45 protein-coding genes and 1 other RNA gene (2 of these 46 cut by a window edge) are annotated in these 57,671 nt (G+C 68.4%); 20 read left to right on the top strand and 26 right to left on the bottom strand.

Annotation, left to right across the window (positions count from 1 at the left end):
• Positions 1-176 carry the 5' portion of a glutamine synthetase family protein gene (locus G3I17_RS17880; RefSeq protein WP_164597601.1) on the bottom strand. The gene continues 1,165 nt to the left of window position 1, outside the view, so 176 of the gene's 1,341 nt are visible here — the first part of the coding sequence; the start codon lies at positions 174-176; the stop codon falls past the left edge of the window.
• Positions 177-307: 131 nt separating this feature from the next.
• Here G3I17_RS17880 and G3I17_RS17875 point away from each other — a divergent pair, with 131 nt between their 5' ends.
• The gene (locus tag G3I17_RS17875; RefSeq protein WP_343238342.1) at positions 308-703 is read left to right on the top strand and encodes a DUF393 domain-containing protein; all 396 of its coding nucleotides are present in this window, start codon (positions 308-310) and stop codon (positions 701-703) included.
• Positions 704-720: 17 nt separating this feature from the next.
• Entirely contained in the window at positions 721-1,125 is a 405-nt protein-coding gene (locus G3I17_RS17870) for a hypothetical protein (protein ID WP_164597599.1), read from the top strand.
• Here the strand turns inward: G3I17_RS17870 and G3I17_RS17865 are convergent.
• The 3 genes from G3I17_RS17865 to G3I17_RS17855 all read right to left on the bottom strand — a co-directional run bounded on the left by G3I17_RS17865 (position 1,051) and on the right by G3I17_RS17855 (position 3,240).
• Positions 1,051-2,010: an HTTM domain-containing protein gene (locus G3I17_RS17865; RefSeq protein WP_203590379.1), complete on the bottom strand. Its 960-nt coding sequence runs from the start codon at positions 2,008-2,010 to the stop codon at positions 1,051-1,053. The genes G3I17_RS17870 and G3I17_RS17865 overlap by 75 nt on opposite strands.
• Positions 2,007-2,480, bottom strand: coding sequence for a hypothetical protein (locus tag G3I17_RS17860; RefSeq protein WP_203590378.1), 474 nt, complete (start codon positions 2,478-2,480; stop codon positions 2,007-2,009). The genes G3I17_RS17865 and G3I17_RS17860 overlap by 4 nt, the downstream gene beginning before the upstream one ends.
• Positions 2,481-2,667: 187 nt before the next feature.
• On the bottom strand, positions 2,668-3,240 hold the full coding sequence (locus G3I17_RS17855) for a winged helix-turn-helix domain-containing protein (RefSeq protein ID WP_164597595.1): 573 nt from the start codon (positions 3,238-3,240) through the stop codon (positions 2,668-2,670).
• A gap of 67 nt (positions 3,241-3,307) precedes the next feature.
• Between G3I17_RS17855 and G3I17_RS17850 the strand changes: the two genes are divergently transcribed.
• Together G3I17_RS17850 and G3I17_RS17845 are read left to right on the top strand one after the other, a co-directional pair.
• On the top strand, positions 3,308-3,883 hold the full coding sequence (locus G3I17_RS17850; RefSeq protein ID WP_164597593.1) for a dienelactone hydrolase family protein: 576 nt from the start codon (positions 3,308-3,310) through the stop codon (positions 3,881-3,883).
• Positions 3,884-3,892: 9 nt separating this feature from the next.
• Positions 3,893-4,255 carry a nuclear transport factor 2 family protein gene (locus tag G3I17_RS17845; RefSeq protein WP_164597591.1) on the top strand — a complete coding sequence of 121 codons (363 nt, stop codon included), beginning with the start codon at positions 3,893-3,895 and terminating at the stop codon, positions 4,253-4,255.
• Here G3I17_RS17845 and G3I17_RS17840 read toward each other — a convergent pair.
• Positions 4,234-5,418: a DUF418 domain-containing protein gene (locus G3I17_RS17840; RefSeq protein ID WP_343238341.1), complete on the bottom strand. Its 1,185-nt coding sequence runs from the start codon at positions 5,416-5,418 to the stop codon at positions 4,234-4,236. The genes G3I17_RS17845 and G3I17_RS17840 overlap by 22 nt on opposite strands.
• A gap of 170 nt (positions 5,419-5,588) precedes the next feature.
• Between G3I17_RS17840 and G3I17_RS17835 the strand changes: the two genes are divergently transcribed.
• Both G3I17_RS17835 and panB read left to right on the top strand, forming a co-directional pair.
• Entirely contained in the window at positions 5,589-7,376 is a 1,788-nt protein-coding gene (locus G3I17_RS17835; protein ID WP_164597587.1) for an NAD+ synthase, read from the top strand.
• Positions 7,377-9,265: 1,889 nt separating this feature from the next.
• Positions 9,266-10,147, top strand: coding sequence for a 3-methyl-2-oxobutanoate hydroxymethyltransferase (panB, locus tag G3I17_RS40830; protein ID WP_343238346.1), 882 nt, complete (start codon positions 9,266-9,268; stop codon positions 10,145-10,147).
• Between the two features lie 4 nt (positions 10,148-10,151).
• Here the strand turns inward: panB and G3I17_RS17825 are convergent, their stop codons facing one another.
• Positions 10,152-11,066 carry an aldo/keto reductase gene (locus G3I17_RS17825; RefSeq protein WP_164597585.1) on the bottom strand — a complete coding sequence of 305 codons (915 nt, stop codon included), beginning with the start codon at positions 11,064-11,066 and terminating at the stop codon, positions 10,152-10,154.
• A 119-nt stretch (positions 11,067-11,185) separates the two neighbouring features.
• Here G3I17_RS17825 and G3I17_RS17820 point away from each other — a divergent pair, with 119 nt between their 5' ends.
• Positions 11,186-11,689 (top strand): NUDIX domain-containing protein, encoded by a 504-nt coding sequence (locus G3I17_RS17820; protein ID WP_164597583.1) that lies wholly within the window; start codon positions 11,186-11,188, stop codon positions 11,687-11,689.
• Between the two features lie 59 nt (positions 11,690-11,748).
• Here the strand turns inward: G3I17_RS17820 and G3I17_RS17815 are convergent, their stop codons facing one another.
• Positions 11,749-11,925 (bottom strand): hypothetical protein, encoded by a 177-nt coding sequence (locus tag G3I17_RS17815; protein ID WP_164597355.1) that lies wholly within the window; start codon positions 11,923-11,925, stop codon positions 11,749-11,751.
• Positions 11,926-11,988: 63 nt separating this feature from the next.
• Positions 11,989-12,726, bottom strand: coding sequence for a helical backbone metal receptor (locus G3I17_RS17810; RefSeq protein ID WP_164597581.1), 738 nt, complete (start codon positions 12,724-12,726; stop codon positions 11,989-11,991).
• 313 nt (positions 12,727-13,039) lie between these two features.
• On the opposite strand from G3I17_RS17810, the gene G3I17_RS17805 reads away from it, so the two are divergent.
• Complete coding sequence (locus tag G3I17_RS17805) at positions 13,040-13,660, top strand: histone H1-like repetitive region-containing protein (RefSeq protein WP_203590377.1); 621 nt, start codon at positions 13,040-13,042, stop codon at positions 13,658-13,660.
• A gap of 90 nt (positions 13,661-13,750) precedes the next feature.
• Here G3I17_RS17805 and G3I17_RS17800 read toward each other — a convergent pair whose 3' ends face one another.
• Entirely contained in the window at positions 13,751-13,939 is a 189-nt protein-coding gene (locus tag G3I17_RS17800; protein ID WP_164597577.1) for a hypothetical protein, read from the bottom strand.
• A gap of 53 nt (positions 13,940-13,992) precedes the next feature.
• On the opposite strand from G3I17_RS17800, the gene map reads away from it, so the two are divergent.
• Positions 13,993-14,841: a type I methionyl aminopeptidase gene (gene map / locus G3I17_RS17795; RefSeq protein ID WP_164597575.1), complete on the top strand. Its 849-nt coding sequence runs from the start codon at positions 13,993-13,995 to the stop codon at positions 14,839-14,841.
• Positions 14,842-15,099: 258 nt separating this feature from the next.
• On the opposite strand, the gene G3I17_RS17790 is transcribed toward map, so the two are convergent.
• The 8 genes from G3I17_RS17790 to G3I17_RS17760 all read right to left on the bottom strand — a co-directional run bounded on the left by G3I17_RS17790 (position 15,100) and on the right by G3I17_RS17760 (position 25,851).
• Positions 15,100-15,873: an aminoglycoside adenylyltransferase domain-containing protein gene (locus G3I17_RS17790; RefSeq protein ID WP_164597573.1), complete on the bottom strand. Its 774-nt coding sequence runs from the start codon at positions 15,871-15,873 to the stop codon at positions 15,100-15,102.
• Positions 15,870-17,360, bottom strand: a complete 1,491-nt coding sequence (locus G3I17_RS17785; protein WP_164597571.1) for a peptidase S10 — start codon at positions 17,358-17,360, stop codon at positions 15,870-15,872. The genes G3I17_RS17790 and G3I17_RS17785 overlap by 4 nt, the downstream gene beginning before the upstream one ends.
• 132 nt (positions 17,361-17,492) lie before the next feature.
• Positions 17,493-18,641 (bottom strand): ThuA domain-containing protein, encoded by a 1,149-nt coding sequence (locus G3I17_RS17780; protein ID WP_203590376.1) that lies wholly within the window; start codon positions 18,639-18,641, stop codon positions 17,493-17,495.
• Positions 18,642-18,654: 13 nt separating this feature from the next.
• Entirely contained in the window at positions 18,655-21,477 is a 2,823-nt protein-coding gene (locus G3I17_RS17775) for a carbohydrate-binding protein (protein ID WP_164597569.1), read from the bottom strand.
• Between the two features lie 11 nt (positions 21,478-21,488).
• Positions 21,489-24,260, bottom strand: coding sequence for a glycoside hydrolase (locus G3I17_RS17770; protein ID WP_164597567.1), 2,772 nt, complete (start codon positions 24,258-24,260; stop codon positions 21,489-21,491).
• 170 nt (positions 24,261-24,430) lie between these two features.
• Entirely contained in the window at positions 24,431-24,679 is a 249-nt protein-coding gene (locus tag G3I17_RS39865; protein ID WP_203590375.1) for a hypothetical protein, read from the bottom strand.
• On the bottom strand, positions 24,679-25,179 hold the full coding sequence (locus G3I17_RS39860; RefSeq protein WP_203590374.1) for a hypothetical protein: 501 nt from the start codon (positions 25,177-25,179) through the stop codon (positions 24,679-24,681). Before G3I17_RS39860 ends, G3I17_RS39865 begins: the two co-directional genes overlap by 1 nt.
• Before the next feature lie 108 nt (positions 25,180-25,287).
• Positions 25,288-25,851 (bottom strand): helix-turn-helix domain-containing protein, encoded by a 564-nt coding sequence (locus G3I17_RS17760; protein ID WP_203590373.1) that lies wholly within the window; start codon positions 25,849-25,851, stop codon positions 25,288-25,290.
• Between the two features lie 98 nt (positions 25,852-25,949).
• On the opposite strand from G3I17_RS17760, the gene G3I17_RS17755 reads away from it, so the two are divergent.
• From G3I17_RS17755 to G3I17_RS17735, 5 genes are all read left to right on the top strand, one after another.
• Entirely contained in the window at positions 25,950-26,318 is a 369-nt protein-coding gene (locus G3I17_RS17755; protein WP_164597565.1) for a DUF952 domain-containing protein, read from the top strand.
• A gap of 7 nt (positions 26,319-26,325) precedes the next feature.
• Positions 26,326-26,729: RNase P RNA component class A (gene rnpB / locus G3I17_RS17750), an RNA gene on the top strand.
• 24 nt (positions 26,730-26,753) lie between these two features.
• Entirely contained in the window at positions 26,754-27,599 is an 846-nt protein-coding gene (locus G3I17_RS17745; RefSeq protein ID WP_164597563.1) for a pyridoxal-phosphate dependent enzyme, read from the top strand.
• A 224-nt stretch (positions 27,600-27,823) separates the two neighbouring features.
• Positions 27,824-29,440 carry a TROVE domain-containing protein gene (locus G3I17_RS17740; protein ID WP_164597562.1) on the top strand — a complete coding sequence of 539 codons (1,617 nt, stop codon included), beginning with the start codon at positions 27,824-27,826 and terminating at the stop codon, positions 29,438-29,440.
• Between the two features lie 55 nt (positions 29,441-29,495).
• Entirely contained in the window at positions 29,496-30,911 is a 1,416-nt protein-coding gene (locus G3I17_RS17735; RefSeq protein WP_203590372.1) for a D-arabinono-1,4-lactone oxidase, read from the top strand.
• Here G3I17_RS17735 and G3I17_RS17730 read toward each other — a convergent pair whose 3' ends face one another.
• Positions 30,912-32,042 carry an MFS transporter gene (locus G3I17_RS17730; RefSeq protein ID WP_343238340.1) on the bottom strand — a complete coding sequence of 377 codons (1,131 nt, stop codon included), beginning with the start codon at positions 32,040-32,042 and terminating at the stop codon, positions 30,912-30,914.
• 55 nt (positions 32,043-32,097) lie between these two features.
• Here G3I17_RS17730 and G3I17_RS17725 point away from each other — a divergent pair, with 55 nt between their 5' ends.
• Entirely contained in the window at positions 32,098-32,835 is a 738-nt protein-coding gene (locus G3I17_RS17725; RefSeq protein ID WP_164597921.1) for a helix-turn-helix transcriptional regulator, read from the top strand.
• Between the two features lie 55 nt (positions 32,836-32,890).
• Here G3I17_RS17725 and G3I17_RS17720 read toward each other — a convergent pair whose 3' ends face one another.
• The 5 genes from G3I17_RS17720 to G3I17_RS17700 form a co-directional block, all read right to left on the bottom strand.
• Positions 32,891-34,327, bottom strand: coding sequence for an RNB domain-containing ribonuclease (locus G3I17_RS17720; protein WP_164597560.1), 1,437 nt, complete (start codon positions 34,325-34,327; stop codon positions 32,891-32,893).
• A 52-nt stretch (positions 34,328-34,379) separates the two neighbouring features.
• On the bottom strand, positions 34,380-35,528 hold the full coding sequence (locus G3I17_RS17715) for a bifunctional RNase H/acid phosphatase (RefSeq protein WP_164597558.1): 1,149 nt from the start codon (positions 35,526-35,528) through the stop codon (positions 34,380-34,382).
• Positions 35,525-36,238: a C4-type zinc ribbon domain-containing protein gene (locus G3I17_RS17710; RefSeq protein ID WP_343238339.1), complete on the bottom strand. Its 714-nt coding sequence runs from the start codon at positions 36,236-36,238 to the stop codon at positions 35,525-35,527. Before G3I17_RS17710 ends, G3I17_RS17715 begins: the two co-directional genes overlap by 4 nt.
• Before the next feature lie 73 nt (positions 36,239-36,311).
• Positions 36,312-37,445, bottom strand: a complete 1,134-nt coding sequence (locus tag G3I17_RS17705) for a Nif3-like dinuclear metal center hexameric protein (RefSeq protein WP_164597556.1) — start codon at positions 37,443-37,445, stop codon at positions 36,312-36,314.
• 443 nt (positions 37,446-37,888) lie between these two features.
• A complete protein-coding gene (locus G3I17_RS17700; protein WP_164597539.1) occupies positions 37,889-39,550 on the bottom strand; it encodes a glycoside hydrolase family 13 protein in 1,662 nt (553 codons plus the stop codon).
• 178 nt (positions 39,551-39,728) lie between these two features.
• Here G3I17_RS17700 and G3I17_RS17695 point away from each other — a divergent pair, with 178 nt between their 5' ends.
• Positions 39,729-40,934 (top strand): ROK family transcriptional regulator, encoded by a 1,206-nt coding sequence (locus G3I17_RS17695; protein ID WP_164597537.1) that lies wholly within the window; start codon positions 39,729-39,731, stop codon positions 40,932-40,934.
• A gap of 38 nt (positions 40,935-40,972) precedes the next feature.
• On the opposite strand, the gene G3I17_RS17690 is transcribed toward G3I17_RS17695, so the two are convergent.
• Entirely contained in the window at positions 40,973-41,539 is a 567-nt protein-coding gene (locus G3I17_RS17690; RefSeq protein ID WP_164597535.1) for a GNAT family N-acetyltransferase, read from the bottom strand.
• Positions 41,540-41,657: 118 nt separating this feature from the next.
• Positions 41,658-43,115: a beta-N-acetylhexosaminidase gene (gene nagZ, locus G3I17_RS17685; RefSeq protein WP_164597533.1), complete on the bottom strand. Its 1,458-nt coding sequence runs from the start codon at positions 43,113-43,115 to the stop codon at positions 41,658-41,660.
• A 246-nt stretch (positions 43,116-43,361) separates the two neighbouring features.
• Between nagZ and G3I17_RS17680 the strand changes: the two genes are divergently transcribed.
• The 4 genes from G3I17_RS17680 (at position 43,362) to G3I17_RS17665 (ending at position 50,188) form a co-directional block, all read left to right on the top strand.
• Positions 43,362-47,624 carry an NEW3 domain-containing protein gene (locus tag G3I17_RS17680; protein WP_164597531.1) on the top strand — a complete coding sequence of 1,421 codons (4,263 nt, stop codon included), beginning with the start codon at positions 43,362-43,364 and terminating at the stop codon, positions 47,622-47,624.
• A gap of 92 nt (positions 47,625-47,716) precedes the next feature.
• Positions 47,717-48,325 (top strand): hypothetical protein, encoded by a 609-nt coding sequence (locus G3I17_RS17675; RefSeq protein ID WP_203590369.1) that lies wholly within the window; start codon positions 47,717-47,719, stop codon positions 48,323-48,325.
• A gap of 11 nt (positions 48,326-48,336) precedes the next feature.
• A complete protein-coding gene (locus G3I17_RS17670; protein WP_164597529.1) occupies positions 48,337-49,284 on the top strand; it encodes an ROK family protein in 948 nt (315 codons plus the stop codon).
• A 349-nt stretch (positions 49,285-49,633) separates the two neighbouring features.
• The gene (locus tag G3I17_RS17665; protein ID WP_164597527.1) at positions 49,634-50,188 is read left to right on the top strand and encodes a hypothetical protein; all 555 of its coding nucleotides are present in this window, start codon (positions 49,634-49,636) and stop codon (positions 50,186-50,188) included.
• Between the two features lie 206 nt (positions 50,189-50,394).
• On the opposite strand, the gene G3I17_RS17660 is transcribed toward G3I17_RS17665, so the two are convergent.
• Positions 50,395-57,671: the 3' portion of a non-ribosomal peptide synthetase/type I polyketide synthase gene (locus tag G3I17_RS17660; RefSeq protein ID WP_164597525.1), read on the bottom strand. Its footprint extends 3,022 nt past the window's final position; the window shows 7,277 of its 10,299 coding nt (coding positions 3,023-10,299); its start codon lies beyond the right edge, outside the window — the gene reads right to left on this strand; the stop codon is at positions 50,395-50,397.

The raw sequence follows: 57,671 nt of genomic DNA, 5'->3' as shown, positions 1-57,671 counted from the left end.
AAGCCCTCGATCGCCGAGCCGTCGAACCCGATCCCCTCGGCAAAGGCGCCCTCCAGCTCGGCCGGTGCCACCGCCACCGACTTGAGGAACCCGAGCACATCGGTGAACCAGAGCCGCACGAAACGTACGTCGCGCTCCTCGAGCGCGCGCAGCACGAACTCCTGCTGCTTGTCCATCGGCGAGTCCACCTCTCCTGCTTCAAGCGTCTGATTGCAAGGCCTCACACAGTCTGCCTCGGGCGTGTTAAGCAGACGTTACGTGTTCGAGGAGACATCGTGCGCATTCAGCCTCGCAGTAGGTTGGTGCCGTGCCCGACAGCATCCACGACAGGCCGATTCTGATCTTCGACGGCGACTGCGCCTTCTGTACGACGAGCGCGCGCTGGCTGCAGCGCCGGCTCGGCGGCGCGGTGCCGGTCGAGCCTTGGCAGTTCACCGACCTGCCGGCGTACGGGACGACGGCCGAGCGGGCGCAGTACGAGGTCTTGTGGGTGGATCAGGCGGGGACGATCCACGGCGGCGCGCAGGCGTTCGCCCGCTGGCTCATCCACAGCGGGAGCCTGTGGCGACCACTCGGAGTGATGATCACGCTCCCACCGATCCGCTGGGTCGCGGCGGGCGTCTACCGGCTGATCGCGAACAACCGGGAGAAGATGCCCGGCGGCACGCCAGCCTGCGCCCTCCCTCCCCATAAAGAGCCTTAAGGCCCTAGTCTCCTCTGGTGCAGACGATCTTCCAGGTGGCGCTGATCCTCGCTGCGATCCTCTGTGTCAGTGATCTGCTGCTCAGCACGGGCCGCTTCGTCCGATCGGTCCAACGCCGACGCCCGGCCGAGCTGGATGTGCTCGGGCGGCGCTGGCTACCGATCCCGGAGCTGGGCTTCGGCATGTTCGCGTTCTGCTGCCCCGGCCTCGTCACCCTCGGGCTGACGCACTCCGACGCCGGACTGCCGACCAAGCAGATCCTGCTCGCCGCCCTGATCTTCGGGTACGCCGGTGCGGTGCTGTCCCGCGTCGTCCGCACGCCGGGCCCGGGCGGGCGCCGGTTCCGGCTACGCGCCGGCCTGCTGCTTGGCCTGCCGGCCCTTTTCGGGCTCTTCTTCGGCCTCTCGGGCGTCGCTGTCTGACCCGCGCTCGGCCCGCTCCCCGGACCGGCGACTCTGGAACCACGGCACGATCCGCTCCAGCGGCGCGAACGCCAGCCAGCAGACGACGGTCGGCAGGAAGTGGATCAGCAGGATCGCCGTGTTCGCGACGTGGAAGCCGATGAAGAACAGCGCCCCCATCAGCTGCCAGCGACCCTTGAGCCAGAGGATCACCGGCGAGCAGAACTCCCCGATGATGCCGACCCACTGCATCACGTGCAGCATCCACGGGTAGTGCAGCAGCCACTCCCCGACCGGGTGCGGCCGGCGCACGATCGCCCAGGTCAGGATCGCGCTGCCCGGCCAGGCGAGCGTCCAGCCCGCGCCGCGCAGCTTGGCGATCGAGGACAGGAAGTACGTCGAGATGACGCCGAGCTGGATGCACCGGATCGCCCAGCCGGCGGCCTCGGACCGGGTCTGGTCGGCATACGGCGAGACCTCGCGGCGCCAGCTCCTGTTCCACCCCTTGGCCCTCGGGGCAACGGTGGGCATCACCCAGAGCGCGACGACGAGGGCGAGGTGGTCGTGGTCGACCTTGCCGTCGCTCATCCCGATCAGCACCCACCAGGTGAAGGCCGGCGCGACGATCCAGCCGGCCAGCCTGGGCAGCCGGTTGCTCGCACCGATCACGCAGAACACGAGCAGTACGACGTACAGGGTGGTCGTGTTGGCGACGGACGGCTTCGGGAGGTCGAGGAGCCGGGCCAGCAGGAGCGGCTGGTACAGGCCGGGGTGCTCGCCCTTGAGCCGGGTGTCGCGGACGAACGCGTGCATGTCGAGGATGACGAACAGATAGAGGATCGTCCGCAGCCACGCGATCCGGGCGAGAGCGATCTTGGGAGTGAACCAATCAACGACTTTGGTCACTTCCGCACCTGCCAGGTCGCCAGCACCTCGGGCACCGGATCGTTCTTGACCCGGCCGTCGACCAGCGTGGTGGTGTCACGGATCAGCTCGAGCTTCACGTACTTCGGTTTGCCGGGGTGTTTGCGCGCCCAGCCGTCGGCGACCGCCTGCAGCAGGGACGGGTCCTTCACGATCTCGCCGGTCCGCGCCTCGATCTCGGCCCGGGCGACGCCGGCGCCCTCGATGTTGAGCGGTACGTCGACCGTCGTACCGGCGTCGGTCTGCGCGCTGATCCGGGTGTAGGTGATCGACGCGTCGTCGGCGACCGATCCGGCGTACTGCGACATCGGCCCGAACGGCCAGGCATCGTCACTCGCGCGCACCGACCCGTTGATCAGCAGGCCGATCCCGACCAGTGCCACCACGACCCGAATGCTCTTGCCCAGTGTTCCCAGCCGGACATCCCCAGTCCGGACCGGTTGCTTCGTCACCACGCCCGCCATTACACACCCAAGCCGCTCACCCCTAACCGCCACCACCCCGCTCACCCCTACCCCCAGCCGACTCATCATCGGTCCCTTGTTTCACTCCGGCGACGGCCTACCTGCGCCGCAAGTAAGTCGTCGCCGGAGTGAAACAAGGGACCGATGATGAGTCGGTTAGGGGTAGGGCCAGGGATCAGGCCGGGGTGTCGGCTGGCGGCGGCAGCATCGGGTAGTCGGTCATTGGGTAGGCGCCGACTACGAAACCGTAGGTCGTGTCGCCGGAGCGTGGGAGTTTGTCGAACTCGTGGATCAACTCCTGGATCCGCTCCCAGAACTCCCCGATCCGTTCGTCCGGAACCCGCGCGTGCCGGATGAAGGAGCGCAGCTGGCCCGCGTCGTAGGCGGCGCCGGATTCCTTCGCCGCGACCTCGAAGTCGTTGAAGTCCAGCTCTCCGGTGGTCCGGCCGAGTCCGTAGTAGAACATCCGCGCGGCGCGGCCGTAGTACCGCTCCTCGATCGCCCGGACGCGGCGGGTCCGGACGACGCGCAGCAAGCCGGCGTCGGCGAGCACGTTGACGTGGTGCGCGACCGTGCTCTTCGGCCGCTTCACCGCGGCCGCCAGCTCGGTCACGGTCGCGGCCCGCTCGTGCAGGAGCTGCAGGATCGACGTTCGGAGCGGGTCGCTGATCGCCTTCACCTGCTCGGCGGTGGTGAGCTCGATGGTGTCCTCGAGCTCGTAGTCCGGGACCTGGGGGTTGATCGCCATGGTCGAATCAGACTAACATCGCGGAACGTTCGAGATTATTGGATCATTCACCGGAAGAGAGCTGACGATGGCCGAGATCGTGTTGTTCCACCACGCGCAGGGGCTGACCGAAGGAGTACGGACCTTCGCCGGGGAGCTGCGGCAGGCGGGCCACACCGTCCACCTCCCCGACTCCTACGAGGGCAACGTCTTCGACACCCTCGACGAGGGTCTGGACTACGCGAAGGCGACCGGCTTCGGCGCGATCGCGGCCGCCGAGGCACTCGGGGAGGGAGAGCTCGGCGACGGGCTGTTCTACGCGGGCTTCTCGCTCGGCGTGATCCCCGCCCAGCAGCTTGCGCAGACCCGTGCCGGTGCCCGGGGCGCGCTGTTCCTGCACGGCTGCCTCCCGGTCTCGGAGTTCAGCGAGGCCTGGCCGGCGGGCGTTCCGGTCCAGGTGCACGCGATGGAGCAGGACCCGTTCTTCATCGAGGAGGACGGCGACCTCGACTCGGCGAAGGCGCTGGTGGCCTCCACCTCCGACGCCGAACTCTTCCTCTACCCGGGCAAGGAGCATCTCTTCACCGACTCCTCGCTCCCGGCCTACGACGAGGCCGCGGCGACCCTTCTCAAGACCCGGGTACTGGAGTTTCTGGCGCGCTAGCATCAGCGGATGGCGACGATTCAGCAGGTGGCTGAGGCTTTCTCGAGTCATCAGTTCCGGGAGATCTACGAGTTCCTGCATCCCGAGGTGGAGTGGACGCTGGTCGGGGCCGCCCGGCTCGAAGGGATCGACCAGGTGCGCGCGGCGTGCGAGCAGTCGCTCGGCCAGCTGGCGCGGACGACGACGCAGTTCCTTCGCTTCAAGACGATCGCCGGCCCGGACGCCGTCGCCATCGACTCGGTCGCGAAGTACGTCGACGCCAAGTGGAACGCCTCCATCGTCCGCTCCTGCGACGTCTACGAGTTCACCGAGGGCTTCCTGACCACGATCACCTCCTACACCGCCGAGATTCAGGCCGCGGACCTGCCGTAGGTGAATCTGCGAACCAGGATCTCCATCGGTCCGCGGTACGACCGCAGGTGCATCCAGTAGGCGAGCCCGACGGTGGTCAGCCAGGTCGCGGTCGCGAGCAGGGCCGTCGTCGTGACGGTCAGGTCGTCGGCCAGCCCAGCGAGGTACGGCGTGAAGGCAACCATCCAGACGACCGACTGGACCAGGTAGCAACTGAGCGACCGCTGGCCGACCGCGGACACGGCTTGAGCCAACCGGCCGTTGCCCAGCCGGCCGTGCTCGCGACCGATCCGCAGCGAGATGAGTGAGATCAGCGCCGCATAGCCGAAGCCACCCAGTACGCCCGACGCGTCGTGCAGCGGGCCGACAAGGTGCAGTACGCCGGCGCTCGGCTTGCCGGTGATACCGGCCAGCATCAGCGACACCGGCAGGGCGCCGACGGTCGACGCGGTGACGCCCACGACGGCGGTCCAGGTCAGCAGCCTGCGGTGCTTCTCCGGCTGCTCGAGGATGCGGCGCCGGCCGGCCCACACCCCGATCAGGAACGGGGCGAAGAAACCGATCGGGCCGAGCAGCGCGATGAACGGGGAGAGGAGGGCCCGCTTCCCCAGCGCGGTGAGCAGATCCGGCGGGAGCATCGTGACATCGGGACCGTCCGCACTGATCGCCAGCGAACCGTCACCGGGCATCGCGTTCAGCGCGAAGAAAAGCAGCGCGACCAGCAGCACCCAGCGGTCCTTCCAGCGAATCGCCCAGACGCCTAGGAAGAGCAGCACGCCGTACGCCCCCAGGATGTCGCCGACGTAGAACAGCAGGCCGTCGATCAGGCCGACCACCACGAGGAAGAGACTTCGCCGCCAGAGCACCCGCCGGACCGCCCGCGGATCACGCCCGATCTCCGCCTGCCGCCGCGCGATCTGCGCCACGCCGTACCCGAAGAGCAACCCGAACAGCGGGAACGCCCGCCCGTCCACGAAGGTCGCGATGAGCAGGATGAAGCCGCGGTCGACCACCGACCCGTCCTGCGGAAAGCCACCGAGGATCGACGACCCCTGGATGAAGTAGTGCGAGTTGGCGAGCGCGATGAACAGCAGCATGAACCCGCGGGCGAGATCCGGCCCGAGTGCCCGGGCCCGCAGTTCGGTCGGTCCGCCAGGAGCCGTTCCAGGGTGAAGTGAGGTCACTCCCCTACTCAACCGCCGACCCTTCCCACCGGCAGCTTCCCTAAGTAGGCAGCCGGCCAACCTTCGGATGAACCGTCAGGCCCTTCGTACCGTCAGGCCCTGCGTAAAGTCGCCTCCACGATTTCGGTCAGGTCCGCGATGGGTGGACCGGTACCCAGTAGGGTGCTGCCGTGCCTCAGCTTCGGGTTGCTCTTGCTCAGCTCAACGTGACGGTCGGTGATGTCGACGGCAATGCCGAGAAAGTCGTCACCTGGACCAGGAACGCCGTTGAGCGGGGCGCCCATGTGGTGGCCTTTCCCGAGCTCGCGCTGACCGGGTACCCGGTCGAGGATCTCGCGCTGCGGGCGTCGTTCGTGGCAGCTTCGCAGGCCAAGATCAAGAGCCTCGCGCAACGACTGGCCGAGGAAGGCCTCGGCGAGATCGTGGTCGTCGTCGGCTACCTCGACCGCGCCTCCGGTACGGCGATGGGTGTCGACCGGCTCGGCCGGCCGAAGGGTTCGCCGACGAACTCGGCCGCGGTGCTCCATCGCGGTGAAGTGGTCACGTCGGCGGTGAAGCACCACCTGCCGAACTACGGCGTCTTCGACGAGTTCCGGCACTTCGTCCCCGGTGACAGCCTGCAGGTGATCCGGATCCACGGCGTCGACGTCGCCCTGGTGATCTGCGAGGACCTCTGGCAGGACGGCGGCCCGGTGGCAGCGACCCGCGCGGCCGGTGCGGGGCTGCTGCTCGTCGTGAACAGTTCGCCGTTCGAGGCCAACAAGGACGACGTCCGCGGTGAGCTCGTCACCCGGCGAGCGCGCGAGGCCGGCTGTTCGCTGGCGTATGTGAACCTCGTCGGCGGCCAGGACGAGCTCGTCTTCGACGGCGACTCGCTGATCGCCGATGCCCAGGGCAAGGTGTTCGCGCGGGCGCCGCAGTTCGAGCAGGGCAGCATGGTCGTCGACCTGGACCTGCCCGCCGCGACCGGTACGCCGAGTGGCGAGCATGAGGGCATCCGGATCGAGCACACCGTGCTGCACGAGGAGCCGCTGCCGCAGTACGAGCCGATCGCCACCGCCTTGGCGCCGCGGCTGTCGGACGAGGCCGAGATGTACGGCGCCGTCGTGCTCGGGTTGCGCGACTACGTCCGGAAGAACGGCTTCAAGTCGGTCCTGCTCGGGCTGTCGGGTGGCATCGACTCGTCGCTGGTCGCCGCGCTCGCCTGCGACGCGATCGGCGCCGAGCACGTGTTCGGCATCTCGAACCCGAGCGTCTACTCCAGCGACCACTCCAAGAACGACGCCGCCGAGCTCGCCGCCCGGACCGGGCTGAACTACCGGGTGATACCGATCCAGCCGATGGTGCAGCCGTTCCTGGACACCCTCGGGCTGACCGGGCTGGCCGAGGAGAACCTGCAGGCCCGCGTCCGCGCGGTGGTCTGGATGGGCCTGTCGAACGCCGACGGCCACCTGGTGCTTGCCTGTGGCAACAAATCCGAGCTGTCCGTCGGCTACACGACCATCTACGGCGACGCGGTCGGCGGTTACGCGCCGCTGAAGGACGTGCCGAAGACGGTGGTCTGGCGGCTGGCGAAGTGGCGCAACGCGAACGCGAAGGAACGCGGCCAGCAGCCGCCGATCCCGGAGAACGCGATCGCCAAGCCGCCGTCGGCCGAGCTTCGGCCGGGCCAGGTCGACACCGACTCGTTGCCGCCGTACGAACTGCTGGACGACATGCTCGACGACTACGTCGAACAGGATCGGGGGACGGCGGAGCTGGTGGCCGCCGGCTTCGACACCGAGCTGGTCAGCAAGGTGATCCAGCTGGTCGACAAGGCGGAGTACAAGCGGCGGCAGTATCCCCCGGGCCCGAAGATCACCCACAAGGCCTTCGGCCGGGACCGGCGACTGCCGATCACCAACGCATGGCGTGAGGACGCGGACCGTGCGGTCAGTAGAGGGGTGACGGAGACCTGAGTGGCTCTTGGCGAAACCGCCCGTTCAACGACAGCCCGTTCTTCCCGCCCGAGGATCCCGATCAGGCGGATGCCTTCAGCGTGCCCGCACCCCAGAAGCCTGACGCGTCAGGTGTGAGCGATCCCTCAGCGTCGACCGGTAGCGCTCACCCTGAGCAACGGTGGGACGATGAGCCCATGGTTGACAACTTCATGTCGGCCGGTACCAACGGCGACGCCGACGACGAGCTGCCGGCGCCGTACGGGACCGGACCGAAGAACCGGACAACCGAGGATCAGCACCGCTCGGACTATGGGTACGCCGAACGCTCCGGCGACGGCGGCTGGCGCGAGCGTTCGCCCTCGCTGGACGGGCTCGACCCCGCGCCGTCGCTGCCGAACGCCCCGAGGTCGTACGAGCGCGGCCCGGTGCCGCAGCAGCCGTATGTACCGAAGCCGCCGTTCCTGCCGGAGCGCGATTACGCCCCCGGTGGGTACCAGCAGGAGGTCGCCGACCCGGCGTCGTACGGCGACTCGCCGCCATGGGGCGAGCGGGAGTCCGGTGGGTACGAGCAGTCCTCACCGTTCGCACCACGACCGCCGTACCAGGAGCGCCCGGCCGAAGACCGCGCCGCCCAGGAGCGGGCCGCGCAAGAGCGTGCTGCGCAAGAGCGCGTCGCTCTGGAGCGGGCGACTCTGGAACGGGCAGCGCAGGCACGTGCCGCACAGGAGGCCAGCGAGCGAGCCGCGCAGGAGCGCGCGACTCAGGAGCGAGTTGCCCAGGAGCGCGCGGCGCAAGAGCGGGCAACCCAAGAACGCGTCGCGCAAGAGCGGGCTGCCCAAGAGCGGGCCGCGCAGGAACGCGTCGTACAAGAACGCGCTGCGCAAGAGCGTGCGGCGCAAGAACGTGCTGCGCAGGAGCGGCAGGCGTTGGAGCGGCAGCAGCAGGAGCGGTATCAGGAGCGGGGCTTTGCCGAGCAGCCTCCGTTCCCCCGCCAGCAGCCGCCGCCGGGGCCGCCGCAGCAGCAGAGCCCGTTCGGTGCCGGGCGCAACGGCACCAGCGGTCCCCCGCCGAACCGTCCAGGACAACCAGGTCCCGGTACTCCGCCAGGCGCCGGCCCAGGTGGGCAAGCACCGCGCCCCGGCGCCCCTGGCCCGGCAGGAAACGGCCTTGCCCCGCACAGCTCCAACGGCACTCCGTCGAGCAACGGCTGGACCCAAGCCGGTCCCGAGTCACGCCCGGCGGGCTCCAACGGCCTGTCGGCACCTACACCGCCGCCAGGCCCCGCCGGACCGCCGGCGGGCCCGGGCTCGAACGGGCTGCGCTCCCCCAATGGTCTCGGCGGTTCCAATGGGCTCGGTACCACCGGCGCCACCAGCCTTCCACTGGGCAACTCGGCCGCCGGTGGTCCGTTGCAGGGTCCTGCCCCCGCACCGGGCAACAGCTCGACGGCCGGTAACCAGAACCCGACCGCACCAGGCAGCCAAGGCGGCCAGAGCAACCAGGGCCAGGGCAACCAAGGCCAGGCCGGCCCCGCACATCGGCCTGGACCTGGTGGCCAGGGCCCGACTGGCTGGACCGGTAGTGCGCCGACGCCTGCGTCGGCACCTCCTGCCAGTGCGTCCAGTTCCGCCAATGGCTACCCGTCGGACCCGTCCGCGGAGTACGAGAGCAACGCCCCGCTGAGCGCTGCGCCCTCCTCCACCGGCTCCTTGCAGGAGAGCGAGCCGGAGAACCCGCAACGCACTGCAGGCGCGCGGCGGCGGGCCGACGTACAGCAGGACGCGCCGAGTCAAGTGCCTGAGACACCCGTGAGCTCTCACCGTGCCCGCCGAGCAGGGGCATCGCCTGCGAAGGCTGAGACGTCCGCAGAGACCACCACGCCCAAGGACGCGGGCAAGCCGAGCACCGTGAGCAACAGCATCGGCGGAGACGCCGGTGGCTCCGCACTAGGTTCACCAGGCGGGAGCAGTACGCCGGCGGACGCGAGCAAGCGTCCACGGCGGTACCGGATCCATCATCTGCGGGACATGAAGAACCGCGGCGAAAAGTGGGCGATGCTGACCGCCTACGACCAGTACACCGCTGAGATCTTCGACCAGGCCGGCATCCCGGTGCTGCTGGTCGGCGACTCCGCCGCGAACAACGTCTTCGGCTACGAGTCGACTCTGCGCGTCACCGTCGACGAGCTGATCCCGCTTTCGCGGGCGGTCGCGGGCGCCGTCGAGCGAGCGCTGGTCGTCGCCGACCTGCCGTTCGGTTCGTACCAGGCATCGCCCGAGCAGGCCTTCCACACCGCAGTCCGGTTCATGAAGGAGGCGGGCGTGCACGCGGTGAAGCTGGAGGGCGGGCGGACCGTCGTACCGGCGGTGGAGAAGCTGACCCAGTCCGGGATCCCGGTGATGGCCCACATCGGCTTCACCCCGCAGAGCGAGCACACGATCGGCGGCTACCGCGTGCAAGGCCGCGGCGACCAGGCGGCCGCGCTGATCGACGACGCGGTCGCGCTGGCTGAGGCCGGTGCCTTCTCGGTGGTCCTCGAGATGGTGCCGGGCGACGTCTCCGCGGAGATCACCAAGCGCATCTCGATCCCGACGATCGGCATCGGCGCCGGCCGCGACACCGACGCCCAGGTGCTCGTCTGGCAGGACATGGCCGGGATGCGGTCAGGTCAGATGCCGCGCTTCGTCAAGCAGTACGCCGACCTGCGCGGCATCCTCACCAACGCCGCCACCACTTTCGCCGCCGAAGTCACCGCCGGTAGCTTCCCGGCCGACGAACACACCTTCTAGCGCTTCAGATCCAAGGCAGGGCTGAACGCTCCGACCAGTACTCGTAGGGCTCCTGGACGAACTCGACCAGGGGCCCTTGTACTACGGGGGCCAGGTTGCTCTCGAGTTGCTCGGCGGTCGTCGCGCCGCTCAGGACGATGTCGGCCCACGGCTGGGCGGCTGCGGCACCGATGGCCAGCGAGTCGGGGGCTAGCTGGTGCTGGGCTGCGAAGGCATTGAAGGGCGTCTCGCCCGCCTTCGCGGTGAGCCGGCCGTTGGCCACCGCTTCCTTCACCACGACGAACCAGCCCGCGTCGTGCGCCTCGGCCAGCGCGGGACCAGCGGACGGCTCGAGCACGTTCCAAGTGGACTGGACCGCCGTGAAAGGGCCGTCCAGAGACTGAGCCAGGGAGAGTGCCTTGCGCAACGTCTCTGCCTGCCGCGGTCCGCTCGTCGACAGGCCGACCCGTACTCCGCTGTCAGCCAGCTCACGCAGACGATCGAGCAACTTCGCGTCGTCGAGCGCCGGACTGTCTGACGTGAGGCTGTGCACCAAGTAGAAGTCAGGCGCGCTGCCGAGCGCCTGCACCGTCTCGGGCCACTGCCTTTCGAACGTCCCGAGCGAGTGGTCCTTCACCTCGTGCGTGTCCGCGTCGTGCCGCCAGTCGGCGACGTAGGTGTAGCCCCACTTCGACCCGATGGTGAGCTGGCTGCGTCGCTCGGGCGTCAGCCACTCCCCCAGGAACGTTTCGGCCAAACCATACGAACGCGCCGCGTCGAAATACCGGACGCCGGCCCGCCACGCCTGCTCCAGCAGCTCATGCGTCCGGCGGCGGAGATCCTCGACCTCACAGCCCGGCGGGAGATCCTGGTCATGGCCGAGATTGATGTACCCCGGCCGCCCGAGTGCGGCGAGTCCGAGGCCGATGCGTGCAGTCATAGCTCGATCGTCTCACCGCACCCAACAGCAGTTGCCATGTCCCCGCATTTGGGACGCACTGACGAGACGCGCCGCGCGACGCGTCGCAGTACGGGCGGTGTCGTCTAGCGTTTTGAGGTGTGACTGATCCCCGCCTGCCACCGCCCGGCACCGTCGTCCGGCGTACGACGGCCCGCGTCCTGCCTGTCCGCCCGGACGGCAAGGTGTTACTGCTGCACGGCTGGGACCCGCTGAAACCGCAGACGCCGTACTGGTTCACGATCGGCGGTGGCGTCGAGGCGGGCGAGACGGTCGAGCAGGCCGGCAGCCGCGAACTGCGCGAGGAGGTCGGCATCGTCTGGCCGGCCGAGCAGCTCGGTGCGCCGGTGGCGACGAACACGATCGAGTTCGAGTGGGGCGGCTGCCCGATCATCCAGCACCAGACGTTCTTCGCGGTCGGCGTGGACACCGTCGAGGTGAGCTTCGCCAACCAGGAGCAGCTCGAGCTGGAGACGATCAGCGCGCACGGCTGGTGGCATCCCGACGAGCTGGAGGCGACCGGTCAGGCCGCGCACAGCACGATCCCCGACCTGCTCCGGCGGGCGGTCGAGGCGATCCGGTACCGCGAGCGCGAGGCGTCCTGACCCCGGCGGCCCGTGCCGCAGAGCGCGGGCCGCACAGCGCGGGCCTCAGCGGGCAGGCCTCAGCGAGCGCGGACCTGCTTGAGGAGCTTCTTCGGCAGTTTCTTGTCCACGACGTAGTGCCGCAGGTCGAGGCGCTCGGCGCAGCCTGCATCGGACAGCCGCTTGAGGACAACCGGGCACTTCTTGCACCTCGGCTTGTCCTTGCAGCACTTCTTCTTCGCGGTCATCGACGGCACGCCGTAAGAGTAGGTGAGGCTGGCCTAACCGTCTACCTGACAGCGCAATCATCGTGTCGCAGGTCACGTCAGCTGTTCGGTCAGCATCGCCCGCGCCTCGACCAGCGACGGCCCGTACCAGGTCAGATGACGCCCGCTGACGTTAAACGCGGGCCGCTCGAAAGCCTCCGGTCCGTCGTCGGGCGAGAACGCATAAGGCTCATCCGGGAGCACCACCAGGTCGTACTCCGGTAACGCCGCCAGGTCGACTTTCGGATAGCGCTCGGGTGATTGTGCGAGCACATTGTCGACGCCCAGTCTTTGCAACAGATCGCCCGCGAAGGTGTCCCGGCCCAACGCCATCCACGGCCGCCGCCAGATCGGAATCAGCGCTCGCCGGCGCGGTCCGGCGTACGGCGTACTCCACACTGCGCGCGCTCGCTCGAGCCACTGCGGCACTTCGCCGGTGACTGCGCCGAGCATTCGTTCCAGTGAGTTCAGTGATTGCTCGACGGTGGTCGGCGCGGTCACCCAGACGGCTAGTCCACTACTGCGCAACGCGGCGAGATCGGCGCCGCGATTCTCTTCTTCGTTCGCGATCACGACGTCGGGCGCGAGTTCGCGAATGAGTTCGAGGTCGGGGTTCTTCGTACCGCGAACGCGCGTCACGTCGAGGTCGGCGGGATGCGTGCACCAATCGGTCGCGCCGACGAGAAGGTGCGCGTGCGACGTCGCGATCGCCTCCGTCAAAGACGGCACGATGCTGACCACACGACGTACTCGTGACGGCAGACCGACAACCGATCCGAGGTCGTCCCGCATGCGTTCTCCTCCTCTTTGCGAGGCCCTCGCGCAGACGTTGCCGATGACAACACTGTGCCGAAAGCACACCGATTCGACGCGAGCGCGGCAAGTTTGCGCGCGTGTCGCCAACATTTCTTTGGCGCTGTCCGGCAGGCTACCGCAACGGTGAAAACCCAACTCTGCAAGGGTTTTCGGACATAACACCGCGATTGAACTCCGGGACGCCTTAACGTGCAGACGTTTCGGGTGCTTTACGTACGGCACAAGTGTTGTCATCATCATGACGACGAGGAATCCACCGTGGTTTTCCTCAGCGCACCAAGGAGGCAGAGTGCCAGCCACAAAGGCAGCCGCAGGGAAGGCGACAGCCAAAAAGGCTTCTCCCGCCAAGAAGACCGTCGCCAAGAAGGCCAGCGCCGCGAAGACGACCACTGCACGTAAGGTCACCGCGGCCAAGAAGGCACCGGCGAAGAAGGTGACAGCGGCGAAGAAGGCACCGGCCACGAAGGTCGCCGCGAAGAAGGCGCCGGCGAAGAAGACGGTCGCCAAGAAGACCGTTGCCAAGAAGGCGCCGGCCAAGAAGACGGTCGCGAAGAAGGCCCCGGCCAAGAAGGTGACCGCCAAGAAGACGGTCGCCAAGAAGGCCCCGGCGAAGAAGGTGACCGCGAAGAAGACGGTCGCCAAGAAGACCGTCGCGAAGAAGGCCCCGGCCAAGAAGGCGCCGGCGAAGAAGACCGTCGCGAAGAAGGCTCCCGCGAAGAAGGTCGCCGCCAAGAAGGCACCGGCCCGGAAGGTCGCGGCCAAGAAGGCTCCGGTCCGCAAGGTCGCCGCGAAGAAGGCTCCGGCCCGCAAGGTCGCCGCCAAGAAGGCACCCGCGCGTCCGGCCGTCGCCAAGCGGGCGACGACGGCGCGGAAGGCACCGGCGCGCAAGGCCGCCGCGAAGAAGGCCTGACGACTGTCAGCGCAGTACAAACCGAAGGGCACCACCGCGACGGTGGTGCCCTTCGGTCATACCGGCTGCCGATGATTCAGCGGCAACTGCTCAGTCGTCATTCCACTTCGGGTCGTTGTCCCAGCTCTCGTTGCGTTCCTGGACCTTCTCCAGCGCCCGGGCCGCTTCCTCCGGGGAGCTGTACGGTCCGAGCCGGTCGCCGGACTTCTCGCCCTGGTACGGCTCGACCTTGCCGGTCTTGGTGTTGTAGTACCACTCGTTGCTGTGATCGTCGCTCATTAGGGCTGACCACCTCCTGAAGTGTTTTAACGGCTCACTAGAATGATCTCACCATGTCGCTTCTCACTCCTGGCATCATCTCGCCTCGCCGTCCGGTACCCGCTTCCATTCCCCGTCCCGAGTACGTCGACAAGCCCGCACCGACGCCGTACGACGGGTCTTTCGTGACGTCGCCCGAACTCGTCGAGAAGATGCGCGTCGCCAGCACCCTCGCCGCGCGGGCACTCGAGGCAGTCGGCGCCGCCGCGAAGCCCGGTGTCACCACCGACGAGCTGGACGCGGTCGGCCACGACTACCTGGTCGAGCGCAACGCCTACCCGTCGACGCTGGGCTACCGCGGCTACCCGAAGTCCCTGTGTACCTCGGTCAACGAGGTGATCTGCCACGGCATCCCGGACGACCGCCCGCTGGAGGACGGCGACATCGTGAACGTGGACATCACCGCCTTCCTCGACGGCGTGCACGGCGACACCAACGCGACCTTCCTGGTCGGCGACGTCGACGAGGAGAGCCGGCTGCTGGTCGAACGCACCCGCGAGGCGCTGAACCGCGGCATCAAGGCGGTCAAGCCGGGCCGTCAGGTAAGCATCATCGGCCGGGTGATCGAGTCGTACGCGAAACGCTTCGGCTACGGCGTCGTCCGCGACTTCACCGGGCACGGGATCGCGACCGCGTTCCACTCCGGGCTGATCATCCCGCACTACGACGATGAGCGTTTCGACGACGTGATCGAGCCCGGGATGACATTCACGATCGAGCCGATGCTCACCCTGGGCAGCTACGACTACGACCTGTGGGACGACGGCTGGACCGCGACCACCAAGGACAAGTCGCGCACCGCCCAGTTCGAGCACACCCTGCTCGTCACCGACACCGGCGCCGAAGTCCTCACCCTGCCGTAACCACGCTGCTGTGACGACCACGTAGTACGAGCGAGCGCACCTCCCTGGTGTGCTGACTCTCTGCGAGGCCGAGAACTGGCCGAGCCTCCCGGCCCCCATCGTCCATCCGCCCCGTTTGAGGGGTTAACCCCCGAGAGTGTGGGTTGCCCAGCGAGATTCTCGGGAGGCAACCCACGCTCTCGGGGGTTAACCCCTCAAACGGGGCGGGGGTGGCGGGGTGACCGTCATCGGCGCGGGTTCGCGGATGTAGAGGACCACCTACAGCGCCAGCGCGGTCGTGATGACCTGGCGGCCGAAGGGGACGGCGGTCTTGGCGTCGGCGGCGGTGAAGGTTTCGGGTTTGCCGGCCCGGTGGTCAAGGCAGCGGTGGAGCAACGTGGCCCACTCGGGGAAGGCGATCAGGGCGTGTTCGCCGGCCGCGGTCTTCGAGATGATGTTGCCGGTGGCAAGGAGTGCGTGCAGGCGCGGGACGCCGAGCATCACCCACGGCAGCACCCAGTCGGGCGCCACCTCATCGTCCGGCGACTCAGCGGTCGCCGCCTCCAGCTGATCGAACTGCGAGGCCCAGAATGTCCGGAGGTTGTCGCGGGTGAACACCTCCAGCGCCTTCTGGTCGTCATGCACGACCAGGCCGGGCGCAGTGCGAAGAGCGAGGGACTGCCGCGCCAGCTCCGACCAGAGCACCGGCGACACCGGGCCACCAGACGGCGCCTCCTTGAAGACACCGTCGAGCGTGAACACGACCGGCTTGCTCGAATCCGGCGCGACCGCAAGATCGGCGGCGGTCAGGTAGGTGACGTCGAAAGCAGGTGCCAACGGCAACTGCTCGTGCACTTCGCGCACCGGCGATGCATCTGCCAGTGGCGAGGCGAGGATGACCACCCCGTCGATGTCGCTGCGTCCCGGCCGGAAGTCGCCCAATGGTACGGACCCGGTCAGATAGAACCCGGTCACCTGCCCCGGCAGCACCTGGTCGATCAGCTCCAGGTAGCGCACCGTCATACCGGTGACTTCGGCAGGAAGGTCGGTCATCGGTTGGAGGCTCCCTTGATGAAGGCGGCCAGATCCTTGGACTGCTGCCGCCGGGTCGGTTCGTGCACGTACATCATGTGACCCGCCGGGTAGTCGCAAAGTTCGATGTTGTCGCGAAGTTCTGCCGGGATCTGCAACCGCCCCAGCGTGTACCGGGTGGCGAAGTACGGTGTCGCGCAGTCGTAGTACCCCGACGCGATGTGCACCTTGAGGTGCGGGTTGGCGCGCATCGCCTCGGCGAGCTTGTCCGCGACCGTGACGTGGTTGTTCTCGAACTCCTTGAACGACCAGTCCTTGGCCGCCTGGCTGCTGAGGAACTCGTACGGCAGATCGTTGTCGTACCCGAGCTCCGCGTGCAGGTAGTGGTTCAGCGCCGCCGTGTAGGGCCCGATGATCGCGCGAAACGACGGGTCGTCCTCGGAGGTCTCGCCGGCGGAGTCCGCGTCCCAGCCGGTGAACCGGGTGTCCAGCCTGCCGATCACCTGGCGGCGCGAGCGCAGCAACTCGGCGAAGAACCGAAAGTCCCTGATCCGCAGGTTCACCCGGTCGAGATAGTCCTCCGACAACCCGGTCAGTTCGGCCAGCCGGCCGATCACCTCGGTCCGGAAGTCCTCCGGCACCCGGTTGCCCTGGGCAAGCGCATTGGGATAGCGCCCGGCCGCGAACCGTTCCGCGTCGGCGAGCACCTCGTCGAGCGTCTTGTCCGGGATCAGCCCGTGGTAGTGCGCGGCAGCGGCGTACGAGGGCAGGAACATGCTGAACGGAAGGTCGTTGCCCGGGCTGAACTCCCCCGTGCCGAACTCCAGCACCGCGGAGATCAGCACGATGCCGTTCAGGTACATCCCGTACCGGTCCTGCAGATGCGCGGCCAGCCCGGCGGCGCGCGTCGTCCCGTACGACTCACCGGCGAGGAACTTCGGCGACATCCAGCGCCCGTTGCGCGACGTCCACAACCGGATCACCTCACCGACGGACTCCAGGTCGGCGGTGAAGCCGTGGTAGTCCCCCGGCTTCTCCCCTTCGACAGCACGCGAGTAGCCGGTCGAGACCGGGTCGATGAAGACCAGGTCGCTGTCCTTCAGCAACGTCTCCGCGTTGTCCACCAGCCCGTACGGCGGTGGCGCGAGCTCACCAACGTCGCCCGAGACCACCCGGCGCGGGCCGAGCAGCCCGAGATGCAGCCAGATGCTCGACGACCCCGGCCCACCGTTGAACGCGAAGGTCACCGGCCGGCTCCCCGGATCGGCGTCGTCCAGCGTGTACGCCGTCAGGAACACCTCGGCCTTGGGCACGTGCCCATCGGACTTGCCGTCCGTCACCACCTCCTGGCGCAGCACGACCCGCCCGGTGGTCGCCGTGTACTTCAGCTTGCGTCGCCCCGCCGTGAGCGTGTGCTGCGTACTGACCAAGTCATCGACCGGAGTCGCCTTGCCTGCCGCGCTGGCTTTGCTCGCCTCTGTCTCCGGAGCCTGCTCAGGGGTCACCATGCCCGGCAACTTATCAGCGCGGCGAGCCCACCACTGGTGGGCTCGAACACCTTCGGGCGGCCGTGAACAAGGTCTACCTTGTTCACGGCCGCCGCTTCCTGTTCATGCCCACCGGTGGTGGGCTCGCAGGGTTTAGGTGATGGTGAAGGTGTCGATGTCGAACAACGCGCCTGAGCCACCACTGAAGGTCAGGAACAGCGGGCCGCTGCCCGAGCCGGTGAGCGTGGTCGAGACGGTCTGGAAGTTGTCCCAGCCACCAGTCACCGGCACTGCGACAGTCCCGAGTACAGCTCCGGTCGACGAGCCCGAGCGGATCCGGATCGTGCCACCCGCGCCGCCCGAGGAGATCCGCGCGCTGAAGCTGGTCTTGCCGGCGGTGCTCACCTGCGAGTACCCCGCCCAGTCACCGTTGTCGATGTACCCGAGCGTGTTACCCCCACTGGCACCACCGTGTCCGGCCGCCTGTACGCCGGACTGCGACGTGAACGCCTCGCCCTCGATCGTGGTGACCGGCGGCGTCGACCCGGCACCGGCCGCGTACTGGATGCCACCGAGCAGGTGCTGACGGAACGCCTGATTGGAGTACGACTCGATGGTGTGCCCGAATCCCGTGTAGAAGGAGCGGCCGGAGCCTTGCGAGTGGTACCAGGCGATCGGGTGATCGCCCATGTTCCCGCCGCTGTAGGTGGACTCGTCGAGGTTGATCAGCACGTGCACGTTCGGCCTGGGGTTGCTGGAGTAGTTGTACAGCTCGTCCGTGCGGACCCAGGTCGTGCCGAGGTGTGCGGTCGACGGATGCGTGCGGTCCTCGACCCTCGCGGTCACCTGCTGGATCGCAGGGTGGCTGTTGAACCACGCGCCGACCAGCTGTCCGTAGTACGGCCAGCCGTACTCCGTGTCGGCTGCGGCGTGGACCCCGACGTAGCCACCACCGCCGTTGATGTACGTCTCGAACGCCGTCTGCTGACCGGCATTGAGAATGTCGCCGGTCGTGCTCAGGAAGACGACGGCCTTGTAGGCGGCCAGTTGGGATGTGGTGAACACATTGCTGTCCTCAGTGGCGGTGACCGTGAACCCGTTGGCGGTCCCCAGGTCCCGGATCGCCTGGATGCCGGCCGGAATGGAATCGTGCCGGAAACCAGCCGTCTTGCTGAACACGAGCACCTGGTAGGGAGCAGCGGCAGTAGCTGCCGCAGCCATGGCGGGTTGCCAGCCGACGGCGCCGCCGACCAGCAGCAGCGCACCTGTCACCAGCGACTCACGACGCGTGAAAGTAGTCATGGAGTTGTCCTTTTCAGGGAGAGACTGTGAAGGTGTCGACGTCGAAGAGGGCCCCAGCGGCACCGGTGAAGTTCAGGAAGAGCGGGCCCGTGACATTGCCGGTCAGAGAGGTGGAAACCGTCTGGAAGTTCTCCCAGCCACCTGTGACCGGCACGGTGACCGAGCCGAGCAGAGTCCCCGTGGCCGAGCCCGACCGCACCTGGATCGTGCCGCCCGCCCCGCCCGAGGAGATCCGCGCGGAGAAGCTGGTCTTGCCGGCCGTGTTCACCTGCGAGTAGCCCGCCCAGTCACCGTTGTCGATGTACCCGAGCGTGTTACCGCCACTGGCACCCGCATGAGCAGCCGCCTGTACTCCGAGCTGCGAGGTGAACGCCTCTCCTTCGGCAGTAGTGCCTGTCGAGGCGGACGTGGCGAACGTGAAGGCGTCGAGGTCGAACAAGTTGCCCTGCCCCGTCGCCCCCTTGAAGACCAGGAACAGCGTCGTCGTACCGGCCGGCTTGTTGCTGAGGTTGGCGGAGACGTTGACGAAGGTTTCCCAGCCACCGGTCGGTGCCACCGCGACCGACGCCATCACTGTTCCGGTCGCCGATCCGGCCCGGACCTCGAGCGTCCCACCGATGCCACCCGAGGACACTCGCGCACTGATCGATGTCGCGTTGCCGACCGCATACGGCTGGAACGAGATCCAGTCGTTGTTGTCGATGAACCCGACGGTCTTACCGCCTTCCGCAGTGCCGTGATCGGCCAGCTGGATACCCGACTGGGCGCTGAAGTGCTCGCCCTGCCGGTGTCGCGGCTGGAGCTTGCGCTGGCTGTGCGTGGTGAGCCCACCGTTGTCGGTGTACTCCGCGTCGAAGACGCCGTAGACGTTCGCCGCCGGATCATGCTCGCCATCGACCGGTACCGCGATCGAGCCGCTGCAACCGTTCTTGGAAGTGATCTGGTGCTGGTGAACGTCATGCCCGAGCAGATAGGTGACCTTCACCCGGCTGCAGTCGATCGTGCCGTCCTCCGGATCCGACACGTTCACCTGGAACGGCACGGTGTCGCCGAAGGAGAACAGCTGACCGTCCAACGGCGTTTGCAGCGTCACCGATGGAGCTGTGTTGCCCACGCTGATCTGTACGTTCGCCGAACCGGTCAGCCCGGTCGGATCGGTCACGGTCAACGTCGCCGTGAAGTTGCCCGCCGTGTTGTAGGTGTACGACGGGTTGGCCTGCGTCGACGTACCGCCGTCGCCGAACGTCCAGCGATAGGTCAGTGCACCACCCTCGGGATCTGAGCTCCCCGCGGAGGAGAACGCCACTGTGAGCGGACGGCCACCAGAAGTCGGCGTCCCGGCTGCCTTGGCGATCGGGTTGCCGTTCGCGGTGCCCTTGTGCTCGATCCGCCATAGTGCCTGGTTGTTCGAGCCGGTGCCATAGTCGAGCACATAGAGGGCGCCGTCCGGACCGAAGGCCATGTCCATCACCTGGGTGCCGGTCCAGGCCGGGAACGCGCCGATGTCGCCGACGCCTCCGCTCGAGGTCACCTCGATGGCCTTGATCCACTGCCGGCCGAGTTCACCGGCGAAGTACCGGCCGTCGAGCGACTGGGGGAACTTGACCGCGGAGTTGAGATTCGGGTCGAAGCGGTAGACCGGTCCGCCCATCGGCGACTCCGACCCGCCGTTGCCGAACTCGGGCGGCGTGCCCGCGTCACCGCCGTACCGGATCCACGCCGGTTTGGCCGGCGCCAGCGTGGTCTGGCCGGTGTTGCGGAAGGAGTTGTTGGTAGGACCGCCCGCGCAGTTGAACTTCGCGCCCGACGGCCCGCTCGGGAACTGGAAGTCGTTGTAGGTCTCGGCGGTCGTGTTGGTGCCCGTGCAGTAGGGCCAGCCGTAGTTGCCGGGTGCGGTGATCCGGTCGAACTCGACCTGGCCGTTCGGGCCGCGATTGGCGTTCGTGACGCCGGCGTCGGGACCGTAGTCGCCGAGGTAGACGATGCCGGTCGGCTTGTCCACGCTCATCCGGAACGGGTTCCGGAAGCCCATCGCGTAGATCTCGGCCCTGGTCTGCGCGGTACCCGGCGCGAACATGTTCCCGCTCGGGATCGTGTAGCTGCCGTCCGGCTGCGGCTTGATCCGGAGCAGCTTGCCGCGCAGGTCGTTGGTGTTGCCCGAGGTGCGCTGCGCGTCGAACTGCGGGTTGCGGCTGGTCCGCTCGTCGATCGGCGTGTAGCTGTCGGACTGGAACGGGTTGCTGTCGTCGCCGGTGGTCAGATAGAGGTTGCCAGCGGCATCGAAATCGATATCGCCGCCGACGTGGCAGCACTGGCCACGGTCGTTCGGGACGCGCAGGACGATCTTCTCGCTGGCCAGGTCGAGCGTGTTGTTCGTGTTCAGTACGAACCTGGACAGGTAGAGCTCGCCTTTCCAGCGGTCCCAATCGGCCTGGGTGCCGTCGGTCGGCGCGTCACCGTCGGGGGTGGACAGCCGGGGCGAGTAGTAGAGGTAGACAAAGCGGTTGGCGGTGAAGTTGGGGTCGACCGCCACGCCCTGCAGGCCTTCCTCGTCGTGGGTGTACACGTTGAGCTTGCCTGCCTGCGACGTCGTACCGGCCGCGTCGGTGATCCGGACTGTTCCGTCGCGGGCCGTGTGGACAACGGATCGGTTCGGCATGATCGCCAGCGACATCGCTTCGCCGAGCTCACCCGACCCGGTCGCCAGCGACACCTGCTGGTAGTTGGCGGCCGGGATGGTGGACCCTGCCTGGGCGGTTGATGCGGTCAGTCCGAGCGCGGCGGTCAGCACGGCTGTGATCAGCAACGAGATCTGCCGGGCACCTTTCTTCTTCATGGTCCTGCTCCTCAGTTGTTGATCAAGTCGAACTGTTCCCACGGGCCGATCGCGTCTCTGTTGGCGATCAGTGGGGCGGCACCGGCGTTGTCAGCGCAGACGAGCTTGTTGTTGACCTGGGCCCGGAAGCTGACCGTGCCGTCACCGTTACGGATCAGCTGGAAGGTCTCCCACGAGCCCACCGCCTGGTTCTTGGCCAGCAGTGGTGCAGCGCCGGCGTTGTCCGCCGCCACCAGGAGGTTGTTGGCCTTGGCCCGGAGCGACACGTTGCCGCCGCCGAGATCGGCCATCTCGTACTGCTGGGCCGTGCCGATCGTCGTACTGTTCGCGATCAGCGGCGTACCTGTGCCGGCGGTGACGTACTTGCCGTTGGCCTTGGCGCGAAGGCTGATCGTGCCCGTACCCGGGGTTTGCCTGGGCAGGCCGATGGTGGCCTTGTCATAGCGGCGGGCGGTGGCGGCCGGCGTACCGGACAGGGCTTGGAAAGGTTGTACTGCGGACCCGGTCTTCTCGACCAGGTAGGACCTGCCGGACTGGGCCGGGATGGTGAAGGTGGCATTGGTCTGCGGACCGACCACCGTCGCGCGGGTCTGGCCGTCCAGCACCGTGACGCTCTGGCCCGGCCACGGGCTCCGTACGGCGAGTTGCTGGTTCGCGCCCGACGAGATGGCGACCGTGGTCGGGCTGCCACTGGTGATCTGGACGTGCACCTTCGACTTGTGGCCGATGGCAACTGTTCCCTCGCCGGTCCAGTCGGCCGGCCAGGACGGCGCTATTCGCAGTACGCCGTCGTAGTCCTGGGCGAGCGCTTCGGGGACGGTCGCCGCGAGCACCCCGGACTGCTCGATGTAGGGCTCGAACGCCGGCTGGGCGGTGAAACTCGCCATTCCGGACGGATAGACCTGGAACCTCCTGATCGCGTCCAGCAGCGCGGTCTTCATCTCGCTCGCCATCCCGAGCCGGGCGGCGTGCAGCGAGTCGTAGCTCCAGGTGTGGCTGTTGACATAGCTACGCGACGTGTAGGTGCGCCGTCCCAGCGCCGTCATCGATCCGCTGTCGCCGATCAGGTTGAACGGCCAGACCGCTTCCAGACCGATGTTCTCGCTGTTGCGCCGCTGTGCCGCCGGCTGGGTGGACGGGCCGATCATGGTGTTGCCGTTGGCATCCGACGACGGCGGGAGCAACTGGGTCTGCGTTGCCGTGTCGGTCCGCGGCAACGTCTGGATCTTCGGGATCGCCGCGTTGAGCTGGCTGACCAGGGCGCTGTCCACGCCGAGGGTCTGCGCAGCCTTCACGGCAATCGGGAAGAAGGCCTGCATCGCCGCGATGTCGGTGGTCGGATCGGTGACGTCCCACTGGGTCTCATGGGCGTTCGACCTGGTGTGCAGCTTGCCGTCCGAACCGGTTGTCGCGTGCGAGAGCAGGAACTGCGCCGCACCCTTGATCAACGGGTAGTGCGCCTGGAGGAAGGCCTGGTCGTCGGTCATCCGGTAGTGCTCCCAGACCCACAGCCCGACCTCCGCCCCCGTGGTGACGTTGAGCGAGTTCCACTGCGGGGTGATGGTCGAGTCGCAGGACGAGTTGTCGGTGCCGCCGTTGTACGTGCCGTTGCCGTTGAACCGCATCGTCTCCGGTACACACAGGCCCGTTCGGCCGGGCATGTGTGCACTGGTCCAGGACGCGATAGCGTCGACGTTGTCCTGGTAGAGGCGGAACATCGGGTCGTTCAGGCCCGGCAGGCCGGCCGAGAGATTGGCCGCGACTTGCATGCGGAGATTCCAGAACCAGTAGCCGGACGGATACCAGTCGCGCCTGTCCTGCGAGAACGTGAACAGGTCGGCGACACCAGCCTGCGATCCGGGGAGCACGCCGCGACTCTGGGCGGCGCTCGCGTACAGGAAGATCGTCCGCAGGTTCTCGACATAGTCACCGGTGCCGTCGGGCGAGCTGATCTTGATCAGGCCGGCCCGGCTCCAGTAGTCGTGCCACCACTGCAGATGCGCATCCCGTACTTCGTTCGCCGGGCGGGTGGCCGCGCCGTTCAGTATTGCGTTCGTGGTCGCGATCGAGTCGCCACCGGTCCAGCTGGGTGCTGCGACGACCACCCGGTACGAGCCGTCGGTGTTGGGTTGGAAAGCGACCTGGGCGGTCGATGAGTTCGGTGTCGAGCCGACGACGTTGCGGCCGCCGGCCGTCACACCGGCGAGCGATCCGAAGGTCCGGCCGGAGGCGCCGGCACCGCTGTTGTCGACCCAGGTCTCGGCCAGTGCGGCCACTGGACCGGATGCGCGCGCGGTCGGCGTACGGCCGCTCCAGAGTTTGACCTGTGCGGTCTGGGTCGCGTTGGGGTCGGCGCCGGTGACGTCGACGACCAACTGCTGGGTGTCCGCGCGGATGAACGCGGTCAGGGTCATGCCGCCGCCACTTTGGCGCAGCATCCCGTCGTACAGGTCGAGGCGGCCGGCGAAGTCGGCGGCGCCGGTCATCCGGGACAGGCCCGGGATGACGAGTTGGCCGAGCGACTTGCGGTCGGGGAAGGTGTCGGTGCGGTTGAGTTGGGCGGTGAAGCCGTCGGCGGACCACACCGCCGCGCCCAGGGCGCCGTTGCCCAGTGGGAGCGATTCGGCGGGCGCGGGGTTGGGACGGCCGAGGATGATGTCGGAACGGCGGACGAGATTCGGTCGGTCGACGACGAAGGAGCCGTTCTGCCAAGCCGTGGTCCCAGGTGCCGCCGTGGCGGGAGGCCCGCTGGTGGCGATCGATCCGGCCAGAACCGCTGTCACCAGCAGCAGTCGGGGCAGGATTTTGGGACGAACCTTCGGCAAGTTTTTGGGCAGGCGGGATCGCAGGAGGGTGTTCATCGGATCTCTCCTGGAGATGGTGCGGACCTGTGACCTGGGGGCGGAGAGGATCACAGGTAGACATCGGATCTTTCTGTGCTCACACTGTGCTGTCAAGCCCTCACTGGTTCCGGAACCACCAGCCGTGCCACCGGGAGCGCTAGCAGAGCAGCCGCGACCAGGAAGGCGGGGAGCGGTCCGGCGAGAGCCGCGAGGTACCCGAGCGCGACAGCGCCCACCGCACCTGCGAGCTGTAGCAAGAGCGACTGGACGGACACCATGGTTGCCCGTTCGGCCGCCGTGACCTGGCTGTGCAGCAACTGGGCCAGCGAGCCGGCGGCGATCCCGAAGCCGACGAACATCAGCAGGTAGGCGATGCCAGCTCGGCCATCCAGGCCGGCGTCAGCAACTCGATGACCGCCAACGCGACGCCCATCCCGGCGCTGACCATCAGGATGCGGGTGAGCGCGAGGTTCCGCACTGCGAGCCGGACGCCGCCCGCGATCACCTCAGGCACACTGCGGAGGATGCTTCGCAAGGTCGAGGCCTCGTACTTCGGCTCGGGCATCGCGACCAGGGTCACGACCAGGCGAACCGCGTCGGCCGCTGCGGCGATCAGCACCGGCACGGCAAGACTCACTCCAAGGCCGGCCGGAATCAGCGCACCGGCGACCGTACCGACGGCCAGCGCGGCCGACGCGGCCATCACTCCGAAGGACAGCCCGCGAGCCAGTTCCGCGGCCTCGGTGGGCGCCTGATCGACATACCAGGCCTCGATCGGGCCACTGCCGAGGGCGCGAGCCACGCCGCGCAGTACGCCGGACAGAGCCAGCAGCCACAGCGATTCGGCCAGCCCGAGCAACAGCAGACCGGCCAGGCTGGAGGACGACCATCACCGGGATGTAGAGCCCGGTCGGTAGCCAGGTGAGGAAGCTGATCAGCGCATAGCGCCGCCGGGCCGCCCGGGCCGTCATGACGGATCGGGTCGCGGGAACCCACCGACGACGATCGAGACCCGGCGCGCAGCCGCATTGCCGGCATCCCTGGCCTTCAGCTCGTCGAGGTGGGAGTAGAACCGGTCCCAGAGTTCGTTGACGGAATCGGGGCTGAGGCTGACCAGCAGGTCGCCGATGCCGGCCGCATCGATCCACTCCGGCGGCAGCGTGTCCTGGAGTCGCTCGAACGACTGGGCGTCGGACTGCAGGATTCCGGCTTGTTGCCGGCGCATCCAGTCTGCCGCCGTCCGGCCCTCGCCGGTCGCGCCGGCTTCGGTGTTCTTCCAGCTGGTGGTCGCATGCACGGCCTGCCAGTGCTTTGCCCGCGGATGCCCCTCGACGGCGGCCTCCTCGATGAACCCGTACTGCGCGAGCTTCCGCAGGTGGTAGCTCGTCGCGCCCGTGTCGGTGCCGAACCGGCGGGCCAGCTCGGTCGCGGTCGCCGGGCCGTCCTCCCGCAGTACTGCGAGCATCCGGACGCGCAAGGGGTGGGTCAGCGCCTTCAGCTCTTCACCGTCGTGGACCTCGCGATCACTCATACCGGGCAGCGTGGATCATGCAGAATAGTTTCTGCAAAGAATATTCTGCATTCTCTGGCTACCCGGACTTCCGCCTGCCGGGCACTAGGGTTTGATCCATGGCTCTGATCTTGCATTTGGCCTTCGCCGGCCAGTGGGAAGCGGCGCAGCGGGCCGGCAGCTATCGGTGGTCCACCCGCGGCAAGTCGCTCGATGACGGCGCCGCCTTCATCCACTGCTCCCGCCCGGACAAGGTCGCCATGGTCGCGAACTCCTTCTACTCCGACGTGACCGAGCCGCTGTGCCTGCTCGTGATCGACACCGGGCTACTGGTGTCGGCGCTGTGCGACGAGGATCTGGACGCGGTCGGCATCTCGTTCCCGCACCTGTACGGTCCGCTCAACCTCGACGCCGTCGTCGAGGTACGCCCGTACGAGCAGGCCGCCGACGGCCGATACCCGGAAGTGAGCGCGCAGGCCCTATCCTGAGGGTGAACGGGCCGGTCGGGCGATCGCGTCGTTCACCGGCAACGGTGGGCGCCGAGGAAAGTCCGGACTCCACAGGGCAACGTGGTGGGTAACGCCCACCCGGGGCAACCCGCGGGACAGTGCCACAGAGAACAGACCGCCAGCGGCCTGGATGGACCCCGTGGTTCATCTAGGTGCGGGTGAGGGTGAAACGGTGGTGTAAGAGACCACCAGCTCCGCAGGCGACTGTGGAGGCTAGGTAAACCCCACGTGGAGCAAGGCCAAGAAGGGCGATGGGCAACTGTCGTCCGCGTGAGCGTCCGAGGGCTGCCCGCCCGAGCTCACGGGTAGGCTGCTAGAGGTGCCCGGCAACGGTCACCGTAGATAGATGATCGCCTATTACAGGATCCGGCTTACAGACCGGCCCGTTCACTCACCAGCTGCGAAACTGGTCGTATGCTCGACCTTCAACTGCCGTCACCGGTCGCCGAGTTGCGCGATGAACTGCTGGCCGCCCGCGGTGTGCGCGTGCTGTTGAAGCGGGATGATCTGATCCATCCTGAGATCCCGGGCAACAAGTGGCGCAAGCTCAAGCACAACGTGGCGCCGGCGGTTGAGGCCGGGCGCCTGCTCACCTTCGGCGGAGCCTATTCGAACCACCTCCGCGCCACCGCCGCGGTCGGGCACCACTACGGCTTCGACACCATCGGCGTGGTCCGCGGCGAAGAACACCTGCCGCTGAACCCTTCCCTCGCGTATGCCGTCTCGCGCGGGATGCGGCTCACCTATCTCGACCGTACGTCGTACCGGCTGAAGACTTCTGCCGTGGTGCTCGACACCCTGCGTGGCGAATTCGGCGACTTCTACCTGCTCCCCGAAGGTGGCAGCAACCCGGCCGCGCTCCGCGGTTGCGCCGAGCTGCCCGCCGAAATCACCGAGCCCTTCGACGCCGTCTTCTGCGCCGTCGGCACCGGCGGCACTCTCGCCGGCCTCGCCGCGGGTGCGCGTCAGCCCGTGATCGGCGTACCGGTCCTCAAGGCAGCACTGGAAGACGACATCATCGCCCTCCAGCAAGCGACCTACGGAGACCGCGTCGGCGACTGGCACCTCGAACCCGACTACCACTTCGGCGGCTATGCCAAGCGCACCCCATCTCTCGACTCCTTCATCGAAGACTTCGACTCGAGACACGACCTACTCCTCGACTGGGTCTACGAAGCCAAGATGATGTACGCCCTCTTCGACCAGGTTCACCGCGGACACTTCGCTCCAGGCACGACGGTCGTTGCGCTGATCAACTGATTGCCCTTAAATACTTGGCGTTCACGGGGCCCGACGCCCTACAGTTGTGGACAGAACGACGGCCTGGGTGGGCCGGAGTTGATCGGTTACCACTTCTAACGGGCGGGTTGCGGGTTCGAGTCCCGCCACCGGATCACCCTCCGGTGTAGCTCAATTGGCAGAGCAGCTTCCGGTCGGCACAACACGTCCACCCGGGCCTTCGTCACGTCCTGAGGAGAGAGGAAATGTCCGATCCACTAGCGTCCGTCAGCACTCTGCGCACACCGCAGGGCGAGCAGGCCGACCCGCGGCAGGAGAAGAACAGCGCGGGTGGATACACCTTCGTGCCGGACGAGCTGGCGCAGTTGCGCCGATTCCTCACGTTGGGGTCGACGGGCGGCACGTACTACGTCGGTCAGCGTGAGCTCACCAAGGCGAACGCGCAGCTGGTGCTCGAGCTGGCCCGGACCCGGACGGCGGAGGTCGTCGCCGAGGTGCTCGCCATCTCGGCGGCCGGTCGCGCGCCGAAGCAGAACCCGGCGCTGTTCGCGCTGGCTGCCGCGGCGAAGCTCGGTGACGCCGACGGCCGCAAGGCTGCGCTCGCGGCGGTGCCGCTGGTGGCTCGGACCGGAACGCAGCTCTTCCTGTTCGCCGGCTATCTCCAGCAGTTCGGTGGCTGGGGTCGTGGGACGCGGCGGGCGATCGGTAGCTGGTACGTGGATCCTTCCCGTGACGTCGAGAACGTCGCCTACCAGGCGCTCAAGTACCGGCAGCGTGAGGGCTGGACGCATGCCGACCTGCTGCGGCTGTCGCATCCGAAGACGATCGAGCCGGCCCGGCGCGAGCTGTTCAACTGGATCCATGGCCGGGAGGCCGAGCTGACCGGGCTGCCGTTGCTGGTCGCTTTCGAGCGGATCCAGGCTGCGTCGTCCGTCAGCGAGGTCGCTGACCTCGTCACGCTCAACCGGGGCATCTCGTGGGAGATGATCCCGGACCGGTTCCAGAACGAGCCGGCCGTCTGGGAGTCGCTGCTGTCGAACGGTCTGCCACAGACCGCTCTGCTGCGGCAGCTCCCCCGGCTGACACGGCTCGGGCTGCTCGGTCCGTTCAGTGACTGGACGGGTCGGGTGGCGGCCCAGCTCAGCGATCCGGAACGGCTGAAGAAGGGCCGTATCCATCCGGTCAACGTATTGGTTGCCCAGCGCACCTATGCGTCCGGCCAGGGTGTCCGGGGAGTGTCGACGTGGTCGCCTTCACAGCCGATCGTGGATGCGCTGGACGCCGCGTTCTACACGTCGTTCGGTGCGGTCGAGCCGACGGGCAAGCGGCTTATGCTCGCGCTGGATGTGTCGGGGTCGATGGTGCAGTCGGTGTCGGGGTTGCCGCTGACTTGCCGGGAGGCGTCGGCTGCACTCGCACTGGTGACGGCTGCCACCGAGTCGCAGTACGAGCTGGTCGGGTTCACCAGTGCGGGCTCGGCGAGCGTGTACTCTCGGCCGGCCCTGACGCGGCTGGCCATCAGTCCGCGGCAGCGGCTCGACGATGTTGTCCGGGCCGTCTCGGACCTGTCGTTCGGCGGTACGGATTGCTCGCTGCCGATGCGGCATGCGCTTGCGAAGGGGCTGGAGATCGACGCCTTCGTCGTATTCACCGACAACGAGACCTGGCACGGGGAGATCCATCCGTACCAGGCATTGCGGGAGTACCGGCAGCGCACCGGGATCGATGCCCGGCTGATCGTGGTCGCGATGACCGCGACGGGCAGGACGATCGCTGATCCGCACGATGCCGGGATGCTCGACGTGTCCGGGTTCGACAGCGCAGTACCGGCGCTGATCTCGAACTTCGCTCGCGGTCTGTGACAAAGACGCCCATCGGGCCGACGACGTTGGCCCGATGGGCGTGTCACTATCGGGCATGGACCGGAATCCTGCGGTGATGAAGCGGCGGGGGTACTTCGCTGTCGGGGTGCTGACCACCTGGAACGTGCTCCTCTATGCGGTGACCGGTGGGCGGTACATCTGGCTCGAGGGACGGGTCACTGGCGGGGTGTTCCGGAACTGGTTGCGGCGGTTTCGGTATCGGCCGCAGCGAGTGGCGCGGCCGGCGAGTGAGCAGGAGATCGTCGAGCTGGTGAAGGCCGGTGGTCAGGTTCGGGTGTTCGGGGCGGGGCACTCGTTCAACAGCGGGATCGAGACGACGGGGACGCTCATCTCGCTGGACTCCTACCGCGGGGTGGTGGCCAAGGACCTGGCGAAGAAGCAGGTCACCTTCAAGGGTGGGACGCGCGTTCGCGAGATCGCCAAGACGCTGCTCGCGGATGGACTCGCCTTTGCGTCACTGCCCTCGCATGATGCGCAGAGCATCGCGGGGATCCTGTCGACCGACGTGCACGGCACCGGGCGCGACTGGGGGTTCGTCAGCGAACTGGTGACCGGGCTGAAGCTTGTCGACGGCAACGGAATCGTGCACGAGTGCGTGCCGGGTGACGAGTTGTTCGCCGCCGCGGTCGGCGGGATCGGTGCCGTCGGCATCATCATCGAGGCGACCGTGCAGGCGGTCGACCGGTTCAACGTCGAGCAGCGGGTCGAGCTGTCGGAACTGCCGCTGGTCGAAGCGAACCTCGGGACGCTGCTCCAGCAGCACGCGCATCTGAGCCTGTATCTCTTCCCCTTCACGGATCGCTGCCAGCTCAACACCTGGCAGCCGACCGCGAAGAAGCAGTCGTTCCTCGGCGACTTCCGCGAGGCCGTGACGATCTCGTTCGATGCGTTGACAGCCGCGTGGTTCGCCGGACTGCTGGCGAAGACCGGATTGTTGCCGAAGGTCTCGCGCGCCGCACACCGGCTCAAGCGCGGCAGCAATCTCGTCCTGGAGAGCAACCGGGCGTACAACCGCTCGATCTACCACCTGCACCAGGAGCTGGAGTTCGCGATCCCGTACGAGGACGCGATGCCGGTCGCCCGCCGCTTCCTCGAGCTGTACGAGTCGATGTACTCCGGCGACCTGCCCTACACCTTCGTCGAGGTGCGGTTCACCCCGGCCGGCCACGAGCGCACCCTGCTCGGCGCCGGCCGCGACCGCCACTCGGTCTGGCTCGACCTGCTCTGCAACGACTCCCACGCCTTCGAGCAGTACTACGCCGCGGCGGAAGCCCTCATGCGCGAGATCGGCGCCCGCCCGCACCTCGGCAAGTACAGCCGGAGCATCACGGGCGCCGACCTGGCCGCGGCCCTCGGGCCGCGCTACACCCGCTTCCTCGAGCTGAAGGCGCAGCACGACCCGGCAGGCAAGTTCGACAACGACTTCACCAAGCGGCTGCTACAGCAGTAGTCAGTGGCAGGGTTCGGTCGGCTCTGCGAGGCGGCGGGTGAGTAGGGCGCCGAGGGCTGGGAGGATCGCCAGGGCGGCGAGTACTAGTTGGAGTGAGGTTGCTTTGGCGGCTGCCGCCAGGGCGGGGGCCAGGACGCCGCCGGCGCTCACGGCGAGGCCGAGAGTCACGCCGCTGGCCGTGCCTACGCGGGTTGGGAGATAGTCCTGGCCGAGGGTGATGTGGAGTGAGAACGGTACGTACAGGGCAACGGCGGTCACGGCGACGAAGATGAAGAGGGCGGCTGTCGGGACCAGGGCGATTCCGGCGAGGGCGACAGCGGCGACGGCGTAGGACCAGCGCATCGTGGCGAGGCGTCCATAGCGTGTTGCCAGGCGGCCGCCCAGCAGGGTGCCGATCACTCCCCCGCCGAACAACACGAAGAGAGTTGTCGCGCTGGCGCCCGCACTCAGCTGCAGTCGCTGACCCACGTACAGGCCGAGGAAGGTGCTCAGGCCGACGTACGTGATCGAGCGCAGGACGATGATCGCCGTCAGCGTGCGGAACGCGGGCCAGTCGTCGACGCCGAGCAGGTCGCGCGTGCGGAGTCCTGCCGTGGCGCCGGATCGCAGCAGTGGCACGGTGATCGCCGCGCCAACGACAGCGGGGACGATCAGGAGTGGGGTCGCCGCCAGCCCGGAGTACGCGAGAAGCGGTCCGGCGGCGGGTGCGACCGCAAATCCGAGGTTGCCGCCGAGCGAGAACCAGCTCATCCCGACGTGGCTGCCACCGGTCACCGACCGCGCAGTACGGGCGGCCTGCGGGTGATACGCGGCGACTCCGATGCCGGTCAGGCCGATCGCGGCGAGCGCGAACGGGTACGACGATGAGACGCCGATCAGCGCGACGCCGAGGCCGGCCGTGATCATGCTCACGGGGATCAGCCACGGCATCGACCAGCGATCCGTCAGCAGACCGAACAGCGGCTGGACGACGGACGAGAGCAATGTCGCGGCCAGCACGAAACCCGAGACGGCGAGGTAGTCGTAGCCGCGCTCGGCGACCAGGAACGGGACGAGTACGGGAACGATCCCTTGGTAGAGATCCACGCTGCCGTGGCCGGCGGAGAGCAGCGTGCTCTGGAGTCGCTTCACGCTTTCCAGCCTGAGGGTCACCAGTGTTGACCGGCTTCCGATAATCTGACAGATGATGTCGATTCCCCGCCACAACCCGATCGCGCCGACCGCGCTGCGCCGGCTCGCCCCCGGCGCGGGTATCGACGCGCATCGGCACGACGACCACCAGATCGCGTACGCCGCGAGTGGCGTGCTCGCCGTGACCACGGATCGCGGCCATTGGATCGCGCCCGCGACCCGGGCGATCTGGGTGCCGGCCGGGACCGTGCACGAGCATCGCGCGTACGGTCCGACCGAGCTTCATCTAGTCGGGCTGCCCGCCGCCGAGAACCCGGTCGACCTGGAAGCGCCCGCAGTACTGGCTGTCGGCCCGCTGCTTCGCGAGCTGATCATCGCCTACACGGCCGACCCCGACGACGACAGCGCCGCCCGGGCCAGGATCCGCGGCGTACTGCTCGATCAGCTCCAGCAGTCGCCGCAGCAGCCAATCCGATTGCCCGTGGCAACGGATTCCCGCCTCGTCGCGGTCTGCGAGATCCTGTACGCCGACCCTGCTGACGGGCGCGGGCTGTCCCAGCTGGGCGCGCAGGTGGGCGCGGCCGAGCGGACGCTGTCACGCCTGTTCCGGCAGGAGTTCGCGATGACCTTCCCGCAGTGGCGGACGCAACTCCGCCTCCACCACGCGCTCATCCTGCTGGCCGACGGCGAGCCCGTCACCACCGTCGCCTACCGCTGCGGATGGTCCAGCCCGAGCGCCTTCATCGACGTCTTCCGCCGCGCCTTCGGCCAGACACCTGGGCGTCAGTTCTAGAGATCGGCCTCATAGGTTAAGAAGGACAGAAGGCGCACACAACCGGCGTCGGCGCTCAGGGGATCAGCTCGAAAGCGACCGTCCGCTTGGCGATGTCGGCCTCGGTGAGCTTGACCCGGACCGGCTGGCCGAGGGGCAGCACCGCGGTACCGGTGATGCGGCCCTCGATCGCCAGGGTGGACAGCGCGACGATCCCGCGGGTCGGCTCACGGTCGTCGACGTCGGTGATGACGCCGTCGAAGGACGACCCGACCTGCTCGGCGACCAGCCCGGCCTCGACCATGCCCACGATCGCGCGCTCATAGGCGTGCGCCTTGCGAGCGCACTCCTCCATGATCTTCGGGATCTCGTCCATCGACTCACGAACCCACGCGGGCACCTCGGCGTCAGCGCACAGCGCCACGCAGATCTCGCTGGTCCAGCGATCCACGAGCCGGCGCAACGGCGCGGTGCAGTGCGCGTACTCCGACTTCATCGCGGCATGCTCCGGTTGCGCCGGAACCCCACCCGAGAAGGACGTGTAGCCCGCGCCACGGAAGAGCACGGTGCAGGCCGCGAGCATCGCCGCATGGGCGGGCACCTTGGGGTCGAGCCCGTGAATGAACTCGGCGTACGACGTACCTACGGGCCACGGGATGCCGAGTGCCTTGGCGGTGTTCTCCAGCTTGCGACGGAGGTCGTCGTGCGACTCGGGCAGCGTGCGGAGGATGCCGATCTCGCCATACATCATCAAGTGCGCGGCGGCCATGCCGGTCAGCAGGGAGATCTGCGCGTTCCAGCCCTCGACCGGCAGCGGCGCGCGGAACTCGAGCGTCCACTCGCCGTCCGTGGTGATGACTTCCTGGTCCGGGATCGGCAGGTTGACGCCGCCGCGCTCGAGCTCGCGCTGCTCGCGCAGCTTGCCGACCTCGCGGAGCAACTGCAGCGACTCCGAGGCAGTACCGGCGTCGAGGTCCTTCTGCACGCCCGCGTAGTTGAGCTTGGCGCGCGACTTCACCAGCGCTCGCTCGCAGGTCACGTCGGTGCCCTCACCGGTCGCGTCGACCGCGATCGTCCAGAGGATCGCCGGCCGGACCTGGTCAGCCAGCAGCGAGGCCGCGCTCTCGGACAGCTCCGGCGGGTGCAGCGGGGTGCGCTTGTCCGGGGCGTAAAGGGTCTCGCCCCGCTTGCGTGCCTCGACGTCGAGCGGGTCGCCCGGCTGAACGAACGCGGCGACGTCGGCGATCGCGTAGTGAACGGTGTAGCCGTCGCCGTTGCGTTCGATGTGCAGCGCCTGGTCGAGATCCATCGAGTCCGGCGGGTCGATCGTGACGAACTCGATCTCGGTCCGGTCCAGCTCCGGCAGCCGGGGGTTGGCCGCGGCCGCCAGCGCGGCCTGCACCACCTCGGCCGGGAACTCCGCCGGTACCTCGAGTTCTCGTCTGATCGCCTGCAGCGAAGCGCGGAAAACCTCAGGAACCTCGTCGGCGAAATGCACCCTTTGCAACGGCACGCGACCACTCCGTCCATCCGTCCGAGCACCCCGTCGTGCACGGCGTCTTGGGTCAGACTAGTGCTGGCTGCACATTAAATGACTTCAACGAGGCCAAGCCGTCGGCGTACCAGTGGATCTCGGTCAGGGTGGCGGGGGCCAGCTCCATCCGGAAGACGGAGTTCATCGGGGCCTGGAGGACTGAGCGGACCATCAGTTTGATCGGGGTCACGTGGGTGACCACGAGCACCGTCTTGCCCGGGTACGCCGCAAGCAGGCCGTCGCGGGCCGCGCGGGCCCGGCGGGCGCAGGCATCGAAGGACTCGCCACCGGGCGGCGCGACCGTGGTCGACTCCATCCAGGCGTTGAGGGCCTCCGGCCACTTCTGCTGGACCTCGGCGAAGGTGTGACCGTCCCAGTCACCGAACGAGCACTCGACCCAGCCCTTCTCGACCTTCACGTCGAGCCCGAGCGTCTCGGCGACCACCGCGGCGGTCTGCTTCGTGCGCGTCATGGGCGAGCTGACGATCGCGTCGATGCCGCCGCCCTTGGCTAGCTGATACCGCATAAGGTACTGCGCCGCGGCCGCGGCCTGCTGCTGGCCCAGCTCGCTCAGCGACGGGTCGTCGCCACCCGAACCCGAGAACCGCTTGTCGACGGTGTGCGGCGTCTGGCCGTGGCGCAGGAAGATCAGCTGGGTCGGCGGCTCGGCCTGCGCACCCCAACCCTGCATGGCCTTCTGCTGGTCCGACGGCTCAGCCGGTACTGCGGCCTGCGCGGCCGGGCCCGCCGTCGGGCGCAGTGGTACCGGCTTGCCGTCGAGCGCCATGTTGGCCAGCGCGTCGGCGGCGGCGTTCTGGGCGCGCGGCACCCAGGTCCACTCGGTGCCGAACGGTGCGAGCGACTGCGCCTTGATCGCCAGCGGCTTCATGTCCGGGTGCTTGATCTTCCAGCGCCCGGCCATCTGCTCGACCACCAGCTTGGAGTCCATCCGGACCTCGATCGAGGCGTCCGGCGCGTACTCGCGAGCCAGCTCCAGCCCGGCGATCAGCCCGCTGTACTCCGCGACGTTGTTGGTCGCGATACCGATGGTCACGCCTTTTTGCGCGATCACCTCGCCAGTCGCCGGGTCACGCACCAGCGCGCCGTACGAGGCCGGCCCCGGGTTGCCCCGGGAGCCGCCGTCGGCCTCGACGATGACGTGCGACGGGCCGTTGCTCACAGGGTGCTCTCCGACGTCCGTACCAGGATCCGGCTGCACTCCTCGTGCCGCAGTACGACGTCGGCCGCGGTGCCCTTGATCTGGCTCAGCTCGGACGGCGGCAGCTCCATCCGGCAACCCATGCAGCGCTTGCCGACCAGCGGCGCGGCGCCGATGCCACCGTTGCGCTCACGCACCTTCAGGTACAGCGTGACGAGCTCGTCCGGCAGTTCGGCGGCGATCGTGGCGCGCTGGTCGCCGACGTTCGCGCGCTGCTCGTCGAGCTCCTTCAGCACCGCGTCCCGGGTCGCCTCCAGCTCGGTCTGCCGGCCGGCGAACGCGTCCGCGCGGGTCTGCAGCTCGCTCTGCACGCCCTCGGCCGCCTCCAGCCGCTCCATCACCTCGAGCTCGGCGTCCTCCAGGTCGGAGATCCGGCGGTCGAGCGAGCCGATCTCGTGCTGCAGGTTCTCCAGGTCGCGCGGCGAGGTGACCTGCCCGGATTCCATCCGCTGCTGGTTGCGCGCCTTGCGCTGGCGGACCTGGTCGACATCGCTGTCGGCCTTCTTCTGCTCCCGGCGCAGGTCACCGACCTCGGTATCGGCGGTGACGAGCTCCCGGTCGACGACCGACTTCTCCTGCGCCAGCTCGGCCAGCGCCGCATGCTCGGGCAACGACTTGCGCTTGTGGACGACCTGATCCAGCTGCAGGTCAAGATCCTGCAGGTCCAGCAACCGGCGTTGGACGGCGGGCTCGGCGTTCAGGGTCGGCTCCTTAGATCGCGTTCAGTTGTCAGCCGTACACCGGTCAGAGCCTGATGGTCCACGCATCGGTGCAGAGCGTCGAGATGTGAGTCTCCACGGTACTGCCCTGCTCTGCCAAACCGGCGATCAGGAGTCGCTCCGCGTCTTTCAGCCAGGGCCATTCGCTGGCCCAGTGGGCTACGTCGACCAGCGCGGGGCCGTCGTCGTGGGCGCGAGCCTCGGTGGCGGGGTGGTGGCGGAGGTCGGCGGTCACGTAGGCGTCGACGCCGGCCGCTCGTACCCGGTCGAACTCCGAATCCCCGGCGCCACCGACCACGGCGACCTTCTCGATCAGCCGGTCGGGGTCGCCCGATACCCGTACGCCGTGCTCCGTACGGGGCAGGCGCTCGGCCACCAATTCGGCGAAGCGCTTGAGGGGCAGGGGCTCAGCGAGTACGCCGATGCGCCCGCCGCCCCGGTTGCTGGGCAGCGCCGCCATCTCGTACAGGTCGAAGGCGGGCTCCTCGAACAAGTGGGCCGCCCGCATCGCCTCGACCACTGCGCGACGGCGGTGGCGTGGCAGCACCATCTCCACCCGATCCGACGCCAAGCGCTCGACCTCCCCGACCTTGCCGATCGCCGGGTCGGCGCCGTCGAGCGGCCGGAACGTCTCCTCGCCGGTGGAGCTCCACGCGGCGCGGTCGTAGTACCCAACCTGTCCGGCGCCGGCCGCGGCCAAGGCGTCGATCATCGCCTGGGTCTCCCCCACCGGCACGTAGACGACGAGCTTGTCCATCGAGTCGGCGGGCATCGCCTTCAACGGCCTGGTGTCTTTCAGGTCGAGTGCGGCAGCCAACGCGTCACTCACGCCCGAGTTCGCATTGTCCGCATTGGTATGACAGACGTGCAGCGCAGTACCGCTCCGGATCAGGTCGTGGATCAGCCGGCCCTTGGGCGTGGTCGCCGCAACGCTGTTCACACCTTTGAGCAGCAACGGATGATGCGTGACGAGCAGATCGAAGTCGCCGCCGATCGCCTCATCGACGACCACGCGCATCGGGTCGACGGCGAACAGCACCCGTCGTACCGGCTGCGCGGGATCACCGGTCACCAACCCGACCGCATCCCAACTCTCCGCCCAGGCAGGGTCGTACAACCCGTCCAACACCCCGACAACATCACCAAGCGTCGCGTCCACACCTCCATCCTGCCGCACGCTTCCCTGCTCCCATCCGCCCAGGCCTGATGTCGCGTTGCGTGCCGACGGACAGGACATAGTCGCCGCCAATCAGTGCACCTGAGGGTGCGCAGGCTCCTTGCGTACAGCGTTTCGGGGTGCACTACCTGTCGTTCGGGACGGGTCGGCACGCAGAAGACCACAGCGGACCGGCTTGGCCGAACTCCCGCCGGGGCTTCCGGTCTGGCGACGCGATCACACATCTATGAGTACGGCGGCCGGACTTTCGACGTGCACGAAGAGTGCCTGCTGGCACAGGCTCCTATGAAGTCACCAACGCCCCTGGCCCGGTGAGTGCAAGAGAGCGCCGCAGACGGCCGACCGACAGATCCCGACGAAGACCCGAAGTCAGTTAGAGGGCGAGTCAGGACGGCCGCTGCGGAGCAGCACTCACATCATCACTGTTAGATGAGCCAGGCGGTGGTGTCGGTGGGGAGTTTGGCGCCTTCCAGGGGGGCGCTGGAGAGGACTACTGCGCCGTCGGGGAGTTCTATGGGGGCGGCGCCGAAGTTGGTTACTGATTGCCAGCCGCCGGGGCGGGTGAAGTGGAGGGCCCATTCGACGCCGTCGAGCCATTCGAGGCCGGCGCCGGTTTGGAGGCCTCGGCGGACGGCCAGGGCCTTGCGGTAGAGGCTGAGGGTGGAGGTCGGGTCGGATTGCTGGGCTTCTACCGAGTACGAGCCGAACCAGGTTGGTTGCAGCAAGTGCGAGCCGCCGGAGCCGAAGCCGAAGGACAGGCCGCCGACCGTCCACGGGAGCGGGACTCGGCAACCGTCGCGGCCCTTTTCGGCGCCCTTGGAGCGGAAGTAGGCCGGGTCTTGCAGGTTGGCGGCCGGCAGCTCGCCGACTTCCTGCAAACCCAGTTCCTCACCCTGGTACAGGTATGCCGAGCCAGGTAGCGCCAGCATCAGCAGTACTGCGGCCCGCGCCCGCCGGAGCCCCTGCTCGACATCCACCGTCGGCTCGGTGCCGTTGCTCAGCAGCCAGGCCTTGCCGTCCTGCCACGATCCCTCCGGATCGCGAGGCAGGCCGTAGCGCGTCGCGTGGCGGACGACGTCGTGGTTCGAGAAGACCCAGGTCGAGGACGAGCCGTTCTCGTCGGCCAGCGCCAGGTTCTCCTCGATCACCTTGCGGAACTTGCCGAAGTCCCAGTCGGCCTGCAGCAGGTCGAAGTTGAACGCCTGCCCCAGCCCATCGGCACTCGCGTACCGCGCCCGCCGCGCAGCCGGTACGAACGCCTCGGCGACCGCGGATCGCGGCGGGTCGTACGAGTTCAGCACCTTGCGCCACTCGGTGTAGATCTCGTGGACGCCCTCGCGATCCCACAGCGGGTGTGCGCCGAACGACTCCGACTGTCGCGGCAGCGTGTCCTTCGACGGGAGCGGTTCGGTCAGGTCCTTGACCAGGGCATGCGCCACGTCCACCCGGAAGCCGTCCACTCCACGGTCCGACCAGAACCGCAGCGTGGTGAGGAAGTCGTCGCGGACCTCCGAGTTGTCCCAGTTGAGGTCGGGCTGTTCGGCCGCGAAGAGATGCAGGTACCACTGCCCGTCCGGAGTCTGGGCCCAGGCCGATCCGCCGAACACCGAGTCCCAGTCCGACGGCGGCTCGCTGCCGTCGGGTCCGGCGCCGTCGCGGAAGATGTACCGGTTCCGGGCGTCCGAACCGGCGGGCGAAGCCACCGCCTCCTGGAACCACTCGTGCAGGTTCGAGGTGTGGTTCGGGACGATGTCGACGATCAGTTTGATCCCGGCGCCGTGCAGCGCGGCGACCAACTCGTCGAAGTCGGTCAGCGTGCCGAGCCGTGGGTCCACGTTGCGGTAGTCGTCCACGTCGTACCCGCCGTCAGCCAAAGCCGACGGGTAGAACGGGCTCAGCCAGACGGCGTCGATCCCGAGCGAGGTCAGGTACGGGACGCGGCTGATGATGCCCTGCAGGTCGCCGACGCCGTCGCCGTCGGAGTCGGCGAAGCTGCGCGGGTAGATCTGGTAGACGACGGCATGCCGCCACCAGTCGGCGTCGCTCGGGTCGGCTGCGCGGGTCACCTGGGTCTCGGTGCTGGTCAAGAGAGCCTCACTCGGTTCGGAGGGTGGACCGGGGGTACTTGCTGGCAGTGGCTGATGGAAACAAGAGGGCAGATGTTTCCGGCGGATTCCGGCGACATTGCCGCCGGATTTATATAGACTCTAAATTTAGGTTCTGCAGTATTGTGCGCGGTGTCTTGCGAGGAGGTCAAGAGGGAATATGGCGACAACCCCGGCGGCCACGCCGCCGCTGCTGCGCAGGGTCAACGCCGGCAAGCTACTCGGCGTGCTGTCCACGGCGGGCGTGATGACCGGTACCGGCCTGATCGAGGCCACCGGCCTCACCCGCGCGACCGTGCACGCGGTCTGCAACGACCTGATCGGGATGGGCTGGGTGGTCGAACTCGACCCGGGGCACGACGCACCCGGTACGCCGATCGGCCGGCCGTCCCGCCGATTCGAGTTCAACAGCCAGGCGGGGTACGTGCTCGGCATCGACGTCGGTGCCGCGAAGACGACGGTGCTGCTCTCGGACCTGCGGGGTGAGACCGTCGCGAAGACCGGCCGCTCGTTCCAGGCGGTGAAGACCCCCGCCGAGCAGACCCAGGTCGTCAACGAAGCAGTCCTGGAGGTTCTCGCCGAGGCCCAGGTGACCGATGCCGAGGTGCTCGCGGCCGCTGTCGGAGTCGCCGCGCCGGTCGATCGGGAGGGCAACATCCTGGTCGACGACGAGTTCTGGCGGCGCTTCGACGCCGGCCTGACGACCCGCCTCAGCGAGCTGCACGGCTGGCCGGTCCTGCTGGAGAACGACGCGAACCTGGCCGCCCTGGGCGAGCATTGGCGAGGTGAGGCCCGTGACGTCGACGACCTGGTCGTGCTCCTCGCGGGCGAGCGGTTCGGTTCCGGCCTGATGGACTCCGGCCGCTTACTGCACGGCAGTCGCGGCGGCGCCGGCGAGATGGTCTATCTCAAACTCGTCGAGGGCGTCGGCGACACCGCCGGCATCGCCCGCACCGCCCGCGAGCAAGGCGCCAAAGCGGTGGCGGACCCTACGGTGAGGACCAGCCTGCGCGACCTCGCCAAAGACTCCCCGGTCACCGCGGAGTTGGTCTTCAAGGCTGCGGCCGACGGCGACAAGGTTGCCCTCAGCATCCTTCACAAAGTCTCCTGCCGCACCGCCAGAGTCCTAGCCACGCTGGGGATCCTCTTCAACCCCGAGCTGATCGTGATCGGCGGCGCCGTCGCGGCCGCCGCCGAATCCCTACTCCCCGCGATCGAGGAACAGCTCGCCGCCTTCACTACCACCCCGCCCCGAATCGCCGTCTCTTCCCTCGGCGACACGATCGTGTCGGTCGGCGCCGTCCGGCACGCCCTCAACTACGTCGAGCAGCACGCCCTCGACCTCCAGTTGACGACCCGCCCCTGACAGCAGTTGGTCCGTGCCGGATTCTTACGACGCACGCCCTAGGCCAGGGTCCAGCGGGGTGGGCCTCCCGGTGGGGTCCACTCGGGGCGGATCAGGCTGTGCATCTTGGAGTCGCGCCAGCCGGTGCGGATCAGGACGGTGCGGCGGAGGGTCCCTTCGCACGTCATGCCGATGCGTTTCAGGACGGCGGCCGAGGCGGAGTTGCGGGGGTCGCAGGTGGCCTCGATGCGTTCCAGGCCGAGTTTCTCGAAGCCGAGCTGGAGGAGGATCCGGGCGATCTCGCTGGCGACCCCCTGGCCCCAGTGGTCGGTGTGGACGGCGTAGCTGATCTCGCCCCGCTTCCAGGCGGCGTGGCGCACGTTCAGCTCGCCGATTCCGAGGACGCCGGTGTATGGATGGGTGGCGACGAAGGCATAGCGGGTGCGCGGTTCCACGCCGGCGGACGCGATCGCGGTGGCGACGAAGGCCTCGGTCTCCGGTTCGGTGTTCGGTCCCCACGGCTGGTACCGGCAGGATTCTTCCAGCGAGACCCACTCGTGGATCCGCGGCCAGTCGCCCTGTTGCGGTGGCCGCAGTGTGATCTTCGACAGGTCGAGAGCGTTCACCCGACCCAAGCTAGACCTGAAATCGATTGCGTAGTGCGCCATCGAGCAGAAGGTTGCCTCCTCCTCCGATCGCCATCGCGCACTCCTCGAGGTCGGGCGGCGCAACAGCGTATGGGATTTATGGAACGCGGGTCAGTAGCTGAGCCGCTGCCTCCAGGACGACGAGGTTGCGCCCATAGGTGACCGCCGTCGGGACGGCCGCCGGTACCAGCGCGCGGTCCTCCGGGATACCCGTGCAGAGCACGAAGACATCACCCTCGTGGCTCTCCAGGAGTTCCTGCAGCGCCGTCCGCATCCACGGAGTACGGACCGCGTCCTGTACTGCGACCACCAGCGGCCGGCCGATCGCGGCGTTCTGGGCCTCCGAGAGAGCAGCCCGGTCCTCGCCACGCAGTACGACGCCGGCCGAGCCGGGCGCGACCTTGGCGAAGACCTCCGGGAGGCCGCTGAAGTACGGGTTCCATGCCGGGTGCAGGCCTTGCGTCAGGTCCACGACGTACGGCGAACCGCCGAGGCCGGGGAAGTCCTGCCGGGTGACCGTGCGAGCGGCGACCTCGCGGGTCGGGGCGCCGTCCAGGCCGGGCTGGTGGGGTCGCGCGGCGAGCGTGGCCGCCAGCGCGCGGACCCGGCCGGCCGCGTCCGCGAGGCGGGCGGCGTCGAGCGTTCCTTCGTTGACGGCCTGGACCAGGCGGGCGGTCAACGCGCGGGGATCCGCCTCGCCGACCGCGATCATCGCCAGGTCGGCGCCGGCCCGGATCGAGGCGACGGTGGCGTCCTCGATCGACTGGGTCGAGGTGATCGCCTGCATCTCGAGCGCGTCGGTGGTGATCACACCGGTGAAGCCGAGCTCCTCGCGCAGCAACCCCTGCAGGATCCGCCGCGACAAGGTGGCCGGCTGGTCGTCGTAGGCCGAGAAGATGATGTGCGCGCTCATGATGACGTCGGCGCCGGCCGCGATCGTCGCCTTGAACGGCGCTAGCTCGACCGCGGTCACCTGCTCGATGGAGCGGTCCACGCGCGGCAGGGCGAGGTGCGAGTCGACGGTGACGTCACCGTGCCCGGGGAAGTGCTTCGGGCAGGCGGCGATCCCGGCCTCGTGGACCCCCTCGACGAAGGCCACACCGTGCCGGGAGACGACGTCGGCCGTCGTCCCGAACGAGCGCGTCGAGATGATCGGGTTGGCCGGGTTGCTGTTCACGTCGACCGAGGGCGCGAGCATCAGGTCGATGCCGAGCGAGGCGAGGGTGGCCGCCGCGTCCCGGGCCGCGGCGCGGGTCAGGTCGACGTCGTCGAGCTCACCCAGCGAGCGCGGCGAGGAGAGCGGCCAGGGGTTGGCGGGCGCGAGGTGGCTGAACTCGCCACCCTCGTGGTCGATCGCGATCACCAGATCGGGCCGTTCGGCGCGCAGCGAGGCGGTCAGCGCCGCGACCTGCTCCGCGCTCTCGACGTTCCGGGTGAACAGGATGACGGCACCGAGCCCGGCAGCGACGGCACGAAGGAGCTCTTCGGGGGCGGTGGTTCCGTTGAAGCCGACAATCAGGGCGCCGGCAGCGTCGCGATCCAGTTGGTCACTCATAACCCCTACCCTCTCTTGCCCCGGTCCGGGCCGCCACCCGAAGTGGTCACGGACAGCGAAGGATTGCCCTCGACTTGGCCGGTTGAAGCGCTTCGGAGGCCATCGTTGTCAGAGTATGTCAAGGCATGATTCAAGCGCTCACCTGCGGGATCATCGATGATTAGCGCCACCAACCTCTCGCCGGATCGACCGGTTACGGATAACGTTGTCTCCCGACCTGTCCGCCGCTGCGACGGAGTTCCCCAAGTGACTGTGCAGATCACCCGCGTCTCCTCCCCCGAGCTGTTCGTGGGCAGCGACGACGACCCGCGCCAGCTGGTGCGGGTCGAGCTCGACCGCTCGGTCGGGGACGGCGTTCTGGCGGTCCACGTCGGCGGCGAAGGCCTCACCGGTACTGCGGAACTGCCCGCCGGCGACGGCCCGGCTCTCGTGGAGGTGCCGCTGGACGTGTCGCCCGCGCTGCGAGCGCAGTACGGGCTGGCCGTGGATGCGACGGTCCAGGTGCTGTCCGGGAATCAGCCGGGCGTCACCAGCGAGAGCGGGACGGTGGTGATCGCCGAGCCGGGCTGGACGATGGTCATGGTGTCCCACTTCCACTACGACCCGGTCTGGTGGAACACGCAGGCGGCGTACACGACCAGCTGGGACCTGCAGGGCCCGGACGGGACGACTCGGCCGGTCTACACGCACAACGCCTTCAGCCTGGTCGACGCGCACCTGAAGCTCGCGCTGCGCGACCCGGTGTACTGCTTCGTGCTGGCCGAGCTGGACTACCTCAAGCCGTACTTCGACACCTTCCCCGAGAACAGGGCGGTACTGCGCCGCCTGATCGCGGAGGGCCGGGTGGAGATCATCGGCGGCACCTACAACGAGCCGAACACCAACCTGACCGGCGCCGAGACGACCATCCGCAACATCGTGTACGGCGTGGGCTACCAGCGCGACATCCTCGGTGGCGACCCGCAGAACGCCTGGCAGCTGGACGTGTTCGGCCACGACCCCCAGTTCCCGGGGTACCTGGCCAAGGCCGGGCTGACCGGGTCCGCCTGGGCGCGCGGGCCGTTCCACCAGTGGGGGCCGCTGCGGGGCGCGTGGAGTGAGCCCAGGGTCGGTACTGCCGCTGTGATGCAGTTCCACAGCGAGTTCGAGTGGATCAGCCCGAGTGGCGACGGCGTACTGACGCACTACATGCCTGACCACTACGGGTCGGGCTGGGAGCTGGAGAACGCACCGAGCGTCGAGGCGGCAGGCGAGGAGGCGTACCAGCTCTTCGCGCGGCTCAAGACGGTGGCGGCGACCAAGAACACGCTGCTGCCGGTGGGTGACGACTACACCCCGCCGAACAGCTGGATCACCGCCCTGCATCACGACTGGGCAGAGCGGTACGCGTGGCCGAAGTTCGTCTGCGGGACGACTCAGCACTTCATGGATCGCGTCCGGGCCGAGCTGGCCGCCGAGGGGCGGAAGGCGTCGCCGCAGTCGCGCGACATGAACCCGATCTACACCGGCAAGGACGTCTCGTACATCGACACCAAGCAGGCGCAGCGCGCTGCCGAGGTGGCGGCCGTCGACGCGGAGAAGCTGGGGACGTACGCCGAACTGCTCGGGCTCGGGCGGTTCGCTGAAGCCTCGCTGGACAAGGTCTGGCGGCAGCTGGCCTACGGAGCCCACCACGACGCCATCACCGGGTCGGAGTCGGATCAGGTCTACATCGACCTCGTCACCGGCTGGCGCGAGGCGCACGATCTGTCGGACGATGCCCGGAAGGCTTCACTGGAGGCCTTCGCGGCGCGGATCGACACGAGCACCTTCGGGTCGTCCGCCGTGGTCGTCACGAACACACTGTCCTTCACCCGGACAGATCTGGTGACCGTCGAGCTGTCCGACGGTTTGACGGTGTCTGTTGTCGATGACAACGGTATCGCTGTGGCTTCAGTTGTTGAGGGCAACAAGTTGACCTTCCTTGCTGAGGCCGTGCCGTCGCTGGGCTGGCGGACCTACGGACTGGTTTCCGGTACTTCGGCCGGCTGGGGGCCTGCTGATTCCGTCGACTCCGTGGAGAACGAGTTCTTCCACGTCACGGTCGACGACACCCGTGGTGGCGCGGTCAGCTCGATCGTCGACAAGCGGACCGGGCGCCAGCTGCTGAAGGGACTCGGCAACGAGCTGCGGGTCTACGAGGAGTACCCGGACCACCCGCGCTTCGGCGAAGGTCCTTGGCACCTGACGCCGTCGGGGCCGGTGGTCGGTTCGTCCGAGGCGCCCGCGAAGGTGTTCACGCAGGCCGGCCCGCTCGGCAGTCGCGTGGTCAGCCATGGTGAGGTCGACGGGATCGCCTACGAGTCGGTGGTCAGCGTCTACACCGGCTTGGACCGGATCGAGTTCACCACCCGGATCCTCGACCACGCCCAGTCGGATCGCCTGGTCCGGGTGAAGTTCCCCGCGGACATCCCCGGCGCCCTGCCGTTGAGCGAGGTCGCCGGTGCCGTCGTCGGCCGCGGCTTCGGCCTGATCGACGTCGACACCGAGCAGGCCCCCTGGACGTTGGACAATCCAGCCAACACCTGGTTCGGCCTCGGCACCACCGCCCGCATCAAGCTCACCGATGCCAACGGCAACCACCTCGGCACTCGCCCGCTCGCGGTCGCCGAGATCGTCGTACCGGACAGCACCGAGCCCTCCTCGGTCCGAGACCTGGTCGTCGCGCTGGCCCGGGTCGGCGTCACAGCCACCACGTCATTGGCCAGCGGCACGCGATACGGCTGGCTGAAGGTCGACTCCAACCTCCCCGACCTCAGAATCCTGATCGGCGCCGCCGCTTCCCTGCTCGACCTCGCTGACGAACCTGCTGGGACTTACTTCGTTCCTGCGCTGACCGCGTTGGCTGAGGTTTGGCAGCCCAATGCTGATGTGCGCGACGTGCGCGCGATTTCCGCCTTGGTACTGCCGACCGATGAGAGCGTGGCGGCGGCTGTTGCCGAGCTTGGCGAGGCCCGCATCACCGCGACTGTTCATGGGGACGGGGTGATTGAGGAGTATCGGGACGAGACAGTCGCATTGCTGACGTACGGGCTTCCTGGGTTTGCGGTGGATGCGACCGGCGCTCTGCACGCCTCGTTGTTGCGGTCCTGCAGCGGGTGGCCGGCGGGGATCTGGATCGATCCGCCGCGGCGCGCCACCCCCGACGGGTCGTCGTTCCAGTTGCAGCACTGGACGCATGAGTTCCGGTACGCACTGGCCGCCGGTGAAGGCGACTGGCGAGCCTTGCAGCTGCCTTCGCGCGGCCAGGAGTTCTCGTCACCGTTGCTCGCGGCAACCACCACCGCGCACGACGGCACTCTCCCGGCAACGCACTCGCTGCTCCAGGTATCGCCGGAGCGCGACGTTCTCGTCTCCACCCTCAAGCCGGCCGGCAATCCGATCGCGCACGGATCGGGGACCGCATCCGACTCCCGCGACGGCGTCTCCCTGCGGTTGATCGAGGCAACGGGTCTCGGCGCGACCGCGACGGTCACCTCCGCCGTCCCGATCATCGCCGCCTGCCACGCCGACCTGCTGGAGAAGCGTGGCGCACCGATCGAGGTTGCCGAGGGCAAGCTGACCATCGAGCTCGACGGCTCCGCGGTCGACACGTTCGTCCTCGACGTCGAGACCACGGCTGCTGCCTCAGCGGAGGTGCTCGGTCAACCGGGCGAGCTCGCGCAACCGTCGTACTCGCGCTACTGGCTCCACAACCGCGGACCCGCGCAGATGGGCTTCCTCCCGATCAGCCTGTCCGTCTCCCCCACCGTCGCGCGCACGGGCAGCCAGCCGTTCGAGCTCGCGACGGTGATCGCCAACCAGTACACCGACGCCGCGGCCGAGATGGTACTGACCCTTGACCTACCAGAGGGTTGGACGGCCGACCACGGCGATTTCCGGCTGACGCTCGAGCCCGGCGGCTATGCGCGTCACAACCTCAAGGTGACGCCGGCCGAGAACTGCGAGCCCGGCCAGTACTTCGTCGCCGCCCGCGTCCTCACCCAGACCGATGAGCTGGCCGGCGGGGCCGGCGTACAGGCGGTCGAGGACGTGGTGACCGTCTTCGTCGGTGAGAGCCCCGAGCTGGCCGCGACCCTCGGCTTCGGTCTTGGTCCGAGCGACCCGGTCCGCCACGAGTCGGGGACAGCCGAAGGCGAAGCAGGACGGCCTACCGGCCTGACCGTGACGCCCTCGACCCAGGACCTGCGGCTGACGCCGGGCTCGCAGGCGACTCTGGAACTGACCTTCGCCAACGACACCCACTCGGAGATCCGTGCCGAGCTGCAGCTCGCCTCGCCGTACGGGACCTGGTCCTGGCTGCCTGAGCCGGTGCGAGCAGTTGTAGTACCAGCCAAGTCGTCGGTGGTGGTGCCGGTGCCGGTGCTCGCCCCCGCCGATGCGACTCCGGCCCATGCCTGGGTGCTACCCAAGGTGATGTGGTTCGGCCGCGCGCAGTACGCCCCTACTGTCCGCCTGGAGATCCAGTGAGAGCAGCAACGCCAGATACCCACGGAGCCAGTCACGGCCACGGCCATGGGCACGGTGATGCCCGGCCCGGCGCACCAGAGGCGCCCGCTGAGGTGTTGGCCTACCTCGACGGGCAGCCGGTACCGCGGCGGCTTCTGGACGAGCGCCTGGCCGCGTTCCGCGCCCGCGACGCCGCCTGCGTACTACCGAAGCCCGCCACCCGCGAGGCCCGCCAGTTCGCCCGCTGGGTCACCCAGGTAATCCTCACCGAACAACTCTGCCTGGCCGAACTGACCCGCCAAGGTGAGCTGACCATGCCCGAGCCTGTGGTCGAGGGCGGAGCGTCGCCCCTGCAGGCGATGCAGCCCGCGGCGGTAGCCGGCGCGCGGCCGTTGGATGTGTCGGCGGCGATCGCGGTTGGTTCGATCACTGCGGCTGCGCTCGGTGGCTCCGAGGCCGTACGCCGGGTTGCTGAGCTGGTGACCAGCGAGGTGGCGATCACGGCCGAGCAGTTGGCGTATGCGGCCGACGTGCTCGGCAAGGAGGCGCCGCGCGACCCCGCAGTACCGGTCGAGCGGTGGCATGCGGAGCTGCTGGACAGCGCGCGGCTCGAGGCGTTCACGCGCTGGCTGAACGCTGCCCGGCACGAGCGGGTCCAACTGGTCCACGGGCTCGAGCATCCGGGTGACAGCAACCAACCTGACAATCTGCACCGGCACTGAGCGGGGGGACCATGAGCTATCAGGCAGCGACGGTGCTCGGCATCGACATCGGCGGCACGAAGATGGCCGCCGCCCTCGTGTCGGCCGACGGCGAGATCGTCACCAAGGACCGGATCCCGACGCCGCCCGGCGACGCGGACCAGGTGTTCGCCGCGCTCGGCGAGCTGATCGGCCGGGTGATCGGTGACGCCGAACCGGTCGCGGTCGGGATCGGTTCGGCCGGGCCGCTGGACCAGCAGCACGGTCTGGTCTCGCCGGTGAACATCGTCGGCTGGCGGAACTTCCCGCTCGTCGACCGGGTCCGCGCGCTCGTCGGCGACGTACCGGTCACGCTGGGGGTCGACGGGCACTGTTTCGCGCTCGGCGAGTTCTGGACCGGCGCGGGGCGCAATGTCAGCAGTCTGCTCGGCATCGTCGTGTCCACCGGGGTCGGCGCGGGGATCGTGCTGGACGGCAAGCCGCTGCTCGGCCAGTCCGGTAACGCGGCCCATCTCGGGCACGTCGTGGTCGACCTCGATGGCGAGCCGTGCGCGTGCGGCTCGTATGGTTGCGTCGAGACGTATGCGAGCGGGCCGCGGATGGTTGCCCGGGCCAAGCGTCGCGGCTGGCGCAGTACCGAGGACGTCGACGCGGCGGTACTGTCCGCGGACGCCGCCGCCGGGGACGAGATCGCCCTCGCGGTGTTCGACGACGGCGCGCAGGCGCTCGCGGCGGGCATCGTTGCCACCGCTGTGACCGTTGACCTCACGACCGTCGTGATCGGCGGCGGCGTGGCCAAGGCGGGACCGGTGTTGTTCGACCCGGTCCAGCGCTGGGTGAAGCGGCTGGCACAGTTGCCCTTCGTCACCGACCTGACCGTCGGACCGGCCCAGCTCGACAACGCCGGCCTGATCGGCGCCGCCCGGCTCGGCTGGGATCTGTTGCCCGCGGCCACTCGCCCGGAGTCCGCGCTGAGGTAGTACATATCGGGCAATTGGCGCCAATGTAACCGTCTCATGACGGTCTGCGACCCCTCACACACAAATGTGGCGTGCGGAAAGGGGTCTCCCGAGCAAATTTGCGCATTTTTTACGCAATTGCCCAGATCCTTGTAACGGCGACCCCTGCTCTCGCGATGCAACGGATGGACGGGGTGGGGGCACGCCGTCCGAGGGCAATCAGGGGGGACCTGCATGCCGGGGATTGACCGCTTGCGTAGGCGGCGAGGAGGAGACTCCTCGCCGCTCTCGCGGGCAAACCGAACTACCGATGTACGCACGTCCACCAGCGTTGTCCGGGGCAACGCTCGACCGTAGGGATCAGGTCCTGATGGACGCCGCCGTTCTCATCGTCTTCGCGCTCTTCTTCACCGCACTCGTGGTCGCCACGACGTCCGGCACCAGCCTGCTGCGTACTTCGGTACGCCGGCCGCGGCTGTTCCAGACTCTCGTCGTCCTCGCCGCCGCGGCCACCGTCCCGGTCGACCTGTACGCCGTCGTGTACGGCACGGTCGGCCCCGGTGGCGCCGCGATCGGCGAGGTGGCGGGCCGCTTGCTGCTCCTGAACGTCGCCGCCGCGTGCGGCGTCGCGGCTCTGCACGAGTCCCTCCGGGGACGCGCCATCTCCGCCGCCTCGGCCCTGGACGAACCGTCCGGGTCCGAGCAGCCGGTGCGGATGGGTGTGCTGGGCTGGACCGGCCCGTTGATCGCGCTCGTCGCGGTCACCGCCGTCGTCGTACTCGGCTCCCGGGGGAACGGACCCGAGCTCGGCAACGTCGGACCCGTCTGGGCCGTATATTCCCTGCTCATCTGCGTGATCAGCGCCTACGCGCTGCTTCGCCGGCGAGCGGTCGAGGTAGGTGCGGTCGATCCTCAGGAGGGATGAGGATCGAGCGCGGGTTCTGCACCGCGGACGGTAGGCCGGAGGTTGCGGGAGGGTAGCCGCCGGGCACACAACCCCCGTACACGGTGCAGAACCGACTTCCCCGGATCGCCACCACACATCAACCTGCGGTGGCGGTCCGCAGTTGCGCTGTCCTGGGCGCGAGGCTCAGGACGGTCGGGAGCTTGGTGTGTGGCTGAGCCCCGGGCTCAGCTGAGCCACTCCGGCGCGGGGAGCCGGGAGCGATCCAGCTTGCCGCTGGCGTCCAGCGGGAGGTCCTCGACCGGGATCAGGTCGGCCGGGACCAGGTAGATCGGCAGCTCCTTGGTGAGCTCCAGCAGGAGGTTCGCGAGTACTGCGGGCTCGCTGTCCTCCAGCACGACGTATCCGATCAAGCAGGTGTCGCCGGCCGGGTCGGCGCAGGCGACCACGACGGCGTCGATCACGCCAGGCAGGTCGGCTAGGACGTGCTCGGTCTCCCCCGGCTCGACGCGATGCCCGCGGATCTTGACCTGATCATCGGCGCGACCGAGGTAGTCCAGCGACCCGTCGGCACGCCAGCGGCCGAGGTCGCGGCTGCGGTACAGCCGGCCCCCCGGATGCGCCGGGTCGCTCACGAAGGCCCTCTCGGTCTCGTCGGGACGGCCGAGGTAGCCCTGGGCAACGGCCACGCCACCGAGGTGGATCTCACCGATCGCGCCCACCGGTACCGGCCGCAGCGCCTCGTCGAGCAGGCGCACGACCACCCCGTCGATCGGGCGCCCGATGGACGGCCGGTCCTCGTCCGGGTCGACCTGGTGGATCGTGGTCACCACGGACGCCTCGGTCGGGCCGTACTCGTTGTAGAGCGTGCAGTCCGGATGCACTTCGAGGAAGTCGCGGATCTTGTGCGTCACGACCATCGCCTCGCTCCCGGCGACGATCTCCTGCAGCGCCGGCAGCTCGGGCACCTTGCGCATCGTGGCGAGCAGCGCGGTCAGCGGCGTGAACGCCATGAACAGCCGCTCCACGCCATGATCCTTCAGCGCCGCGACGACCGCATCCGGGTCGTACCGGTCGTCCTCGCCGATCAGCACCAGCGCGGCGCCCGAGGCCAGCGCGGTGAACATCTCCTGCACGTGGACGTCGAAGCCGAACGAGGTCCACTGCAGCGTGCGCATCGACCGCCTGGTCCGCAGGTAGTGCCGGATCAGGTTGACCGGGCCGCGATGCGGTACGGCGACGCCCTTCGGGTTTCCGGTCGAGCCCGAGGTGTAGATGCAGTAGGCGATGTCGTCGGCCGCAGCTCGTACGGGCGGAGCCTGCTTCGCCCGCAGGTCGCCATCGGCCGCAGCCACCGGAACCAGCCGCAGCCCGAGCCGGTCGGCCAGCGCCGCGTCGTCGCCGACCAGCGCGACAGCACCCGCATCGGCCGTCATGAATGCCCAGCGTGACTCCGGTACGCCGGGGTCCAGCGGCAGGTAGGCAGCACCTGACTTCAGCACGGCCAGTACTGCGACCACGAGCTCCGCGCCACGGGCGACCCGTACGGCGACCAACTGGCCGGGCCTCACGCCGAGGTCGACGAGTTGCCAGGCGACTGCGTTCGAGCGGCGATCGAGCTCGCCGTACGAGATCTCGCGGTCGCCGTGGATCAAGGCGAGCGCGTCGGGCGTCCTGGCCACCTGCTGCTCGAAGAGGGTGTGGAGTCCGCTGAGCTCACCCGCGACGACGGCGTCCCGGCGGACCCGGCCGACCGGTCCGGTCTGAGCTGCCTCGCCCTCGAACTCGCTGAGGATCTTCAGGTCTGCCTCGATCGGGAGCATCAACTCGGGCAGCGGGAGCCTCGGGTCCTCGATGGCCCGGCGCAGGACAGCCTCGAGGTACGCGAGCAGGCGCTTGACGGTCAGCTCGTCGAACAGGCCGGCGCGATAGTCCGCAGTACAGGTGATGCCGCCGCCGTGGTACGCGAGGCGGAAGCGGACGTCGAGGCCCGGGGCGAGGTCTTCGTCGCCGTCCTCGAACTCGACCAGCACCTGGAAGAGTGGGTCCTGCTCGAGGGTCGCGAGGTCGGCGATCGAATGGTCGACCGCGGTCGTGGTGATCTCGCGGATGCGCTGGGCGAGGTCGCCGAGGTCGGGCTCGCCGGACAGGTCGAGGCGGAGCGGGAGGGCCGGCTGCGGTGCCGTCTCGCCGGGGCGGCGGAGGGCCGCGGTGCCGATCGTGATGTCGTCCTGGGCGGCGAAGCGGCCGAGCACGGTGCCGACACCGGCGAGCATCGTCATCAGCGGGCTGACGCGGCGGTCGCGACTGAACGCGAAGACGGCGTCGCCGACGTCCGCGTTGAGCTCGTGGACGACCGTGGCGATCACGTCGTCACCTGCTGGGCGCGGACGGTCGGTCGGGAGGACCAGCGGCTGGGCGCCGTCGAGGGCTGTCTGCCAGTACGCCAGATCCCTTGCCCGCTTGGATTTCTCGGCCTCGGCCTTGTCTGCCTGCTTGGCTTTGTCTGCCTGCTTGGCTTTGTCGCTCTTGGCCTGATCCTTGCCGGCCTGTACTGCGGCCTGGGTTGCTTCGAGTTTTTGCGCTGTCTCGTTGAGGAGTGCGAGCTGCTCGTGCATCAGCTTGGTGACGCCGTCGACCAGCTGGCCGGCGACGCGGAGCTGTTGCGACATGAGCGCGGCCATCCCTGAACCAGGTAGCTCGGCCTCGCTTGTCGCGGCGGCGGCTGCGTCCACCTTCGCCGCCAGGTCGGCCAGGCCGGAGCCGAGCACGGCCAACGCCGTCCGGGGGTCTTGTTCTGCGGCCTCTGTGCTCTTTGAGGCCTCTACGCTTTCGGGGCCTTCGGCTTCGGCTTCGGCTTTGGTGGCTTCTGGTGTGGCCGGGCGGAGTAGGTCGAGGGGGTCGACCTCGTCACCGTCGGGTTGGTTGCGGTAGGCAATCGCCGAGGCGAGTTTGTGCGGCGTGTTCAGCTCGTCGAAGAGTTCGCTGACCGCGATCTCGGTATCGAAGCGCTGACCGATCTCCTCGACGACCCGCAGCATCGAAAGCGAGTCCGCGCCCAGCTCGGCGAACGTGTGATCGACGGTCAAGTCGTACGGATCCAGCCCGAGTTGCTCGCCGGTCAGGTCTAGGACGACCTCCAGCGACACCCGATACAACTCGGCCGCCGGCACGACCTCCCGAGCAGGCTCCGCAACCGCTGCGTCACCGGCTGGCCCCTCGCTCCCGGCCGCCGCGGAAGACTCGCTCCCGGCGGACGTCTCGCTTCCGGCTGCTGCGGAGGTCTCGCTTCCGGTCTCGGTCACCGCGATCGGCTCGAAGTCGGTCGCCTTCGCTGCGGGAGGGAGCATCTGCACGTACGCGGACTTGACGAGCTCAGCGCCGTCCGTCTCGACGCTCGGCTCCGGTTGTACCAGCTCGACCACCACTGCACGGCGGTCGTGGTCGTCGGCCGGGATCGCGAACGGGGACAGGTCGTGCGTCTCGATCTCCTCGATCACAGGCGCCACGACGCCGTCCGACGCCGGCGGGTCGAGTGGGATGCGCTTCAGCGCCGCCCCGCTGCGCTCGATCGAACGCTCGTCCTCCACCACGGGCGCCTGCGCGAGCGCGACCGGCCGCGCCGAGGCGTCGACGGGATGGTGCACGCGACGGAACGGGTACGTCGGGAGGGGCACTCGGCCGCTCTCCGGGTACACCTTCGCCCACACGATCTCGGTGCCCTGCTCGTACAGCTCGGCCAGCCCGTTCATCGTGGCCAGCACCGGATCCTGACCGAGCCGCTGGGTCGGGATCCAGGTGCTGTTCGGAGCGATCCGCCGCCCGGCCGGGCTCAGTACGGCATCCGGGCCCAGCTCGAGGAACCGGCGGCATCCTGCTGCGGTCAACGCCTCGACTGCGTCACCGAACAGCACGGGTTGGCGGAGTTGTCCGACCAGGTAGTCGCCGTCGAGCGCAGTACCGCTCTCGAGCAACTCCCCCGACCAGCTGGACACCATCGGCATCCGCAGCGGCTTGAGCTTGATCTGGGCAACGACTTTGGCGAAGTCGGCGAGGATCGGATCGACCAGCGAGCTGTGGAACGCCCGGTCGACCTCCAGCCGCTGCCACTTGAGCTCCAGCCGGTCGAGCTGCTCGGCCAGCTGCCCGACGATCACCTCGGACCCGGTCAGCACGAACGACTGCGGACCGTTGCCCGCGGCAATCTCCACGCCCGGCGTCTGCGCCAGCTCCCGAACGCGATCAGCATCCGCTCGTACGGCGACCATCGCGCCTGGCACGGTCCCGCGCTGCATCAGTACTCCGCGCTGCGCGGTCAGCTTCACGCCGTCGGCCAACGACAGCGCACCTGCGACGCACAGCGCGGCGTACTCGCCGACGCTGTGCCCGACCACGAGCGCCGGTTGTACGCCGAACGACTGCCACAGCCGGGCCAGCGCCAACTCGAAGGCGAACAGCGCAGGCTGCGCGGTCTCGGTCGGCCAGACGCCATCGGAGCCGGCGGGCGTCAGCAGCAGCTCTAGCAGGCTGCCGCCGAACTCCTCTTCGTAGACCTTGTCGCACTCATCGAGCACCGCCCGGAAGACGGGGAACCGCACGGCAAGGCCGGCAGCCATCCCTCGCCTGGCCGCGCCCTGGCCGGTGAACGCGAACCCGAGCGGGCCGGGTCCGCCGCGCGGTACTTCGGCGGTGACGGCAGCCGCGAACGCTTCGGCCAGCTCGGATTCGGAGGAACCCGCGACGGCGATGCGGTGGCGATGTGCCGGGCGGCCGATCGCCGCAGTACCGGCGAGGTCGATGAGTCGTTGCCCTGTGCCCTCTTCGAGCTCCGCCTGGAACAGTGCGGCCAGGTCGGCAAGCGCGGCCGGGTCGGGCGCCGAGATCGGCAGCACGACGGGGCCGTCCTCACCGCGACGGATCTGGCGCGGCGCCTCTTCGAGGATCACGTGCGCACTGGTGCCCTTGGCATCGAGTGCGCTGACGCCGGCGCGCAACGGCGTACCGGCTTCCCAGTCGCGGACCTCGGTACCGATCACAAAGGGGCTGCCGGCAACAGACAGGTCCGGGTTGGGCTTGGTGTAGTTGATCGTCGGGACGAGTGTGCGGTGCTGCAGCATCAGCACGGTCTTGATCAGCCCGGCCATGCCCGCGGCGCTGTCGAGGTGGCCGATGTTGGGCTTCACCGAACCGATCGTGCAGAAGCCGACCTGATCGGTGTGCTTGCGCAGCGCAGCGGTGAGAGCGCGGAACTCGACCGTGTCCTCGGCCGCGGTACCGGTCGCGTTGGCCTCGACGTAGCTGAGCGAGCCGGCCGGTACACCGGACTTCTCCAGCGCGCGCTCGACCAGCTCGACCTGACCGGCAGCGCCGCCGTCGTTGGTGACCGCGGAGCCCTTGATCACGGCGTACACGGTGTCGCCGTCGGCGATCGCCTGGTCGAGCCGCTTGAGCAACACCGCGGCAACACCGTTGCCACCGACGGTGCCGTCGGCATCGGCGTCGAACGCACGGACGTGGCCGGTCGGCGACAGGATCGAGCGAGCGCTCGCGTGGTAACCCGTTGCCTGCGGCACGTGTACCGCGGCGGCGCCGGCGAGCGCGAGATCCGCATCGCCGCTGCGCAACGCCTGGCAAGCAAGATGAACCGCCACGAGCGAAGAAGACCAGGCGGCCTGTACACCGATCGCCGGGCCGGTCAGCCCGAGCCGGTACGCGACGCGGGTCGCGAGGTAGTCGGACGGCTGGTTCTGCTGGGTGTAAAGGTTCATACCGGAGCCGGCGAAGATGCCGATCCGGCCGGACGCACCGGCGTACCCACCGTGCTCCAACGCCTGCTGGCAAACCTCGAGGAAGATGCGCTGCGCTGGGTCTGTCAGCTCCGCTTCCCGGTCACTGAGTCCGAAGAACGCGGCATCGAACAACTCCACGTCATCCAGCGCCCCACTGACCGCGACGAGCTCCTCGTCCCCGAACGCGTCACTCCCGCCGGCCTCCCGCAACTCCTCCTCTGAGAACCGCCGGACACTCTCGACCCCACCGAGCAGGTTCTCCCAGAACTCCTCAACCGACCCAGCCCCCGGGAACCGCCCAGCCAACCCCACCACAGCCACCGGCTCCACCACACCGGCCTTGGCAACCTTCTGCTTCTTCCGCTCCTCAACCCCAGCGGCCCGCGCCCCAGCACCGTGCCCCGCAACCCCCGGCACCTCAGCCCGAGCCGACCTAACCCCAACCGAAGGCTCGGGCGATCGGGGAGCCAACTTCATGTCAGCGGCAGACTCCTCCTCGGAGTCGACAGCAGATCCCTGCTCGGAATCGGCAGCAGATTCCTGCTCAGAGTCAGCGGCGACTGCAGCTTGCTCGGCCTCGACCCCAACCGCCTGCTCGTCCGCCTCACCGCCAGTCGCCCCCGCTCCAACGACCTGCTCCAGCTCAGTATCGGCAGCCGCCTCCGACTCACTGTCAGGCTTCGACTCAGCGTCTGACTTCGACTCGCTGTCTGACTTCGACTCGCTGTCCAGCTCCGAGTCGAGGTCCGGTGCCGACTCGACCTCGGTCTGCTCCGGCTCCGCGACGACCTGCTCGGACTCCGCACGGCCGTCCTGCCCAAGCTCAGCGGCGGCCTCGGCGGGCATCTCGCCCTCAACAGATTCCCGCAGCTCCTCGGATCCCGACTCCGGCGCGGCATCCGCCTCATCAGCCCGTACGTCGGCGGACCCCGCCGCCAATCCCTCATCCCCAGCCGACTGCCCAAGCGCAGCCTCTGCCTCCACAGGCTCGACAGACGCAGACCCAGCCGACTCCGCAGACGCGGCCTCAGCCTCACCGGACTCCGCAAGCCCGGTCTCAGCCTCGCTGGACTCCGCAAGCGGGATCTCAGCCTTGGAGGGTTCACCAAGCGCGGTGGCTGACTCGGCAGCCGGCACATCGGCGGACTCGGTGTCAGAGCCAGAAATTTCCGCGTCCGACACCCCAGCAGGAGCGTCGGCGTCGACCCGGATTGCTGTCAGCTGAGTGGTTTCCTGGTCGAGCTCAACCGTGTCCTGCTCGACGCCCGCGGGAGCAGACGCAGGTACCTCGTACTCACGAGCCGCAGCGCCCTCGTCCTCGTCGCCTGACAGCTCGGCGACTACAGACTCGGCTCCCGGCCCCGTCTGCCCGGCAACAGCAGGCTCGGCGTCAGGCGCTGTCCGCTCGGCAACAGGAGGCTCGGCGTCAGGCACTGCCGGCTCGACGGACTCCGGCCTCGGCGTAGACAGCTTAGCCCTAGCAACGGGCGCCGATTCCTCGGCCGCATCCGGCACAAGTGTGGAGTGTGTGACGACTTCGGAGCCTCGCGCGGATTGCCCGGCAACCTCGCCATCGTCCGAGGTAGTACCAACCAGCTCGGCAGGTGCCCCGTCAGCAGCTCCCACGACAGACCCGCCGCCAACCGGCTCCTCGCCGCCCGCCTCGTCGGCCACCGGCTTCTTGTCAACCGTCTGGTCGGCGCTCAACTCGTCAG

This window comes from Streptomyces sp. SID13031 (genome assembly GCF_010548305.1).
Taxonomy (GTDB): domain Bacteria; phylum Actinomycetota; class Actinomycetes; order Propionibacteriales; family Kribbellaceae; genus Kribbella.
The sequence above is the reverse complement of the archived record's forward strand: the minus strand, read 5'-3'. Positions and strand labels throughout refer to the sequence as shown.

What these genes read in the sequence shown, in the direction of transcription:
- G3I17_RS17755 (WP_164597565.1), top strand. Translation starts at nt 25,950, where the DNA reads ATGGCTCTGATCTTGCATTTGGCCTTCGCCGGCCAGTGGGAAGCGGCG.
- G3I17_RS17695 (WP_164597537.1), top strand. Translation starts at nt 39,729, where the DNA reads ATGGCGACAACCCCGGCGGCCACGCCGCCGCTGCTGCGCAGGGTCAAC.
- G3I17_RS17745 (WP_164597563.1), top strand. Translation starts at nt 26,754, where the DNA reads ATGCTCGACCTTCAACTGCCGTCACCGGTCGCCGAGTTGCGCGATGAA.
- G3I17_RS17740 (WP_164597562.1), top strand. Translation starts at nt 27,824, where the DNA reads ATGTCCGATCCACTAGCGTCCGTCAGCACTCTGCGCACACCGCAGGGC.
- G3I17_RS17775 (WP_164597569.1), bottom strand. Translation starts at nt 21,477, where the DNA reads ATGAAGAAGAAAGGTGCCCGGCAGATCTCGTTGCTGATCACAGCCGTG.
- G3I17_RS17665 (WP_164597527.1), top strand. Translation starts at nt 49,634, where the DNA reads ATGGACGCCGCCGTTCTCATCGTCTTCGCGCTCTTCTTCACCGCACTC.
- G3I17_RS17855 (WP_164597595.1), bottom strand. Translation starts at nt 3,240, where the DNA reads ATGGCGATCAACCCCCAGGTCCCGGACTACGAGCTCGAGGACACCATC.
- nagZ (WP_164597533.1), bottom strand. Translation starts at nt 43,115, where the DNA reads ATGAGTGACCAACTGGATCGCGACGCTGCCGGCGCCCTGATTGTCGGC.
- G3I17_RS17790 (WP_164597573.1), bottom strand. Translation starts at nt 15,873, where the DNA reads ATGACCGACCTTCCTGCCGAAGTCACCGGTATGACGGTGCGCTACCTG.
- G3I17_RS17670 (WP_164597529.1), top strand. Translation starts at nt 48,337, where the DNA reads ATGAGCTATCAGGCAGCGACGGTGCTCGGCATCGACATCGGCGGCACG.
- G3I17_RS17780 (WP_203590376.1), bottom strand. Translation starts at nt 18,641, where the DNA reads ATGACTACTTTCACGCGTCGTGAGTCGCTGGTGACAGGTGCGCTGCTG.
- G3I17_RS17810 (WP_164597581.1), bottom strand. Translation starts at nt 12,726, where the DNA reads ATGCGGGACGACCTCGGATCGGTTGTCGGTCTGCCGTCACGAGTACGT.
- G3I17_RS17735 (WP_203590372.1), top strand. Translation starts at nt 29,496, where the DNA reads ATGGACCGGAATCCTGCGGTGATGAAGCGGCGGGGGTACTTCGCTGTC.
- G3I17_RS17845 (WP_164597591.1), top strand. Translation starts at nt 3,893, where the DNA reads ATGGCGACGATTCAGCAGGTGGCTGAGGCTTTCTCGAGTCATCAGTTC.
- G3I17_RS17800 (WP_164597577.1), bottom strand. Translation starts at nt 13,939, where the DNA reads ATGAGCGACGATCACAGCAACGAGTGGTACTACAACACCAAGACCGGC.
- G3I17_RS17785 (WP_164597571.1), bottom strand. Translation starts at nt 17,360, where the DNA reads ATGGTGACCCCTGAGCAGGCTCCGGAGACAGAGGCGAGCAAAGCCAGC.
- map (WP_164597575.1), top strand. Translation starts at nt 13,993, where the DNA reads ATGTCGCTTCTCACTCCTGGCATCATCTCGCCTCGCCGTCCGGTACCC.
- G3I17_RS17760 (WP_203590373.1), bottom strand. Translation starts at nt 25,851, where the DNA reads ATGAGTGATCGCGAGGTCCACGACGGTGAAGAGCTGAAGGCGCTGACC.
- G3I17_RS17825 (WP_164597585.1), bottom strand. Translation starts at nt 11,066, where the DNA reads ATGACTGCACGCATCGGCCTCGGACTCGCCGCACTCGGGCGGCCGGGG.
- G3I17_RS17850 (WP_164597593.1), top strand. Translation starts at nt 3,308, where the DNA reads ATGGCCGAGATCGTGTTGTTCCACCACGCGCAGGGGCTGACCGAAGGA.
- G3I17_RS39865 (WP_203590375.1), bottom strand. Translation starts at nt 24,679, where the DNA reads ATGTTCGTCGGCTTCGGGATCGCCGCCGGCTCGCTGGCCCAGTTGCTG.
- G3I17_RS17725 (WP_164597921.1), top strand. Translation starts at nt 32,098, where the DNA reads ATGTCGATTCCCCGCCACAACCCGATCGCGCCGACCGCGCTGCGCCGG.